Raw genomic sequence first — 47,202 nt, 5'->3', positions numbered from 1 at the left:
GGCCGCCGCGTCGGCGCCGTTGACATCCTGCGCGCCGGCGGCAGGACCGTTCGCCGTGTCGGCCGCCGGGGCGCCGTGCCCGCCGTGCCCGACCGGTCCGGCCGCACCCGCCACCGCGGGCAGCAGCGTCAGCACCGGGGCCCGGTGCGCTCCGCTGGCGTCCGCCCACCGGACGACAGTGCCGTCGGCGTACGTCTGGACGACCTCGAAGGTGAGCCGCTCGGCCTGCGGCAGCGGGCCCATCGACAGGGCCAGTTGGGCCGGGCCGGACGTGCCCGCGCCGACGCGGACCCAGGTCACCGCAGTCGTCACGGTGCTCACTCCGGAGGAGTGGATGCCGGTCACCGGCTTGTCGAGCGTACGGGAGCTGATCTTGGGCGCCCAGCCGTCGACAGACATCGGGTAGACCTCGGCCACCGGCGCGTCGGCCGGCAACCGGACCTCGATCCGGGTGGTCTTCGTGCCGGCGCGCTCCTCGGGCACGCTGAACTCCAGCCGTACGGCGTCGCCCTGCCGTGCCTCGGTCGGGGTGGTCGTCACATCCGCGGCGTGCGCCGCCGTACCGGGCCAGAGCAGCAGCCCCGCGGCGGTCAGCGCGGTCACCGCCGCGATTCGCCGCGGACGGCCTCCGCCGTGCGTGCTCGCCATCTCGTGCCCCATCCGTCTCGACGCGACCGGCTCCGGTTTCCGGCCACACCTTCTAGTTCGGCTGGCAGGCGCGAAAGGTTCAACGCCTCACGCGAGGAAGGTGCCCTTCCCGAGCCGGAGGGGGTGGACCGATAGCATCGGCAGGAGCCGAGGACCGGCACCGTTTCGTACTGCTTGGAGGAGTCACCGTGTCCGCACCCCGTACCCCCGCCGTGGCCGACCCTGTCGTCGTCGCCGCCGGGACGACGGCGGCCGACGCGGTGGCCGCGGCCGGACTGCCCGCGAACGGCCCCAAGGCGATCGTCGTGGTCCGCGACCCGCAGGGTCAGCTGCGCGACCTGGACTGGGCGCCGACCGAGGAGACGACGGTCGAGCCGGTCAGCCTGGATTCGCCCGACGGGCTCAACGTGCTGCGCCACTCCACCGCGCACGTGCTCGCCCAGGCCGTGCAGGACGTCTTCCCCGAGGCGAAGCTGGGCATCGGCCCGCCCATCGAGAACGGCTTCTACTACGACTTCGACGTCGCCAAGCCGTTCCAGCCCGATGACCTCAGCAAGCTCGAGAAGCGCATGCAGGAGATCATCAAGTCCGGGCAGCGGTTCCGTCGCCGCCGCTTCGGCAGCCTCGACGAGGCGCGCGCCGAGCTGGCCGACGAGCCGTTCAAGCTGGAGTTGATTGAGGTCAAGGGCGAGGGCCTGGACACCGACGAGGTGATGGAGGTCGGCGGCGGCGAGCTGACGATCTACGACAACCTCGACGCCAAGGAGGACAAGGTCTGCTGGTCGGACCTGTGCCGCGGCCCGCACCTGCCGACCACCCGACTGATCGGCGCGTTCAAGCTGATGCGCTCCGCCGCCGCGTACTGGCGCGGGTCGGAGAAGAACCCCCAACTGCAGCGGGTGTACGGCACCGCGTGGCCGACCCGCGACGAGCTGAAGGCGTACCTGAAGCTGTTGGAGGAGGCCGCCCGGCGCGACCACCGCAAGCTCGGTGCGGACCTGGACCTGTTCAGCTTCCCCGACGAGATCGGCTCGGGCCTGGCGGTCTTCCACCCCAAGGGCGGGATCATCCGCCGCGAGATGGAGCAGTACTCGCGGCGGCGGCACGAGGAGGCGGGGTACGAGTTCGTCAACACCCCGCACATCACCAAGGCGCAGCTGTTCCAGACCTCCGGTCACCTGCCGTACTACGCGGACACCATGTTCCCGCCCATGCAGTTGGAGGGCGCGGACTACTACCTCAAGGCGATGAACTGCCCGATGCACAACCTGATCTTCAGGGCGCGCGGGCGGTCGTACCGTGAGCTGCCGCTGCGGATGTTCGAGTTCGGCACCGTCTACCGGTACGAGAAGTCCGGCGTCGTGCACGGCCTGACCCGGGTCCGCGGCCTGACCCAGGACGACTCGCACATCTACTGCACCCGTGAGCAGATGGCCGGCGAGCTGACCACGCTGCTCAGCTTCGTGCTGGACCTGCTGCGCGACTACGGCCTGGACGACTTCTACCTGGAGCTGTCGACCCGGGACGACTCGCCCAAGTTCATCGGGGCCGAGGAGGACTGGGCCGAGGCCACCGAGGCGCTGCGGACCGCCGCCGAGACCTCCGGCCTCGACCTGGTGCCCGACCCGGGTGGCGCGGCGTTCTACGGGCCGAAGATCTCGGTGCAGGCGCGGGACGCGATCGGCCGGACCTGGCAGTTGTCCACCCTCCAGGTCGACTTCAACCAGCCGGAGCGGTTCGGGTTGGAGTACCAGGCCGCCGACGGCACCCGCCAGCGGCCCGTGATGATCCACCGGGCGCTGTTCGGGTCGATCGAGCGGTTCTTCGGGGTGCTCACCGAGCACTACGCGGGCGCGTTCCCGGCCTGGCTGGCGCCGGTGCAGGTGATCGGCATCCCGATCCGTGAGGACCACACCGACTACCTGCACGGCTTCGTCGCCGCGCTGCGGGCCGAGGGCATCCGGGCCCAGGTGGACGCGGGTGACGACCGGATGCAGAAGAAGATCCGGACGGCGCAGCAGCAGAAGATCCCGTTCATGGTGATCGCCGGCGACGACGACGTGGCCGCCGGCACGGTGTCCTTCCGCTACCGCGACGGCTCGCAGCGCAACGGCGTGCCGATCGCCGAGGCGGTGAACCACGTCCTGGACGTGGTGACCTCCCGCACCAACATCGGCCCCTCCGCGGCGGCCGAATAGCCGCCGCCTGCGCCTGGCGCAGCATGATCGCGCTCGATCCAGGATGTAGTGGCCTCCCCGCAGCAGGGAGGCCACTACATCCATGTCCGAGCACGATCATGAGCGGCGCGGACGCTCGATGCCTCGCCCGCAGGGCGACCTGCGGCACCGGCCGTCAGGCTGAACCGTGGCGCGGTGGCTGTCAGATGCCGCAGGTCGGTGCCGACCAGCCGCCGACCGCCGCGACGTGGGTGTGGTCGTTGTGGTCGGGGTAGCCGGGGCCGAGGATCTGGCCGAAGCCGTGGTTGCGGGCCTGCTGGGCCAGCCGGCACAGCGACGGTGAGCCGACCAGGTCCACCGCGTCGCCGTACAGGTGGCGGCTGTTCGACGCCCCGCCGACCGCGCTGTTGCAGGTGTAGCTGCGAAAGCTGCTGCTGATCGCGATGGGCACGTCGCCGAGGGCGTGCCGCAGGGCCTGGAGCTTCCACATCGAGACGAGGGCGTTGGCGCGGGCGGTGCTCGCCGCGACCGCACCGCCGGACCAGGTGCTGTTGCAGTTGTTCAGTTCGGCGTAGCTGAAGTTGACGGGTGTGCAGTCGTCGTCCTGGAGGGCGTACAGGCGGTTGAAGGTCTGCGGGCCGGCGACCCCGTCCGCGCCCAGTCCGTACGCCTGCTGGAAGCGGATCACCGCGGACCGGGTGGCGGGGCCGTAGGCGCCGTCGATGGTGAGCACGGCGCCGTAGCCGGGGTAGCCGGCGACGCGGATCTGGAGTTGGCGGACGTCCTCGCCGGACATCCCCTGCGACAGGGTGCGACCCCAGGTGTAGCAGCCGTCCGCGTGCGCCGCGCTGGCGGTGAGGGTGACCCCGGTCACCGTGGTGGCGGCGGCCAGCGCGAGCGCCGCGATGATCCTGCCGAGTCGTCGGATCATGAAGCTCTCCATCCATTGATTCAAGTGCCTGAATGCATGGAAGTTTCAGGTCTGGGCGGCAATCCGTCAACAACTTGCAGCAAGGAGTTTCCCGGTGACGGGTGTCGCGGCCCGCCCACGCGGCTCCGTAGGATCGGCTCGTGACAGGGGCGGAGCGGCACACGGACAGCGACGGCATGGCGGACGGCCTGGATCGGCTCTGGACGCCGCACCGGATGACCTACATTTCCGGCGAGGACCGCCCCGCCGAGGGCTACGAGAAGCCGACCGGCTGCCCGTTCTGTCTGGCTCCCGGGCTGCCCACCGAGGAGAGCCTGGTGGTCGCCCGCGGCGAGCGCGTCTTCGTCGTGCTCAACCTCTACCCGTACAACCCGGGGCACCTGCTGGTCTGCCCCTACCGGCACGTCGCCGACTACACCGACCTCGACGAGCCGGAGACTGTCGAGCTGGCCGCGTACACCCAGACGGCGATGCGGGTGATCCGCAAGGTCAGCAATGCGCACGGCTTCAACCTGGGCATGAACCAGGGCGGCGTGGCCGGCGCCGGCATCGCCGCCCACCTGCACCAGCACGTGGTGCCCCGCTGGGGCGGCGACGCGAACTTCATGCCGGTGATCGGCCGCACCAAGGTGCTGCCCCAGCTGCTCGGCGACACCCGCGACCTGCTCGCCCGGGCCTGGCCGTCCTGACCGCGCCGTCCGCGCGGGGTCCGCGCCGGTCCGGCTAGTCGGCGCGCAGCAGCGGGACGAGCTCCGGCCAGCTCTCCACCCGGTGTACGAGCGGCAGCAACGCGGCGTGCGCGGCGACCTCCGCCGGGCGGGGCCGGAACAGGTAGCGGTGCGGCACCGAGTCGAGGTAGCCGAGCACCTCCAGCTTGTCGTCCACGAAGTGGGTCAGTTCGAGCTGCCGGGCGATCGGCGCCTTGTCCGGCCGGGTCCGGCAGAAGTGCACCCGCTCGACGGGGATCCCGGTGCGGGCCGTGAAGTCGTGGTGGGCCAGCCACTCCCAGGTCCGCCGCTCGGTGGACTCGCCGCACTTGGAGACGAGATGCACCTCGTCGAACGCCGGCCCGAGCGCCGCGAGCGCGTCGAACGCCCCGTCGACCATGGGTGTGCGCAGGTAGTGCGCGCCGAAAAAGGAGGTGTCGGCGTCGTCGTCGGCCGGCTCGATGAGCACACCGCCGATGTCCACGCCCAGCCGTCGCATGGCGTCGATCATGCCGTACGGTCCCGACGCGCGCGTACCGCGTTTGCGCGTGCGGAGTTGCTACGCCCCGGCCCGGTGAAGGTGGCACGATCGGCCGATGGCAGTGACGACACGGATGTTGGGGCGCAGCGGCATCGAGGTCAGCGCCCTCGGCATGGGGTGCTGGGCGATCGCCGGTCCCTGGGCGGAGGGCAACCAGCCGCTGGGCTGGGGCGCGGTCGACGACGACGAGTCCGTGCGGGCGGTGCGCCGCGCGCTCGACGAGGGCATCACCCTCTTCGACACCGCCGACACGTACGGCGCGGGGCATGGCGAGCGGGTGCTGGGGCGGGCCCTCGCCGGCCGTCGGGACGAGGCCGTGATCGCCACCAAGTGGGGCTACACGTTCGACGAGGCGACCCGGCAGGCGACCGGGGAGGATGCGTCGCCGGCGTACCTGCGGCGGGCCGTGACCGCGTCGCTGCGCCGGTTGGGCACCGACCGGATCGACCTCTACCAGCTGCACCTGGCCGACCTGTCGGTGCCTCGCGCGGAGGCGCTGATCGGCGTCTGTGAGGACCTGGTCGCCGAGGGCCTGATCCGCGCGTACGGGTGGAGCACCGACCGCCCGGACCGGGCCGCCGCGTTCGGACAGGCGGCCTCCGGCGCCACCGCCGTGCAGCACGCCCTGTCGGTGCTGCGCGACGCACCCGAGCTGCTCGCCGTCTGCGACAAGTACGACCTGGCCAGCGTCAACCAGGGGCCGCTGGGGATGGGCCTGCTCACCGGCAAGTACACGGCCGCGTCGACGTTGCCCCGCGACGACGTGCGCGGGTTGGCGCCGGGCTGGCTGGAGTGGTTCCGGGGCGGCCGTCCCGCCCCCGAGTGGCTGCGCCGGGTCGGGGCGGTCCGCGCCGCGCTGACCGCCGACGGGCGCACCCTCGCCCAGGGCGCGCTGGGCTGGATCTGGGCGCGCAGCGGTCGCACCATCCCGATTCCCGGCTGTCGTACGGTCGCCCAGGTCGAGGAGAACGCCGCCGCGCTGCGCCGGGGGCCGCTGGCGCCGGACCAGTTCGTCGAGGTGGAACGCCAACTCGCCGCCCTGCGCACCGCCGCTCTGCGCGACGCCGACCGCCCGCACTGGCCCCGCCCCGCCCATCCCACGACCCACCCCTGACCCGCGCTAGGCGCGCAGAGGGCACACCGTCCCTGGAGCTGGAGCTGGAGCTGGAGCTGGAGCTGGAGCTGGAGCTGGAGCTGGAGCCGGAGCCGGAGCCGTTCCGAGCGGGGTCCGTGGCGTTGGTGCGGTGGCCTTGTCGTGGCGTCGCGCGCGGTGCCGTGCGGGGTGGCGGTGCCCCGTCCCGTGCTGCTGTCGCGTCCTGTCGAGCTGCCCCAGATCTGGGGCAGCGTCGGCGCGGATGCGGGATCAAGGCGTACTTGACCCGGGTCCTGCGAGTGGCTGGAGCCGGCCGGCTGGGAACGGTCCGCTCCGGCAGCGGTGCCCCGCATGTGGGGCAGCTCGACAGGACGCGACGGGAAGGAACCGCATCGGCGGTTCCTCCCGTCCCTGCGTGGCAGGCGGGGTTACGGGGTGTGTTCCTTGCGGGCCTGGTCGGCCAGGTGGGTGGGCATCGGGTCGTGGCGGACGAAGTGACGGCGGAAGGTGCCCGTGCCGGCGGTCATCGAGCGCAGCTCGACGGCGTAGCGGAGCAGTTCGGTGGCCGGGACCTCGGCGCGCACGAGGGTACGGCCGTCGGCGTCCTCGTCGGGTTCGGTGCCGAGCACCCGGCCGCGCCGGCTGGACAGGTCGCCCATCACCGCGCCCACCGAGCCGTCGGGCACCCGGATGGTGACCTCGTCGATCGGTTCCAGCAGCGTCGGCTGGGCCCGCTCGGCGGCGTCGCGCAGCGCGAGCGCTCCGGCGGTCTGGAAGGCCGCGTCGGAGGAGTCGACGCTGTGCGCCTTGCCGTCGACGAGGGTGACCCGCAGGTCCACCACCGGGTGGCCGGCGACCAGTCCGCGTTCCAGTTGGGCGCGGACGCCCTTCTCGACGGACGGGATGTAGTTGTGCGGCACCGCGCCGCCGACGATCCGGTCGACGAACTCGAAGCCGGCGCCGCGGGGCAGCGGCTCCACCTCGATGTCGCAGACGGCGTACTGGCCGTGGCCGCCGGACTGCTTGACGTGCCGGCCGTGCCCCCGTGCCGGCGCGGTCAGCGTCTCGCGCAGCGACACCTTGACCGGTTCGGTGTCCAGCTCGACGCCTCCGGCGCGCAGCCGGTCCAACACGACGTCGGCGTGCGCCTCGCCCATGCACCAGAGCACCAGCTGGTGGGTCTCCGGGTTGCGCTCCAGCCGCAGGGTGGGGTCGCCGGCGACCAGCCGGGCGAGGTTGCGGGCCAGCGCGTCCTCGTCGGCGCGGCTGCGGGCGACGATCGCCACCGGCAGCAGCGGCTCCGGCATCTCCCACGGCGCGATCAGCAGCGGGTCGTCCTTGGCCGAGACGGTGTCGCCGGTCTCCGCGCTGCCCGACTTGGTGATCGCGCAGATGTCGCCGGCCACGCAGTGCGGCACCTCGCGCAGGGTCGCGCCCAGCGGGGTGTAGATGTGCCCGACCCGCTCGTCGGCGTCGTGGTCGGGGTGCCCGCGTTCGGCCATGCCGTGCCCGCAGATGTGCACGGTCTGCTCGGGGCGCAGCGTGCCGGAGAAGACCCGGACCAGCGAGACCCGACCGACGTGGCGGTCGACTGTGGTCTTGACGACCTCGGCGACCAGCGGGCCGTCCGGGTCGCAGGTCAGCGGCGGGCGGGGCGAGCCGTCCACGCCGGTGACCGCGGGCAGCTCATGCTCCAGCGGTGACGGGAACGCTGCGGTCAGCACCTCCAGCAGGGTGTCCAGACCGACGCCGGTCTCGGCGCAGACCGGCACCACCGGGTAGAAGTGACCCCGGGCCACGGCCTTCTCCAGGTCCTCGATGAGCACCTCGGTGCTGATCTCCTCGCCGTCGAGGTAGCGGTCCATGAGGGTTTCGTCCTCGCTCTCGGCGATGATCCCCTCGATCAGCTCGTTGCGGGACTCGTCGATGGCCCGCTGGTGCTCCGGGTCCGGGTCGCGTACGTCGGCGGGCAGCCCGGCGGAGTAGTCGAAGACCCGTCGGGTGATCAGCCCGAGCAGGCCCTCGGTGGAGACACCGTCGTCGCCGAGCATCGGCAGGTACAGGGGCATCACGTTGTCGCCGAAGACCCGCTGGCAGAGCGCCACCGCCTCGTCGAAGTCGGCGCGGGGCTGGTCCAGCCGGGCCACCGCGACGGCGCGCGGCATGTCGACCGCCGCGCACTCCTCCCACAGCGCCACGGTTGCGGCGTCCATCCCACCGGCCGCTGAGACGACGAACAGCGCGGCGTCGGCGGCCCGCAGGCCGGCCCGCAGCTCGCCGACGAAGTCGGCGTACCCGGGTGTGTCCAGCAGGTTGACCTTGATGCCGTCGTGCAGCAGCGGTGCGCAGGCCAGGCTCACCGAGCGCTGCTGGCGTACGGCGGCGGGGTCGTGGTCGCCCACGGTCGTGCCGTCGACGACGCTGCCGGCCCGGCCGATGGTGCCGGTAGCGGCGAGCAGCGCCTCGACGAGCGTGGTCTTGCCCGCTCCGGAGTGCCCGACGAGCACGACGTTGCGAACCCGCGCGGGGTCGGTCACCACCGGCGTGCCGCCGGTGGCCCCCTTTTCCTGATTTTTCTGCGCCATGGGGCGCACCTCCCTCAGCCGGTGGTGGGTGGCGACCGCCGCGCGACGGGTAGCGGCCCGGGGCGAGTGCGCGGCGATATCCTCCGGTGGTCTGCTGCACAGCGGGAACTCAACGGGCGGGCGGGTGAGCTGGCTCACCCTTTGGCTCGATCTCACACCCGTTGCCGGACAGGCACAAGCCTGCCCCGGGCGGGTCGGAGGGACCGGCCGTATCGCCGGACCTGGGCGGACCGTTATCGTGGGGACCGCCATGGCGAAGATCTTCCAAGTGTCGGCCCGCGCGGGGATGACCCGCGTCGTCGAGCCGATCGCACGTGCCCTCCTGCGCGCGGGCGTCACTCCCAATGCCGTCACCGTCGCGGGCACCGTTGGTGTGCTCATCGGCGCGCTCGGCTTCGGTGCCCGCGGCCACCTGGTCGCGGGCGCGTTGATCGTGACCGTGTTCGCGCTCACCGACCTGCTCGACGGGACGATGGCCCGGATGAGCGGCGGCTCCACCCGCTTCGGCGCGTTCCTCGACTCAAGCATGGACCGGGTCGCCGACAGTGCCGTCTTCGGCGCGGTCGCGTACTGGCTGGCCACCCGGGGCGACCACTCCGGGGTGGCCGCCGCCCTGCTGTGCCTGGCCGCCGGCGGGCTCGTCTCCTACGTGAAGGCGCGCGCCGAAGGGCTGGGCATGACCTGCAACGTGGGCATCGCCGAGCGCACCGAGCGGCTGCTGATCGTCGGGGTCGGCGGCATCCTCACCGGCGTCGGCGTGAAGCCGGCGCTGGAGATAGCGCTCTGGCTGCTCGCTGCCATCTCGATCTTCACGGTGGGGCAGCGGATGGCGCACGTCTACCGCCAGGCCCAGCAGCTCCAGCCGGACGGCCAGGCGTGAGCGCGGCCGGCACGCCGGCGACCCGGCGTCGGACGACCGGCGGCCGAGCCGCGTGAACCTCACCGAGCTGGGCTACGTCGCCGGCTGGCGGCTGGTCCGCGCGCTTCCCCGGCCGGTGGTGGCGGCGGCGTTCCAGGCGGGCGCGGACCGCGCCCATCGCAGCGGCGGCGGGGGTACGGCCCGACTGCGCGCGAACCTGCGCCGGGTGGTCGGCCCGGAGCTGCCCGAGGCCGAGCTGGACGATCTCGTCAAGCGCGGGCTGCGCTCGTACGCCCGCTACTGGATGGAGGCGTTCCGGCTGCCCGCGTTGAGCCGGGAGCAGATCCTGGCCGGGTTCCGCCTCGACGGCGCCGAGCTGTTGGCGGCCGACGTGGCCGCCGGCCGGGGCGCGGTGGTGGCGCTGCCGCACGCCGGCAACTGGGACGCGGCGGGCGCCTGGGTCGCGGCCACCGGCTGGCCGATCAGCACCGTCATGGAGCGGCTCAAACCGGAGGGTGTGTACAAGCGTTTCATGGCCTTCCGGGCTGAGCTGGGCATGGAGATCCTGCCCACCCACGGTGGGCCGCGTCCGGCGTTCGACGTGCTGCTGGACCGCCTCCGCGCCGGCGCGGTGGTGCCGCTGCTGGCCGACCGGGACCTCTCCGCCCGGGGCGTCGAGGTGGACTTCTTCGGTGGGAAGACCCGCATGCCCGCCGGGCCGGCGCTGCTCGCGCTGCACACCGGAGCGCCGCTGTACGTGGCCTCGATGTGGTACGAGAAGGACGCGGCGTGCGCCTCGCTCGCCGGCCCGCTGCCGGTGCCCGGCCCCGAGGCGGGGCCACTGGACCAGCGGGTCCGGTCGCTGACCCAGCTGATCGCCGACGGTCTGGCGGCGGGCATCGCCCGCCATCCGCAAGACTGGCACATGTTGCAGCGGATGTGGCTGGACCAGACGAGGGCGGGGGAGGGCACGGCGCTGCCCTCGTCGGCCCCCGGCCAGGGCTGAGAGGGTGGGCTGACGCATGCGGATCGGCATCGTGTGCCCGTACTCGTTCGACGTCCCCGGCGGGGTGCAGAACCACGTCATGGATCTCGCCGAGGCGCTGATCGTGCTCGGTCACGAGGTGAGCGTGCTCGCTCCGGCGGATGAGGATTCGCCGCTGCCGGCGTACGTGGTGTCCGCCGGCCGGGCGGTGCCGCTGCCGTACAACGGGTCGGTGGCGCGGATCGCGTTCGGTCCGGTCTCCACGGCCCGGGTCCGGCGCTGGCTCACCAACGGTGACTTCGACGTGCTGCACGTGCACGAGCCGCTGACGTTGAGCCTGTCGCTGCTGGCGGTGCTCTCCGCGCGCGGCCCGGTGGTGGCCACGTTCCACACGGCGATGACCCGTTCGCGGGTGCTGGCCGCCGCGCAGGGCGTGCTGCAGATCGTGTTGGAGCGGATCACCGCCCGGATCGCGGTGAGCGCGCTGGCCCGCAAGGTGCAGGTCGAGCACATGGACGGCGGCGCGGTGGAGATCCCCAACGGGGTGGCGGTGGCGAAGTTCGCCGACGCCGAGCCGCTGCCGGGCTGGCCGGGGGAGTGCGGGCCGGGCACCGGCGGCACGGTGGGCTTCCTGGGGCGGTTCACGGAGGCGCGCAAGGGCTTCCCGGTGCTGCGGGACGCTTTCGTGGCGCTGGCGGCGACCCGCCCGGGGTTGCGGCTGCTGGTCGCCGGCCCGGGTGACCCGGACGACCTGTACGACCAGTTCCCGGCCGCGCTGCGGGAGCAGGTGACGTTCCTCGGGCTGGTCTGCGAGGCGGACAAGGCCCGGATGCTGCGCAGCGTGCACCTGTACGTGGCGCCGAACACCGGCGGCGAGTCGTTCGGGATGATCCTCACCGAGGCGCTGGCCGCCGGCACCACTGTGGTGGCGAGTGACCTGGACGCGTTCCGCCGGGTGCTCGACGGTGGGCGGGCGGGGCGGCTCTTTCCGACCGGAGACGCGGTGGGGTTGCGCGAGGCCCTGTCCGAGCTGCTCGACGAGCCGGCGGGGCGGGCCACGCTGAGCGCCTGCGGCGATCAGGTGGTGGCGAATTTCGACTGGCCGGTGGTTGCCCGGCGTGTTCTTGAGGTATACGCAGCGGCGATCGAGGCGACGGACGGACGGGTCATCGACCAGGAATGGGTGGGGCTGGGCTGAGCCGTGTGACGGATGGTGCGGCTGGTGACGCCGGTGACCGGCGCGGGCGCGCGCAACGGAGGAGAAACGGAGCAGCACTACGATGCCGCACATGTGGTGGGTGGTGGCCGCGAGCGTGCTCGTGGGGGTGCTTGCGGCGTACCTCATCTGGACCGCCGGCCGGGTCGAGCGGCTGCAGGGCCGCGCGGAGCTGGCGGCGCGGGCCCTCGACGCCCACCTGCTGCGCCGGGCGGCGGCCGCCGCGGTGTTGGCGGAGCGGCGTTTCGGCGTCGAGTTGTACGCGGCGGCCCGGGTCGCGCTGGACGCTCCGCCGCAGGAGCGGGAGGCGGCCGAGAACGACCTGACCCGGCAGTTGCGCGCGGTGCGGCTGGATCCGGCCGATCCGGACTGCGCGGCGGTCATCGCGGCGAGCCGCCGTCTGGCATTGTCCCGGCAGGTGCACACCGACCTGGTTCGCGACGCCCGCTCGGCGCGCAGTCGTCCGCTGGTGCGGTTGTTGCGGATGGGGCGGGGCCGGGAGTGGCCGCGCTACTTCGACATCGACGACCCGACGCTCGTGGTGCCGGCGGACGTTCCCGCCGGCTGATCCGGGCGGGCGCGGGCTGATCGGGGCGGCGGCCCGGCGCGGCGGTGAGCAGGGCCACAGTGCAGGCCACCGGGGGTCTGATTGGCTGTCGGCGCGGCGTTGACCAGTGCGTAGCATTTTCGCTGCCACCCCCACCGCACGTCCAAGGAGCGTTGACCCGTGCCCGAAAACACCGCCTCGACCACCGGCACCGCCCCCGTCGTCGGCACGGCCCGCGTGAAGCGGGGCATGGCCGAGATGCTCAAGGGCGGCGTGATCATGGACGTCGTCAACGCCGAGCAGGCCAAGATCGCCGAGGACGCCGGCGCGGTCGCCGTGATGGCCCTGGAGCGGGTCCCCGCCGACATCCGCGCACAGGGCGGGGTCTCCCGGATGAGCGACCCCGACATGATCGACGGGATCATCGAGGCGGTGTCCATCCCGGTGATGGCCAAGGCCCGCATCGGTCACTTCGTCGAGGCGCGGATCCTCCAGTCGCTCGGCGTCGACTACGTCGACGAGTCCGAGGTGCTGACCCCGGCCGACTACGCGAACCACATCGACAAGTGGGCCTTCACGGTCCCGTTCGTGTGCGGCGCGACCAACCTGGGCGAGGCGCTGCGGCGGATCACCGAGGGCGCGGCCATGATCCGCTCCAAGGGTGAGGCCGGCACCGGCGACGTCTCCAACGCCACCACCCACATGCGGAAGATCCGCCAGGAGATCGCCCGGCTGTCCTCGCTGCCGGCCGACGAGCTGTACGTCGCGGCCAAGGAGTTGCAGGCCCCGTACGAGCTGGTCAAGGAGGTCGCCGAGAGCGGCAAGCTGCCGGTGGTGCTGTTCACCGCCGGCGGGATCGCCACGCCGGCCGACGCGGCGATGATGATGCAGCTCGGCGCGGAGGGCGTGTTCGTCGGCTCCGGCATCTTCAAGGCCGGCAACCCGGCCCAGCGGGCCGCCGCGATCGTCAAGGCCACCACCTTCCACGACGACCCGGACGTGCTGGCGAAGGTCTCCCGCGGTCTGGGCGAGGCGATGGTCGGCATCAACGTCGACGAGATCCCGCAGCCGCACCGCCTGGCCGAGCGCGGCTGGTGAGCGCTCTTTCGGGCGGCGTGGCACGGAGAGGAACGGTACGAACGTGACGGCACCCGTGATCGGCGTGCTCGCGTTGCAGGGGGACGTCCGTGAGCACGTCGCGGCATTGGCCGCGGCGGGCGCGGACGCCCGCCCGGTCCGGCGTCCGGGCGAGCTGGACGCGGTCGACGGGCTGGTGATCCCCGGCGGCGAGTCCACCACCATCAGCAAGCTCGTCGACATCTTCGAGATGCGCGAGCCGATCGACAAGCGGATCGCCGGCGGCATGCCCGTCTACGGCTCCTGCGCCGGCATGATCATGCTGGCCGCCGAGGTGCTGGACGGCCGCGCCGACCAGCGCGGTTTCGCGGGCATCGACATGACGGTACGGCGTAACGCGTTCGGCCGGCAGGTCGACTCGTTCGAGGCGCCGGTGGAGGTCGACGGTGTGCCGGGGGAGCCGTTCCACGCGGTGTTCATCCGCGCGCCGTGGGTCGAGCGGGTCGGCGCGGCCGTCCAGGTGATCGGCAAGGTCACCGGCGGCCCGGCCGCCGAGCGGATCGTGGCGGTGCGCCAGGGCAACCTGCTGGCCACCTCGTTCCACCCTGAGCTGACGGGTGACCTGCGCGTACACGCGTACTTCGTCGAGCTGGTGCGGGCCGCCTGAGCGGCCGACCGGCGCGGGCGCACGGGCATGGATCCCGGCCCCCGATCGTTGGTCCTGGACGGGCTCGACGCCGTGCCGGCACTCCGGGCAGGTCCCGGGTGTGACATGGCGGGGTGTGACCTCGGTAAGATTGCCGCGGTTCGGCAGGGCCGTCGCCCGGCGCGGCACTTCCCGCGGGGCCGACCGGCCGCCGGATCGCCGAATGCGGCGCGGAGTCGGTGCGGCAGTCGACGCAGGCGTGCAATGACAGACGGAGGTAGAAGATGTCCGGCCACTCAAAGTGGGCGACGACCAAGCACAAGAAGGCCGTCATCGACGCCAAGCGCGGCAAGATGTTCGCCAAGCTGATCAAGAACGTCGAGGTGGCCGCGCGCACCGGCGGTGGCGACCCCTCCGGTAACCCGACGCTCTTCGACGCGATCCAGAAGGCGAAGAAGAGCTCGGTGCCGAACGACAACATCGACCGCGCCGTCAAGCGCGGCTCCGGCCTGGAAGCCGGCGGTGCCGACTGGCAGACGATCATGTACGAGGGGTACGGCCCGAACGGCGTGGCCATGCTCATCGAGTGCCTCACCGACAACCGCAACCGGGCGGCCACCGAGGTGCGCACCGCGCTGACCCGCAACGGCGGCTCGCTCGCCGACGCCGGCTCGGTGTCGTACATGTTCTCCCGCAAGGGCGTGGTGATCGTGCCCAAGGAGGGCACCAGCGAGGACGACGTGATGATGGCCGTCCTCGACGCCGGCGCCGAGGAGGTCAACGACCTCGGTGAGGCGTTCGAGGTGGTCTCCGAGCCGACCGACCTGATCCCGGTGCGGACGGCGTTGCAGGACGCCGGCATCGAGTACGAGTCGGCGGAGTCCTCCCTGATCCCCAGCATGAACGTCCCGCTGGACGAAGAGGGCGCTCGCAAGATCTTCAAGCTGATCGACGTCCTGGAGGACTGCGACGACGTGCAGAACGTCTACGCGAACTTCGACGTCAGCGACGACGTGATGGCGGCCGTCGACGCCTGAGGTCCGGCTCGTCCGGCCCGTCCGGCGTTCCCGGCATGATCCACACCAGGTCGCCGAGGTGGGGGTGTCCGCGCGAGCGGTTGCCCCCACATCGGCGACCTGACGCGTGTCAGCGACCCTGCACGTGCGATCGACTCGATGTCGTGGACGTCGGGGCGAACGAGGAGGTTCCGGAGGAGATGGTGGAACGCCGATTCGCGCCGGGTGACGTGGTCGTCCGGCGGGAGATCCTGCGGGGCGAGGTCTGGTTCGGCTGCCCGACGATCTGCGTCGAGGACTCGCCCGACCTGCTCGCCCTCTACCTGCCGTCGGGGGCGGAGTTCGGCTTCCCGACCGACGGCGTCTTTCCCTGCGGCCGGCACCCGTGGGAGATGGCCGGGCACCGCTCCTGGTCGGGGCACGGCAAGCTGATGCTGCACCGGCCGGGCGAGGCGCACTCGGTCGACGTGTTCTGGACGGGCCCGCAGCGCGACTTCGCCGGCTGGTACTTCAACCTGCAGGATCCGCTGCGGCGTACCCCGATCGGGGTGGACACTCTCGACCACGAGCTGGACCTGTGGTGGGGCGCGGACGACGACCGGTACGTCTGGAAGGACGTCGAGATCTTCGCGCAGCGTCTCGTCGAGGGGCGCTACCCGGGCATGGCGGACGCGATCCGCGGCGAGGGCGACCGGATCGCCGCCCTGCTCGACGCGGGTGAGCGTTGGTGGGATCCGGCGTGGGCACGATGGCAACCCGATCCGGCCTGGTCGGTGCCCCGGTTGCCGGCCGGCTGGGCCACGGTGCCCACCCGCTGACGACGAACGGCCACCGCGCGGGCGGCACGGGTCGTGCGGGGCGTGCGGGCCGTGCGGGGCGTCAGTCTTCCGGCACCGGATCGACGAGGAACACCTGGTCGGGTTGGCCGGTGCACGGCTCGGCCACCGCTTCGGCCGGCACCTTGCTGGCGTCGTCCCGGATGCCCACGCACAGGTCGCTGTCCGACGGGCGGAGACGGTACGCGTCCGGTGCCGTCCCGGTCGGTTCGAAGCGGAACAGCTGCGCACCGGCGTCGGTGCTGCACTTGTCCCAGGGCTCGATGAGGTTGCGGCCGGGATCGTCGCGCCGGACGGTGAGGCAGCCCAACCCGTTCACCGGATGGTCCCACTTGACGAAGTAGAGGTCGTCGGCGACCGGCACCAGGTAGGTCTCCGGTGGGGTGGCCCCGACGCAGGGGCGCTGGACCGCCACCGCGTCGTCGTAGGCGCCGCTGCGGTCGCGCCCTTCGCTGATGCAGAGCTGCGGGGCGCTGGCGGGACGGATCCGGCTCCGGCCGCTGGCCGGCGGCGTGCCGTTGCCGCCGGCCGTGGCGCTGCCGGCCGGCGTGGCCGACGAGGCGGCCGGCTTCTCCGCCGTCCGCTGTTCGTGGTCGTCGGGCCACAGGAACCAGGCGCCGAACGCGGCAAGCACGACGACGGCGGCAAGCGCCGCCAGCGGCGCTGGTCGCGCGAACCACGACCGCGCCTCGTCGGGGCCGCCGATCAACACGTCGCCCGCGCTCCCGTCCGACGGCGTCGGCTCGGTCGCCGGTGCAGCGGGCGTGGTGTACGCGCCGGCCGCCAGCCGGTCCCGTGCCCGCAGCCACTCGTCAACCTGATCGCCGGCGCCGCAGGCGCGCACGAACGCCGCCAGCACCTCGGGTCGCGGCAGAGTGGACCGGCGCAGGACGTCGGCGGCGGTGCTGCGGGCCAGCACGTCGCCGGCCGTGGCCGCGTGCTGTTCCAGTTGCCGGAACGTCAGCCGGGACCGGTCCTTGAGGCGGCGCAGCAGATCGACGAACTCGGCCGGGTCGGCCGCCTCGTCCGGTCGGAGGTCCCCCATGGTCATCATCTGATTCTCCTGACCCCACGCGCCCCGGGGCAAGGCGCCGTGCGGCGTCTGTCCGAGATGGTCGGACAAGACCCGGACAGAAGGCCCTGAGCTGCTCGGACACCGCCGCGCCCCGACCAGGGCATTGTCTCGGACGACCCGGCTGTCTAGCGTTTTTCCCGACGGCCGCGCCGCTGACCGGCGTACGGACCGACGGCTCCGACCGGCACCGGTCCGGGTCCGACCACATCAACGACGCGGGGAGATCCGATGATTGACGCTGCCCGGGATCCGGTGCCGCAGGTGGCCACGGCGGGGGAGTACGTGGTGGCGCTTCGGGACGTGCGGCGACGCTCCGGCCTGACGTACCGGGAGATCTCGCGCCGGGCCTCGGCGGCCGGGCACTGGCTTCCTCCGAGCACCCTCGCCACGATGCTCGGCCGGAACACTCTGCCCCGCGAGCGGACCGTCGTGGCGTTGCTCGCCGCCTGCGGCACTCCGGCGGCGGACATCGAGCGGTGGGTCGGCCTGCGCCGCGACATCGAGGCCCGGCTCAGCGAGCCCGTGCGCCAAGAGGAGGAGTCGACGCCACCCGACCCGGCGTCTCCCGACGCGGGCAGCCCTCATCGGACGCCTGGTGACCCGCGCCGGGTCGCCGGACCGGCACGTCGGCGGCTGCGGATGGGGGCGCTCGCGCTGGTCGGCGCGCTGACCGTCGGGGCACTGCTGCCGCGCGGCGAGGGTACGACCACCCCGTCGGCCACCGCCTGCCCGATCGTCCTCCGCCAGGGCATGTACGGCCCCTGCGTGCTGGATCTGCAGGATCGCCTGGTCGCCGTCGGGCTGCGCGTACCCGTTGACGGCTGGTTCGGCCCGGACACCACCAGCCGGGTGATCGCCTTCCAGGCGCTGGCCGGTCTGTCGGTCAGCGGCACTGTGGACCAGCCGCTCCTGGACGCCCTGTCGGGTGATCCGGTGCTGCCGGTCCCCTGGCCGGAGAACCGCGTCAGCACCCACCTGCGAGAGACCTTCGCCCCGGACCCGGCCGAGGCGGTGCGGTTGGCGCGGTGCCTGTCCGGGTTGGACCCGCTGCGGGTGGAGGTGACCGCCGACGGGTCGCGGCGCTGGGGTCTGTTCCAGTTCAGCGACATGGAGCTGTCGCGGCGAGGCGTCGACCGTCGGACAGCCCTGGATCCGGGCTGGAACATCGCCGCCGCGTGGGACGTCTGGTCGCGTACCGGCGATTTCAGCCACTGGCGTTGCCTCCCGTCACCCTGATCGACCCCCGCTCCCCGCCCGGTCGACAGACCGGGCGGGGAGCCCCCCGTCACGCCGGCGGACGACTCACGGTCGCAGCCGGTTCGCGTAGACGTATGCGCCCACGGAGGTGCCGGTGGCGATTCCCGCGTCCGCGTCGAAGGGGTAGTGCACGCCCAGGTAGATCCGACTGAGCGCGTTCTCCCGGGCGGCCTCGTCGAAGCCGCTCATCCGGCGGACGACTCCGGTGGCGTGCGGGTCGTCGGTGGTGGCGTCGAAGGCGATGGCGTTGGTGCCGAAGAAGCCCTTCAGCACCGCCGCCCACGCCCCGGCGAAGGTGGCGTGACCGGAGATGTACGCCGGGAAGGACGGCGAGAACGAGACACCGTCGCGGTCCTGCGACAGCGGTTGCCAGCCGTTGCCGATGGCGCTCTCCGGCCGCCACAGGTCGATGTCGGTCAGGTACTTGGCGTCCCAGGCGGCGATGGCGGCGTCGGCGAGGGCCAGGGCGACGAGCCCGAACAGGCGGGCGTTGGCCAGGATGCCGAGTTTCCGCTGTTCCGCGACGATCCGGGTGTGGGCGAAGAGCTGGCCCGGCGGCTTGTAGGTGCCCGCCAGGTCGTTGGCCCAGAAGAACGCGATCTGCGTCTGCTCGGCGGTGCGCAGTGCCGACGTCCGGCCACCGAGGTCGCGTACCTCCTGGACCTGGTCGCGGTACTCCTGCCTGCCCAGCAGGTCCGCGTAGTCGGTCGCGCCGGCCGGCGGGCCGGGCCGGAACTGGTCGCCGGAGGTCAGCGCGAACGGGGTGACGTGTCCCCAGTTCGGGCTGACGGCCGGCTTGCCGTCGGTCGGTCGCCACGACCCGTCCACCCCGTCCAACCGGTACGCGGTGGTGACGTCGGCGGCGTCGTTGGCGCGGGCCTGGAGGTTGGCGGCGGCGGCCGCGGCGCCGACGGTGTCGCCCCGCGCGGCCTCGGCGGCGTTCACACCGGACGGTCGCCGGGTGACGGCGATGCCGTGGGCGGTCTCGAAGGACGTGCGTCGCGTCGGGTACAGGGCGGTCAGCACGTCCACCGCAGCCCTGTCGATGGCCGCGTGCAGGGACGGCGCCACGACGTTGTCCATGGTGCCCGGATAGCTGACCGGCACCCGCACCCGATAGGGGTTGCCGACGCCGGTGACCGAGACCGCGGCGTCGTGCATCGCCGCGTGCAGGATGGCCGCCTGCCGGGACGACGCGGTGGGTGGCAGGTCCAACGCCCGGTAGGTGTCCAGCAGGACACCGTTCCAGTACAGGATCGGATCGGTGCTCGGGTCGATGGCCAGCGGCGTGAGCGAGATGTTGTCCAGCCGCACGGTGGAGGCCGCCTGAGCGCCCAGGTGGAACAGGAGCACTGCCTTGGGATCACCGAACGGCGACGTGAAGTCGAACGTGAAGCGGCGCATCGTGGAGGTCAGCGCGACGGTCTGGTCGACGGCGGAGGTGAAGGGCGTGTCCACCCGGGAGACCGAGACGCGCAGGGTGCGGCCGACGTCGGCGTTGGCGTCGAACTGCAACCGGTACGGCTGCCCCGCCGTCACCCCGAACTCGAAGTGACCGACCAGGTCGTCCCAGGTGGGCTTGGTGGCCGGCCCGCTGGTGCGGATGCGCAGCTGGCCGGCGTTGACAGTGGTGCTGGTGGAGGCGAGGCGGGTCCACCAGGGCTCGGTGCTGCCGTTGTCGAAGCTGCCATTGAGGATCAGGTTGCCCGCCGCGGCGGAGGCCGGCGCGGAACGGACGAGGGCGGGGAGCGTGCTGGCGAGCACGACCGCCAGGACCACGCTGAGCAGACGCCGCAGGCGTGGTGCGGCGCCGGAGCGCCGCGTGTCGATCGGTGGGGTCATGGAGAGCCTTTCCGGTCCGGGATCGGCGACGACCAGGTCGTTGCCGGGAGGATCGGCTCACCGTAGGAACGCCGGCGGCGTTCGCAGCCACCGAACGGGTGTGCGGACCGGTGCCGTACGGGCGGGGGAACGGCGACGGGCGCCGGTGTCCGCTCGGGACACCGACGCCCGCGTGGGCCGTCGCCGGTCAGCCGATGCTCTCGCGCTCCCGCCAGGCGGCGCGCAGCGAGGTCCGGCCGTTGGTCCGCAGCAGCGAACCCTCGTAGACGCGGGCACCGGCGACCAGGAAGGCGCCGGCGGCGACCAGCAGGATGGCCAGCGACACGATCGGCTCCCAGCCGGCAGCGTCGCCGGTGAACAACCGCAGGGGCATCGCCGTGGGCGACGAGAACGGCAGGTACGACAGCACCCGCATCGCTGTCGCATTGTCGTTCAGGAAGATCACCGCGAAGAACGGCAGCATGACGGCGAGCTGCACCGGCGTCGACACACCGGCGATGTCCTCCTGGCGGTTGACCAGGGCGCCGGCCGCCGCCCACATCGCGGCCAGCAGCACGAAGCCGAGCAGGAAGAACGGCACGAACCAGCCGATCGCCGGAGCGAGCAGGGTGAGCAGGTCCCCGCTGTCGCCGATCCGCATGCCGAGGACGGCCACGAGACCGATCAGCGCGATCTGCCCGAGCGCCAGGATGCCCCCGGCGATCACCTTGCCGGCCAGCAGCGCCCGTACCGGCACGGCCGCGACCAGGATCTCCACGATCCGGGTCTGCTTCTCCTCGGTGACGCTCTGCGCGATCTGCAGGCCGAAGGTCTGCGAGGTGATGAAGAAGACGAACGCGAAGACGAACGGCACCAGGAACGCCACCACCGGATCGACCGCGTCGGGGTCGAGGAGGCGCACCGGCGGCGCGGTGCTCAGCGCCCGGACCACCTCGTCGGGGGCCTCGTCCATGGCGAGCACCTCCGGACCGCTGACGACCGCGGCGTCCACGTCCCCGTCGCGGACGGCCTGCTCGGCGGCGCCGTCGTCGGCCACCACCCGGACGTCGAGCCCGGCGGCGCGCAGCGGGCCGGCCGCGTCCTGGGTGACGGCCACGCTCTTCGGGCCGCCGGAGAGCAACGGCGGCAGGATGGTGCCGGCGGCCGCGATCACGAGGAAGAAGAGCGTGCCGAACAGGAAGGTGCGGTCGCGCAGCTTGACCCGGATCTCGCGTTCGGCGACCAGCCGGGTGGCCTGGGTGACGTTCACTGGGTGACCTCTCGGAAGATCTCGGTGAGCGAGGGGCTGACCGGGCGGAAGGCGCGGACCGGGCCGCGGGCGAGGGCCGCGTGCAGGATGGGCTGCTCGTCGGCGCCGACCGGCAGGTCGAAGACCGCCCGCGCGCCGTCCAGCTCGACAAGGGTGACGCCGGGCTGGTCGCGGACCCAGCCGGCGTCGGTCGCCACCACCAGCTCGAAGCGGGGCGAGGTGTACGAGTCGCGCAGCTGCGTACGACTGCCGGCGGCCCGGATCACCCCGTCATTGATGATCACCAGGTCGTCGCAGAGGCGCTCGACCACGTCGAGTTGGTGACTGGAGAACAGCACCGGCGCCCCGGCGGCGGCGCGTTCGCGCAACACGGCGACGACCGTGTCGACGGCGAGGGGGTCGAGGCCGGAGAACGGCTCGTCGAGCACCAGCACCTCGGGGTCGTGCACCAGCGCGGCGGCGATCTGGGCCCGTTGCTGGTTGCCCAGCGACAGCGTCTCCAGCAGGTCGTCGCCGCGTTCGCCGAGCCCGACCCGCTCCAGCAGGGCATCCGTGGCGCGGCGGGCGGCGGGGGCGTCCAGACCGTGCAACCGGCCCAGGTAGGTCACCTGCTCCCGTGCGGTCATCTTGGGATACAGGCCCCGCTCCTCCGGCATGTAGCCGAAGCGGCGGCGGTCCTGCCGGGTGAGCTTCGCGCCACCCCAGCTCACCTCGCCGGCGTCGGGGGCGAGCACACCCAGGATGATCCGCATGGTGGTGGTCTTACCGGCGCCGTTGGCGCCGACGAAGCCGGTCATCCGGCCGGCCGCCACCTCGAAGGACACGTTCTTGAGCACCTGCCGGTCGCCGAAGCTGCGGTCGACGCCGTCGAGTTGGAGCGTTCTCGTCACGCGTCCACGCTAGATCGAACGCGTCGGTCCGCCGTCCGTCCGAGGGCTGAGCCGCGAGGTCCGTCGCGCGACGGACACCTGTCACCCGCCGGGGCGGACCACCCCGTTCTCGTACGCGAACACCACCGCCTGGACCCGGTCGCGCAGCCCCAGTTTCGCCAGCACCCGACTCACGTGCGTCTTCACCGTCGCCTCGCCCAGGCACATGGTCGTGGCGATCTCGGCGTTGCTCGACCCGGCGGCGAGCAGCACCAGCACCTCCCGCTCCCGTGGGGTCAGCTCGCCCAGCGCGGCCTCGGCGTCGGCCCCCCGGTGCGCGGTGCCCGCCGGATCACCGGGACGGGCGAACGTGGAGATCACCCGGCGGGTGATCTCCGGGGCGAGCAGACCGTCGCCCCGGGCCAGCACCCGGATCGCCTCGATCAGCTCCTCGGGTGTGCCGTTCTTGAGCAGGAAACCGCTGGCCCCGGCCCGCAGCGCGGCGAAGAGATAGTCGTCGCGGTCGAAGGTCGTGAGGATCAGCACCGCCGGAGCGCCGGGCCCGTCGTCGGTGATCCGCCGAGTGGCCTCCAGCCCGTCCATGCCGGGCATCTCCACGTCCATCAACACCACGTCGGGGCGCGTGGCGCGGGCCATGGTGACGGCCCGCGCGCCGTCGGCGGCCTCACCGACCACGGTGATGTCGTCCTCCACCTCCAGGATGATCCGGAAGCCGGTGCGCACGAGATGCTGGTCGTCGGCGAGCAGCACCCGGATCGGTGCGGCGCTCACGACGGCCGCCCCGCCCCGGCCGTCAACGACCGCCCGTCTCCGGTCTCGCGCTGCCGGCCGATCGCCGGATCCGCGAGCGGGAATCGGGCGCGTACCCGCCAGCCCCCGCCGGCCCGGGGGCCGGCCTCCAGCTCGCCGTCGTGCGCGGTGACCCGCTCGCGCATCCCGATCAGGCCGAGCCCGGCGGCACCGGCCCGGCGGCCGGTCCGTCCGTCGTCGGTCACGTCGACCTCCACCTCCCGGGCCAGGTAGCGGACCCGCACGTCCAGCAGATCCGCCCCGGCGTGCTTCAGGGTGTTGGTCACCGCCTCCTGCGTCACCCGGTAGGCCGCCTGCGACACCGACTCGGGCAGTGCGACGGGCTCGCCGTACACCCCGAGGGTTGCCGTCAGGCCCGCGGCCCGCGCCCGTTCGACCAGCTCGTCGATCCGCTCGACGTCGCCGGGCGCGGGCCGCTCGACGTCGCTGTCGCCGGAGGCGCGCAGTACGCCGAGCATCCGGCGCAGTTCGTCGACGGCGGTGCGGGCGCTCTGCTCGATGGCGGCGAGCGCCGTGCGGGCCTTGCCCGGGTCACGGTCGAACACCCGGCGGCAGGCGGACGCCTGCACCCCCATCACCGACACGTGGTGGGCGACGACGTCGTGCAGCTCCCGGGCGATCCGGACCCGTTCGCCGAGCACGGCCCGTTCCCGGCCCTCGGCCTGGGACCGGCGCAGCTCCTCGGCCTGTTCGCACAGCTCGTGCTCACGTCGCGCGGCCACCCAGGCGGTCTCGCCGAAGAAGTACGCGAACCCGAAGACCAGCACGTTGACCAGGACGCCGCTGACCATCGCGGCGAGCACCGGCGGCACCGGACCTACCGCGCCGTCGAAGGCGCCGGGCGGGATGTGGTCGATCGTCACCGCGTAGTAGATACCCAGCCAGGCGAACATCGTGGCGATCACGCCGATCCGCAGCCGGCGGGCCGTCTGGTGGTCCGGTCCCCAGGCGCCCATCGTGTAGAGGGCGCAGAACAGGGCCCACGCGGAGAACTGGGTCTCCGGCGCCGACCGGGCCTGCGCGGCGATGAACGCCACCGCGACGACCAGCAGTGTGGCGGCCGGCCAGCGTCGCCGCCAGATCAGCGGCAGCGTCACCGCGACGGTCCAGAACAGCTGCTCCGGCCCCGACGGTGGCGGACCCAGCAGGAACGCCCCGGTGCTGCGGGCCAGGGTGAGGCTGATCAGCGCCAGCCCGGTGACCGCGAGGCCGAGCCACAGGTCGATCCGACGCTGCTCGGCCGTCGGGCCCGGACGACGCCATTCCTCTCGCGGTGCCACGGTCATCCGGGAACGATGCCACGTCGCTTGCCACGGCCGTTCACCGGGAGGTGCGGCGGTGACCTGGCCCGATGGACGCGCGGCGGCCCGGCGCGAGGTCCGCGCCGGGCCGCCTGGTCTGCTGCCGCTCAGGCTCCAGCGACCTGACGGCGGGTCTTGGTGGTGGTGTCGATCAGATCCCAGACCAGGATCACGGCCGTGCCCACCGCGATGACAGCCCCGAGGGTGTTCCGGTTGTCACCCTCAGCCAGCCAGCTCAGCCGGTCGCCCAGGGCCGGGTTGAGCAGCCGGTCGGAGAGCGCCAGCCAGATCAGCGGCAGCGAGAACGCCAGGCTGAGCACCGCCTTCACCCCGAACAGCCGCCAGCTCCAGTGCCCGATCCGGTACTTGACGATCTCGAACACGGCGGTGGCCAGCAGCACCACGATCAGCGCCGGCAGCCAGAACGACCACAGGGTCGGGTCGAGGATCGGGATGTTGCCGCCGTCGGGCTCGTGCACCCAGGACTGGAAGTGCTGCAAGGGCAGGTAGCCGATGGTCGCCACCAGCATGACCACCGACGCGATGGTGTCGACGAGGGAGATGTTCCGGTGTGCGGGGACGTCCGGCAGTTGGTCGACCGTCCAGTCGGGCAGGCCGGAGATGGGCTTGAAGCGTTCGATGAGGGCGAAGGTCAGGGTGAGCCAGAAGGCGATCTGGAGGGCAACCTGGATGGCGACGCCGATGCCCGAGCCGATGGCGCCGAAACCCTTGCCGTCCGCGACGTCGACGACCGCGACCACCGTGCCGACGATCGCCGGGACGAGGCTGAGCAGCAGCTTCAGCAGCCGCAGCCAGACCAGGTAGTAGGTCGGGCCGATGAGCTGGAGCCGACGATCGGCGTACCGCGCGGCCAGCAGGTCCGGGTTGCCCAGCTCGGTGAGCACCTCCCGTTCGGCGACAGTGGCGTCCTGGCCGCTGCCGGCCCGGTCCTCGATCATGTCCTCGATCGAGGCGCGCAGCTCGCTGGCGATCTCCTCGCGGCGCGGGGTGGGCACCGATCGCAGGGTCGCGGCGAGATAGCGGTCGGTCAGGGTGTTCATCGGTCCACTCCTTGGATCAGGCCGGTGATGGAGGTCTGTACGGCGGCGAGGTCGCCCAGAAGTCGTTCCAGCATCGACTCGCCCTCGTCGCTGGTCCGGTAGAACTTGCGCGGTCGGCTCTCCTCGGTGTTCCACTCGCTGGTCAGCAGCCCCTGGTCCTCCAGGCGTCGCAGCAGCGGGTAGAGCGTGTTGGCGTCGACCGGAAAGCCGTGGTCGGTGAGCCGTTGCAGCAGTGCGTAGCCGTAGTCCGGCCGGCGGAGCGCGACCAGGCTGGCCACCACGACGGTGCCCCGACGCAACTCCTGTAGGTGCGTCTTCAGAACGTCCTCGCTAACCATGTGTCACACCATACTGTGTGGCACACAGTGTTGTCCATCCCGATATTGATGTGACTGCCGCCAACGGTTTGACGGAGGCTGGCTGGGCGCGGCCCGACGCCCGGGCGCCGTCCGGGCTGGATCAGCGCTGCGGGCAGCAGCAGGGGACGCCGACCGGGTGCTGTTGGCCCTTTGCTCTGCTTCAACCCAGGCAACACCTGCGGCCCTTCGCTGTTGCCTGGGTTGAAGCAGAGCAAAGGAGGCATGGCGATGCCGCCGGGCCGGCCTGGCTGCCGGGACGGCCACCGCCCCGTCAGGCAGCAGGGTGGGGCGCCCGGTACGGACCGGACGCCCCGAGATCTGACCCGGATCAGCAGGCCGAGCCCTGCCGGAAGTTCCGCTCGACGAAGCTGGCCGGGCCGACCTGGAAGTAGCCCACGCCCGGCCGGATCGGGTGCCCGGTGAACAGCTCCACCCGCGATCCGACCCGGACCAGGTACGCCTCGGCGTCCCCCGCGTCGTTGCGGATCAGCGACCCGCGCGGGCCGTAGATCGCCTCCAACTCCGCGAAGGACATGCCGACCCGGGCCCCGGCGGGCGACTGCGGCGGCGCGGTGGCCGTACCGATCTCCACCAGCCGACCGGCACGGAAGGCGAGCAGCAGGACACCCGCCCAGGAACCCGTCACGCCGGTGTGCACCACCCCGTCGCAGCCCGGTGCGGTCCAGTCGATGCGGCCGGCCGCGGTGAGCGCGGCCAGGCTGGCGCCGATCCGGTACACGCCGGCGCCGCCGACGCTGAGCACCTGCGGGTGGTCGTGTCCGACGGTGGCGGCGAGCGGACCGCGCGCCGAGCCGGGCGCGGCGCCACCGGCCGGCGGCGCCGCCGAGGCCGGGCCCGCGGCGATCACCGCGACGAGCGTGCTGAGCGCCAGCGCGGCGGTGGTGCGAAGGATCGAGGGACGGTTCATGGTGTGCTCCTTCGGTGATGGGTCTCCTGCCCTGTTAGTCACCGCGCCGGCGTCAGCGGTTCGTCGGGTTTCCGACCGGCCCGGTCTACTGTGAAGAGACCGTGCTGGCCGGGGGTGACACCGTGACGGCTCCGCAGCGGATCGGGCCGTACGCCGTCGAGCGACTGCTGGGCGTCGGCTCGTTCGCGACGGTCTGGTTGGGCTACGACGCGGTGCTCGACGCGCGAGTGGCGATCAAGGTGCTGGCCGAGAACTGGAGCCACGACCTGCGGGTCCGGGAACGCTTCCTCGACGAGGCCCGGCTGTTGCGCCGCCTGGAGCACGAGCGGCTGATCCGGGTGCACACCGTCGGTGAGTTGCCCGACGGCCGGCCGTACGCGGTCCTGGCCTGGGCGGACCGGGGGAGCCTGCGGGACCGCCTCACCACCGGCGAGATCCCCGCGCCGACCGCGCTGCGGCTGCTCGGCGAGGTCTGCGCCGGGGTCGCCGTGCTGCACCGGCACGGGGTCGTGCACCGGGACCTCACCCCGGGCAACGTCCTGTTCCGCTCCACCGGGCCGGACGCGCCCGAAGCGGTGCTGATCGCCGACCTCGGCCTGGCCAAGGCGCTCGCCACCGCCTCGGGGCTGACCGCCCGGGCCGGCACCCCCGGTTACATGGCCCCCGAGCAGGACGACCCGGGCGCGGTGGTCGACACGCGCGCCGACGTGTACGGGCTCGGCCGGCTCGGCGTCCGGCTGCTGGCCGCCGACCCGTCCGGCACGCACCCGGCCCGACCCAACCCGCCGCACGCCCCGCGGATCCGACTCCGCGACGGCCTGCCACCGGGCATCGCGGCGGTGCTCGCCCGGGCCACCGCGTACGACCCGGCCGACCGTTATCCCGACGCCGCGGCCCTGCACGCCGCGTTGGCCCGCGCGAGCGACCCGGTGCGGGAACCGGCCGACCCGGTCGCCGCGAGCGCACGGCGGCGACCAGCACCGCGCCGTGCACGCCGGTCCCTGCTGACCGGGGTGGCCGTCGTGACCGCCCTCGCGGTGGGCCAGGTCGCCGCCGAACCGGGGTGGCACCGGATCGGTTCGGTCGGTCGGCGGCACGTACACGACCGGGCCGCTGACCGTGGCACTGCCGCCCGGCTGGTCCGCCACGGGGACGACCTGGGCCGGCCAGTACGGCGCCGACGGGGAACCCGAACCGGGCCTGGTGATGTCGCCGCGACCCCGCCGCTGGGCCGCCGACCCCCGACTGCCCGGCGCGTTCGTCGGCCTCTCCGCCGCCACGGCGGCACGCACCACACCGGCCGGATTCCTGGCCGAGCGGACACACGGGGACTGCGCGCCCGCGCCGGCCCGCACCACCCGACAGGCGGGCGTCGAATGGACGGTGGTCCGCTACGTCTGCGACCAGGGCCGGCCGCAGATCGTCGAGTCGGCCGCCCTGCACCCCGGCGGTCCCGCCCTGGTGTACGTGCAGATCGCCCCACCGCCGGGCAGCGGTCCCGACTTCGTGGACACTCTGCTCGCCGGCGTACGCCTGCGGTAGGTGCGGTCAGCGGACCACCACGGTGATGGTGTGGTCCCGGCCCTCCTTCGGGATCGTCACGGCGACGGTGCCGGTGCGGACGAAGCGGACGTCCACCACGCCCGCCTCGTACTGCTGGGAGACCAGTTCCGGGCGGTCCACGGTGACGAGCCCCGGCCCGATGCCCTGGATCCGCAGCACCGCGCCGGTGGCGAAGCAGAGCGACCGCAGCAGCTCGATCTCGGTCTCGGCGAGCGGCAGGTCGTACCGGACCGCGCCCTGACAGGCCGGGGTCGCGGCGGCGGTCGGCGGGGAAGTCGTCCGGGGCGTACCCCTTGTCCTGCTGGGTGTGGGCGGTGCGGCGGGCGGGCGCCCGCTGGTCGGCGGCGGCCGGGACGGCGAAGCGGTGGGCGCGGCGATCGCGGAGGTCGCCGCGGGTGCCGGCGTGGAACTGGTCGGACCGGGCGGTTGGACGGGCAGCGGCGAGACGGCGTCGGCGCCGCAGGCCGCGACCCCCACGGTGGCCGCGAGGACGACGGCGAGCCGGCGGAACGACGCCCGGCTCATCCGGCGCCGAGCCGCTGCCGGACCTGCCGCCGGGCCAGGTGCAACCGGGACTTCACGGTGCCCACCGGCACGTCGAGCAGGGCGGCGATCTCGGGGTAGCTCAGCCCAAGGACGTCGCGCAGGGCCACCACCTCGGCGTGGTCGGGGTGGACCGAGTCGAACGCGTCGAGCAGGTCGACGCGGGTGCCCGCGACCACGCTGGTCCGTCGGGGATCGGCCTGGTCGGGCACCGGAACGCCGCCGGCCTCCAGTCGACAGCGGCGGAGCAGCGTGCGGTACGTGGAGCGGGCCCGGTTGGCGGCCAGCCGGTGCAGCCAGGTGCGGAACGAGGAGCGACCCTCGAACCGGGTGATGCCGCTGGCCAGCGCCAGGAGCGTGTCCTGGCAGGCTTCCTCGGCGTCCTGGCGGTTGGGCAGGAACCGGGCGCACAGCCGCAGCACCTCCGGACGCACCGCGACCAGCAGGGCGTCCAGTGCCGCGGAGTCACCCTGCGCGGCGCGGCGGGCCAGGGCGTCGAGGTCGTCCGGAGCAGGCATGCCGGGTGTCCAATGCTCGCCGGTGCCGATCCTCAAGCGTACGGCCGTTGACCCGCGGCTGCCCTCCTCCGGTCCGCCAACCGACCCGCGCTACTCGAACCGGGACACGTCCCCCGCGCCCCGGCGCAGGATCTCCGGCTCGGGCCCGGACAGGTCGATCACCGTCGTCGGTTCCTTGCCGCAGTCGCCGGCGTCGAGCACCGCGTCGAGCTGGTGGTCGAGCCGTTCCTTGATCTCCCAGCCCTGGGTCATCGGCTCGTCCTCGCCGGGCAGCGCCAGGGTGCTCGACACCAGCGGCTCGCCCAGCTCGGCGAGCAGCGCCTGGGTCACCGTGTGCCGGGGCACCCGCACGCCGACGGTCCGCTTCTTCGGGTGCAGCATCCGGCGGGGCACCTCCTTGGTGGCCGGCAGGATGAAGGTGTAGCTGCCCGGCGTGGACGCCTTCACCAGCCGGAAGACCGCGTTGTTGATCTGCACGAACTGGCCGAGCTGCGCGAAGTCCCGGCAGACCAGGGTGAAGTGGTGCCGGTCGTCGAGGTGGCGGATCTCGCGGATCCGATCGAGCCCGTCCCGGTTGCCCAGTTGCACGCCGAGGGCGAAGCACGAGTCGGTCGGATAGGCGATGAGGCCGCCGCCGCGGATCAGGTCGGCCACCTGGCCGATGATCCGGGGCTGCGGGTTTTCCGGGTGTACGTCGTAGTACCTCGCCATGGGCACGAGCCTAGGCTCTCGCCCGTCGGCATGTCCCGTCGCTGAGCCGACGAGACGCGGGCCACGGCCGTCGGCGCGGACGGTGGAGCCGCCGAGATCACCTCGGTAGGGTAGGTGCCGGTCGGCTCCGACCACCGAGATCCACACCGCCGGGGGGCGCCAGGCATGGCTGATTCGTTCGCGCATCTGCACGTGCACACCGAGTACTCGATGCTCGACGGAGCGGCCCGGTTGAAGGACCTGTTCGCCGAGGCCAACCGGCTGGGCATGCCGGCGGTGGCGATCACGGACCACGGCAACATGCACGGCGCGAACGACTTCTACAACCAGGCGATGGCCGCCGGGATCACCCCGATCCTGGGCGTCGAGGCGTACGTGGCGCCGGAGTCGCGCTATCACAAGGCGCGGGTCAAGTGGGGTCGGCCGGAGCAGAAGAGCGACGACATCTCGGGTAACGGCGCGATCACCCACAAGACCATGTGGGCGAAGAACGCGCAGGGTCTGAAGAACCTGTTCACCCTCAACTCGCGCGCGTCCATGGAGGGGCACTACGTCAAGTGGCCCCGGATGGACATGGAGCTGATCGCCGAGCACGCCGAGGGCATCATGGCGACCACCGGTTGCCCGTCCGGCGCGGTGCAGACCCGGCTGCGGCTGGGGCAGTTCGACGAGGCGCTCAAGGTCGCCGCGAGCTACCAGGACATCTTCGGCAAGGACAACTACTTCCTGGAGATCATGGATCACGGTCTCTCCATCGAGAGCCGGGTCCGCGAGGGGCTCACCGAGATCGCCCGCAAGCTGGACATCCCGCCGGTGGTCACCAACGACTCGCACTACACGCACGAGGCTCAGGCGACCGCGCACGACGTGCTGCTGTGCGTGCAGACCGGCAGCAACATCGACGACCCGAACCGGTTCCGCTTCGAGGGCGGCGGCTACTTCGTCAAGAGCGCCGACCAGATGCGGGCGGTCGACTCGTCCGAGCTGTGGCAGCAGGGCTGCCGCAACACCCTGCTGGTGGCCGAGAAGGTCGACCCGAAGGGCATGTTCGAGTTCCACAACCTGATGCCGCGCTTCCCGGTGCCCGAGGGCGAGACGGAGGAGTCCTGGTTCCGCAAGGAGACCTTCGCCGGGCTGGCCCGCCGCTACCCGAACGGCATCCCCGAGGGGCACGTCGTCCAGGCCGAGTACGAGCTGGGCGTCATCAACCAGATGGGCTTCCCGTCGTACTTCCTCGTGGTCGCCGACTTCATCCAGTGGGCGAAGAAGCAGGGCATCGCGGTGGGTCCGGGCCGTGGTTCGGCCGCCGGCTCGCTCGTGGCGTACGCGCTTGGCATCACCGACCTGGACCCGATCCAGCACGGCCTGATCTTCGAGCGGTTCCTCAACCCCGAGCGGGTCTCGATGCCGGATGTCGACATCGACTTCGACGAGCGTCGGCGCGGTGAGGTGATCAAGTACGTCACCGACAAGTGGGGTGAGGACAAGGTCGCCCAGATCGCGACCTTCGGCACGATCAAGGCGAAGGCCGCGATCAAGGACTCGGCGCGGGTGCTGGGTTTCCCGTACGCGGTCGGCGACCGGATCACCAAGGCGATGCCACCGGCCGTGATGGGCAAGGACATCCCGCTCACCGGCATCTTCGACCCGAAGCACCCGCGCTACGCCGAGGCCGGCGAGATCCGGGGCCTGTACGACTCCGACCCGGACGTGCGCAAGGTGATCGACACGGCCAAGGGCATCGAGGGGCTGATCCGGCAGACAGGTGTGCACGCCGCCGGCGTCATCATGTCCGCCGAGCCGATCATCGAGCACATCCCGTTGACGCGCCGCGACGCCGACGGGGCGATCATCACGCAGTTCGACTACCCGACCTGCGAGTCGCTCGGGCTGCTGAAGATGGACTTCCTCGGCCTGCGCAACCTGACGATCATCGACGACGCCGTCAAGAACATCGAGCTGAACCACGGCCTCAAGCTCGATCTGCTGGGCCTGCCGCTGGACGACAAGGCCGCGTACGAGCTGCTGGCCCGCGGTGACACCCTGGGCGTGTTCCAGCTCGACGGTGGGCCGATGCGGTCGCTGCTGCGGTTGATGAAGCCGGACAACTTCGAGGACATCTCCGCCGTCCTGGCGCTGTACCGGCCGGGCCCGATGGGCGTCGACTCGCACACCAACTACGCGCTGCGCAAGAACGGCCTCCAGGAGATCACGCCGATCCACCCGGAGCTGGAGGAGCCGCTGCGGGAGATCCTGGCGCCCACCCACGGCCTGATCGTCTACCAGGAGCAGGTGCAGCGCGCCGCGCAGATCCTCGCCGGCTACACCCTCGGTCAGGCGGACCTGCTGCGCCGGGCGATGGGTAAGAAGAAGAAGGAGATCCTCGACAAGGAGTTCATCCCGTTCCGGGACGGCTGCCGCGAGCGCGGCTACTCCGACGAGGCGATCCAGGCCGTGTGGGACGTGCTGGTGCCGTTCGCCGGGTACGCCTTCAACAAGGCGCACTCCGCCGCGTACGGCCTGGTGTCCTACTGGACCGCGTACCTCAAGGCGCACTACCCGGCCGAGTACATGGCCGGGCTGCTCACGTCCGTCGGTGACGACAAGGACAAGATGGCGCTGTACCTGTCCGAGTGCCGCCGGATGCGCATCCAGGTGCTGCCGCCGGACGTGAACACGTCGGCCGGGCCGTTCACGCCGGTCGGCAAGGACATCCGCTTCGGCCTGGCCGCGGTCCGCAACGTCGGCGCGAACGTCGTCGCCTCAATTATGCGGTGCCGCCAGGAGAAGGGCGACTACACCGACTTCTACGACTTCCTGTCCAAGGTGGACGCGGTGGTCTGCAACAAGAAGACAATCGAATCGCTGATCAAGGCCGGTGCGTTCGACTCGATGCAGCACCCCCGCAAGGGCCTGCTCGCGGTGCACGCCGACGCCATCGACGCGTACGCCGACGTCAAGCGCAAGGAGGCCGTCGGCCAGTACGACCTGTTCGGCGCCGGCTTCGGCGACGCCGACACCGGCAGCACGACGGTGATGCCGGTCATCGGCGACAGCGAGTGGGACAAGCGCGACAAGCTGGCCTTCGAGCGGGAGATGCTCGGCCTGTACGTCTCCGACCACCCCCTGTTCGGCCTGGAACACATCCTCGGCGCGGCGGCCGACACCACAATCGCGTCCCTCGCCGAGGACGGCGCGGTGCCCGACGGGGCGGTCGTCACCCTCGCCGGCATCCTCTCCGGCGTGCAGCGAAGGGTCACCAAGCAGGGCCGCGCCTGGGCGTCGGCCACCCTCGAAGACCTGGCCGGTGGGGTGGAGACCCTGTTCTTCCCCAACACGTACGAGGTGATCGGGCAGTACATCGCCGAGGACGCCATCGTGGTGGTCAAGGGCCGGGTGGACCGGCGCGACGACACCCCACGGATCATGGCGATGGACATGTCCATGCCGGACGTCAGCACCAGCGCCACCAACAAGCCCGTCACCCTCACCATCCCGGTGCACCGGTGCACGCCGCCGCTTGTGGAACGACTCAAGGAGACCCTCGTCCTGCACCCCGGCGACACCGAGGTGCACGTCAAGCTGCTCAACGGCGGTCGCACCACCACCCTGCGGCTGGGCCCGTTCCGGGTGGCGGCGACGACCGCGCTGATGGGTGACCTGAAGAGCGTCCTCGGCCCGGCCAACGTGAGCTGAGCCGGCGTCGGTCCGGCCGGCAGGCGCCGGCCGGACCGTTGGGCTCAGCCCCGGTCGGGCGCCGCGATCTCGCGCAGCTGGCCGTCGGCCAGCCGCAACCAGCGCTGCACGCCGATCTCGGCGAGGAACCGCTCGTCGTGGCTGACCACCACAAAGGCTCCCTGGTACGCGGTCAGCGCGCTCTCCAGTTGGGCGACGCTGACCAGGTCCAGGTTGTTGGTCGGCTCGTCGAGCAGCAGCAGCTGCGGTGCCGGTTCGGCGCAGAGCACACAGGCGAGGGTGGCGCGCAGCCGCTCGCCGCCGGAGAGCACCCCGACGGGTAGGTTCACCCGCGCGCCCCGGAACAGGAACCGGGCCAGCAGGTTCATCCGCCTGGCGTCCGGCAGGCTCGGCGCGTACGCGGCGAAGTTCTCCGCCACCGTGCGGTCGAGGTCCAGCAGGTCCAACCGCTGCGACAGGTACGCGATCCGCCCGTCGGCCCGTTTGATTTCGCCGCCGGCCGGTTCGAGATCGCCGTTGACGAGGCGCAGCAGGGTCGACTTGCCGGCGCCGTTCGCCCCGGTGAGCGCGATCCGCTCCGGCCCCCGGATCACCAGGTCGGCGCCGTCGCCGCCGAACAGCTCCCGATCGTCGAAGCGGGCCCGCATCCCGTGGCCGGAGAAGACCGTCCGTCCGGACGGGACTGTGGTGTCCGGCAGGTCGACGGTGATGGTGTCCTCGTCGCGGACCGCCCGACCGGCCTCGTCGAGACGGGCCCTGGCCTCGCCGAGCCGGGCCGAGTGCGTCCCCTGCGCCTTGCCCGCCGACTCCTGCGCGCTGCGCTTGAGCCCACCGGCGACGATCCGGGCCAGACCGGCGTTCTTCAGATTCTTGGAGGCGTTGCTGGCCCGCCGGTCGGCCCGCTCCCGAGCCTGCTGCATCTCCCGCTTCTCCCGCTTGACCTCCTGCTCGGCGTTGCGCAGGTTGCTCTCGGCCACCTCCCGCGCCGCCTGCACCGCCTCGGTGTACGCGGTGAAGTTGCCCCCGTACCAGTTGATCTCGCCTCGTTCCAGCTCGGCGATGCGGTCCATCCGGTCCAGCAGCTCCCGGTCGTGGCTGACCAGCAGCAGGCACCCGGGCCAGTCGGACAGCACGTCGTAGAGCTTGTGCCGAGCCGCCAGGTCCAGGTTGTTGGTCGGCTCGTCGAGCAGCAGGACGTCGGGCCGTCGCAGCAGTTGCGCGGCCAGGCCGAGGGAGATCACCTGACCGCCGCTGAGGGTGTGCAGCCGCCGGTCGAGCGCCAGGTCACCCAGGCCGAGGCGGTCGAGTTCGGCGCGGGTGCGCTCCTCGATGTCCCAGTCGTCGCCGATGGTGGCGAAGTGCGCCTCGCTGGCGTCGCCGGCCTCGATGGCGTGCAGGGCCGCGATCCGCTCGGCGACGCCGAGCACCTGGGCCACGGTCAGGTCGCCGACCAGCGGCAGCGTCTGCGGGAGGTACCCGAGTACGCCGTCGACGGTGACGCTGCCGCCGCTGGGCGTCAGCTCCCCGGCGATCAGCCGCAGCAGCGTGCTCTTGCCGGCGCCGTTGGGCGCGACCAGCCCGGTGCGACCGCCCGGGACGGTGAAGGACAGCTCCGAGAAGACCGGGGTGTCGTCCGGCCAGGAGAAGGACAGGTTCGAGCAGACGATGTACGCATCAGACATGCGAGTGACCTCAAAGGGTGGGGTGGGCGCGTCCAAGCCGCCCGACGACCAACGGGGACCGGTGAAACGACGTCATGGCCACGGCGGCTGCGTGATTACGCGCCGAGCCGTCGCCGAACATGTCCGGTCTCACCCGGAGATGTCGTCGTCACCCACCATGTCTGGTCTCCCTGGTCGTACCGCTGACCCAACGCGCCAAGTCTAACAACGGATCTTCGCCCCGCCACCGACTTCCCGGCGGGGTGGTGCTCTGCGTCAAGATCCGCGCAACATCAGGGATGTTGCTGTCTCCCGTGCGCCGGAGGCAGCAACATCGGCGAAGTTGCGCAGATCTTGACGCAGAGCGCGGGACGCGGAGCGCTCGTCCCGCTCAGCGGGGCCGGTATTCGACCTCGGGGCGGCCGGGGGTTCCGTAGCGGGGGCTGCGGACCGCGCGGTCGATCGTCACCAGGTATTCGAGGTAGCGCCGGGCGGTCACCCGGGAGATCCCGGTCGCCGCGCTCACCTCGGTCGCCGACAGTCCCGCCTGCGGGCCGGTCCCGTCGGCCAGCGCCCCGCGTACCCGATTGAGGGTCTGCGCGTCCAGGCCCTTGGGCAGGCTGTGCCCGGCGGTGCCGCGCAGGGTCGCGAACATCCGATCCACGTCGTGCTGGGCGGTGACCTCACCGTCGGCGAGCGCCTGGTCGCGGTAGTCGGCGTAGCGCTCCAGCTTGTCGCGGAACGCCGCGAACGTGAACGGTTTGAGCAGGTAGTGGGTCACCCCGAGGGACACCGCGGTGCGGACCACCGCCAGGTCCCGCGCGGACGTCACCGCGAGCACGTCGACGCTGCTGCCGGCCGCGCGCAGCGCCCGGCAGACGTCCAGGCCGTGCAGGTCGGGCAGCTGAAAATCCAGGAGTACGAGGTCCACGTCACCGCCGCCACCCGCGCGCAGGGCCGCCATCGCGGCCCGCGCGGTGTGCGCCACCCCGACGACCACGAAACCCGGAACCCGTTCGGTGTACGCGGCGTGCGCCTCGGCCAGCAGCGGCTCGTCCTCGACGACGAGCACCCGGATGTCGGTCATCGCGGTGCACCGCCGACTGGTAGGCGGACCGTGAACAGGCTGCCGCCGTCGTCCGAGCGGCCCACCTCGTAGCGGCCACCGTGGCGGCGGACCACCTGCCCGATCAGCGCCAGACCGAGACCTCGCCCGGTGCTCTTGGTGGACCAGCCGCGCCGGAACGCGTCCGCCACCCGGTCCTCGGCCAGCCCCGGCCCACTGTCGGCGACCCGGACCATCAGCTCGTCGTCGAGGGCGCCGACGAAGACCCGTACGGTGCGCGGCGGTGGCGTGCCGGCGACGGCCTCCAGGGCGTTGTCGATCAGGTTGCCGACGACGGTGAGCAGGTCGTTGGTCGGTAGCGGGCTGTCGTCGAGGCGGCAGTCCGGCTCGATGACGAGGTCCACGCCGCGCTCGCCGGCCTGGGCGGACTTGCCGAGCAGCAGCGCGGCCAGGGCCGGCTCGGTGACCGCGTCGACCACCCGGTCGGTGAGCTGCTGCGCGAGGGCCAGGTCCCGGGTGCCGAGCCGGACGGCCTCGTCGGCGCGGCCCAGCTCCACAAGGGTGAGGACGGTGTGCAGGCGGTTGGCCGACTCGTGGGTCTGCGCCTGCAACGCCTCGGTCAGCGCGCGGACCGAGTCCAGCTCGCTGGCGAGCGTGCGCAGCTCGGTCTGGTCGCGCAGGGTCAGCACGGTGCCGAGCGCCGCGCCCTCGAAGCGGGCGGTCCGCTGGTTGGCCACCAGCACCCGGTCGCCGGCCAGCATGGGCTCGTCGAGGGCGTCGCGCCCGGAGTCGAGCAGCTCGGCCACGGCGGGCGGCAGGTCTATCCCGACCACCGGCTGGTCGGTGACCGGTTCGTCGGCGCCGAGACCGAGCAACCGGCGGCCCTCGTCGTTGATCAGCGCCACCCGCCGATCGGTGGTCAGCACCACGAGGCCCTCGCGCACCGAGTGCAGGACCGCGTCGTAGTACTCGTACATCCGGGTCATCTGCGCTGGCCCCAGGCCGTGGGTCTGGCGACGCAGCCGGCGGCTGAGCAGCCACGATCCGGTGCCGGCGAGCGCGAGCGCCGGCGCGGCGACGCCGAGCAGGACGGGAAGCTGGCGCAGCAGCTTGCGGTTGATGGCCCGGGTGGTGATGCCCACCGAGACCAGGCCGACGATGCGCCGCTCGTCGTCGTACACCGGCACCACCGCGCGCACCGACTCGCCGAGCGTCCCGACGTTCGTGGCGGTGAACGGTCGGCCGGCCAGGGCGGGACCGATCTCGCCGACGAACGGCTCGCCGATGCGCTCGGGGGTCGGGTGCGAGAAACGGGTGCGGTCGGGGGCCATCACGACCACGAAGTTGGTGCCCGTGGCCTTTCGGGTCGATTCGGCGTACGGCTGCAGGATGCTGGCCGGGTCGGCGGTCGTGAGGGCCGCGCGGACGTCGGGGGAGCCGGCCACGGTCTGCGCCACGGCGAGCACCTCCTCCTGGGCGGCCTGGCGGGAGTCGACGCGGGCCAGCCAGACGGCGCCCGCCGCGCCGGCCAGCACGAGCAGCGTCACCACCACCGCCTGGAGGGCGAACAGCTGCCCCGCGATGCTCCACTGTCGTCGGGCCACCTCCATCACCTCCGTGTGGTTTTCGCGGTGAACAGAATGACCGCAAGGATGTCAACGGGTGAGACGCGCTTCACATTGTCGACATGGACACCACCGCATCCACCACCACGGCGGAGCCGTCGGCCCGCCGGGACCGTACCCGTTACCTGTACCTGGCCGTCATCGTGGCCGTGCTCGCCGGCATCGTGGTCGGCCTGGTCGCCCCCGATTTCGGCAAGGAACTCAAGCCGATCGGCACGGGCTTCGTCAACCTGATCAAGATGATGATCAGCCCGGTCATCTTCTGCACGATCGTGCTGGGCGTCGGCTCCGTCCGGCAGGCCGCGAAGGTCGGCAAGGTCGGCGGCCTGGCGCTGGGCTACTTCCTGACCATGTCGACTGTCGCGCTCGCCATCGGTCTGGTCGTCGGCAACCTCATCCACCCCGGCTCCGGCCTGGACCTCGGCCAGGACCTCGCGGGCGCGGGCAAGGCCGCCGCCGGAGACGAGGCCGGCGGTACGACGGAGTTCCTGCTCGGGATCATCCCGACCACCCTCTTCTCCGCGCTCACCGAGGGGGAGGTGCTCCAGACGCTGCTGGTGGCCCTGCTCGTCGGCTTCGCGGTGCAGGCGATGGGCCGGCGCGGTGAGCCCGTGCTCGGCGCGATCGCCGTCATCCAGCGGGTCGTCTTCAAGGTCCTCGCCATGATCATGTGGCTGGCGCCGGTCGGCGCGTTCGGCGCGATGGCCGCCGTCGTCGGCGCGACAGGCGTGGACGCCCTCAAGAGCCTCGCCCAGATCATGCTCGGCTTCTACGCCACCTGTCTGATCTTCGTGCTGGTCGTCCTGGGCGCGCTGCTGTGGTTCGTGGCCCGGATCTCGATCTTCTCGCTGCTGCGGTACCTGGGCCGGGAGTTCCTGCTGATCCTGTCGACGTCCTCGTCGGAGTCGGCGCTGCCGCGGCTGATCGCCAAGATGGAGCACTTCGGCGTGAGCAAGCCGGTCGTGGGCATCACGGTGCCGACCGGGTACTCGTTCAACCTCGACGGCACGGCGATCTACCTCACGATGGCGTCGCTGTTCATCGCCGACGCGCTCGGCAACCCGCTCTCCATCGGCGAGCAGATCTCGCTGCTGCTGTTCATGATCATTGCCTCGAAGGGCGCGGCGGGCGTCACCGGCGCGGGCATCGCGACCCTGGCCGGCGGGCTCCAGTCGCACCGCCCGGACCTGGTGGACGGCGTCGGCCTGATCGTGGGCATCGACCGGTTCATGTCGGAGGCCCGTGCGCTGACCAACTTCGCCGGCAACGCGGTGGCGACAGTCCTGGTGGGCACCTGGACCGGTGAGTTCGACCGGGACCGGGCGGCCGGAGTGCTGCGCGGCGACGACCCGTTCGACGAGGCCACGATGCTCGACGACCATGACGAGGACGAGTCGCCGGCACGCCCCGACGAGGCGTCCGCGCCTGCCGGCGTCCCGGCCTGACCCGGTCACGGGCGTGATCGACACGCGATCGGCGATATTGGGGTATCCGGGCACGTAGGACACCCCGATATCGCTGATCTCGTGTCGATCACCGCCGAGAGGCGCCGGCCGCCGCGTGTGCGGGTTACCGGGCGGCTGGCCGGTCGGTAACGTGGTCGTGGCGGCGGATGAGCCGGTACGGCGTCCCGCGCCACAAGGAGGTTCGGGATGGATTCCATGCCGGAGTTGACCTTCGGTCAGCGGCTGAAGGTCTACCGTGAGCGCTCGGGCAAGACTCGTGCCGTGCTCGGTGGCCTGGTTGGGCGTAGCGCCGAGTGGGTGAAGGCGGTGGAGACCGACCGCATCCTGCCGCCGCGTGTACACATGCTGGACCGCATCGCGCGTGCCCTCAAGGTCGACCTGTCGGCCCTGGTCGGGGAGTTGAGCAACCGTTCCGCCGTCGTGAACGGGCCGGAGCATCCGGCGCTCGCCTCGGTCCGGGACGCGGTGAACCGCTGCACGTCCTCCAGCGACGACGTGCCGGAGCCGTTGGGTCGCATCAAGGACCGCCTCGCAGCCGCATGGCGGGCACGCCATCAGGCGTCGGACCATCGCACAGTGCTGGGCACCCTCCTGCCCGACCTGCTTCGGGACGCCCAACGCGCGGCGTTGACGTACGAGGGTGCCGAGCGTCGACGCGCCCAGGCGCTCCTGGCCGAGGCGCTCGGGCTGGCGCAGATGTTCCTCGCCTACCAGCCAGCCGCCGAGATCCTGTGGCGGGTCGCTGACCGTGCCATGGTGGCCGCGCAGGAGTCCGGGGATCTTGAGGCGTTGGCCTGCGCGGGGTGGTTCCTGTGTCAGGTGCACCGCGACGCCGGTGACTGGGACACCGCCATGGCGGTGACGCTCGACGTCCTCTCGGCAGTGGAGCCGCGCGCGGCGGATGGGACCACCAACCTCCTCGCCCTCGTCGGAGCGCTCCGCTTCGAAGCTGCCTACACCGCCGCGAGGGCGGGTGAGGAAGGCCGGGCCTGGCGGTACTGGGACCGAGCCGATCGCATCGCGCAGCGCCTGCCGCAAGGCTTCTATCAACCGCAGACGTCGTTCTCCCGCGTCATCATGGGTGCCCACGCCGTCACCGTGGCCGTCGAGTTGCAGAAGTCCGGCGAAGCGGTGCGACAGGCACGTCGCCATGATGCGGCGGCCATCCCGTCGCGGCCACGCCGCGCGCGACACCTCATCGAGGTCGCTCGCGCTCACTACGGCAAGGACGACGGTGAAACCGCCATGGTGAGCCTTCGCCGGGCGTACGAGTCCGCTCCGGAGACGATCCGCTTCAACGGCTACGCCCGACAGATCACCCTGGATCTGCTCAACGGGCCGCCAGCCACCCGCAAGGACGCCCGAGATCTCGCACTGAAGGTCGGCCTCGTCTCTTGATCTAGGGGTACGAACCCTACCCATGTGACGCCACGACCGTCCGTAACGTCCCCATCACGGGATGCGGCGGGCGGTGCGGACTCGCCTGGCCGCCGCGTCCCCCTCAAACTCAGGGGTGCCTGGCCACCCCGCGATGACGGGGAGGGCGCGCGTGCGACGCGTCTCGTACGACGAATATCTCTCGGCGGTCGCCCTGACCCTGGCCCGCAGGCATCGGCCCGTCTGGTCCTGGCGGCACTGGCGACGCATCTGCCGTTGCGGAACCGACCTGCCGTGCCGAAGCCGTCATCGCCTCCCGATCAACCGCGACCACTGGCCCAGCCAGGGCACGTCGTGACGACCGTCCACCAGCCGGTCGCACCACTCTGGAGCTGCGGGTGGTGTGGCACCGACTGGCCCTGCGGGCCGGGGCGGCGGGAGTTGCTGACCGAGTACGACGGATGTCGCCTTTCCCTGACCGTTTACCTGGCCGTACAACTCGTCGTTGCTACGCAACACCTGGCCGACGTCCCCGCCAGACGCCTGCACCACCGATTCCTCGGCTGGGTGCGGTGAGCATCCTTCGGCCCGGAGACGAGAAGTACCACTACAGCGACGGGTCGCACAGGTGGATCCCGCCCGATCCCGGCTACGACCAGGCGGTCTGGGATGAGCAGGTCCGCCAGCACAAGCAGGGCCACCTGCGAACGAGCGCCCGAAGGTCCGCATCCGACGCCTCGTGTGACGCGTCGTTGCGCGTCAGCTCGTTGCTCCCAGGGCCGCCGTGCAGAACTCGGCTGGTGGCAGGTATTCGTGGGCGGCGACGTAGTGGAGCAGGAGCTGGGGTGCGGCGTACACGACGCCGTCGCCCCGTACCTCGAATTCGGCGCTCTCGCGGGCGATCACGCCCTGCCGGATGGCTTCCCTGGCGTCCTCGCCCAGGTCCCGGATGCAGATTTCGCAGTAGTGGTACCCGCGTGTCTGGCGGACCCGCGCCTTGGCCAGTGCCGTCAGGGCGGGCATCAACCAGTCCGGGGCGGCGCCGGTCGGGTACGGATGCGCGGCATCCAGCCAACCGACGTTGAGCCGCGGCAGGTCTGGCCACGGCTCGTCGGCTGCCCCTGGCTCGTCCTCGTGTCGCTCCAGGTACGTGTACGGCGTCAGGTCCGCGAAGTAGGTCACGCGCCATACGTACCATCGGCATGCCTGGATCGGATCGGCGACCCGTCGGGATCGGTTGCGGTTGCGCCGGTCAAGGCCGTCAGGTGTTCCGGTGGGCTTGACAGGTAATGTGTGAGCGTTAACATCGACAACCACCACTGTTTGTCGGGAGGTCCGATGACGCTCGTCCTCGCGCGTTCCACCACTTGGCGGATGGCCGGGCTCACGGTCCTGGTCGTGCTCCTCGCCGTCGGCCTCACCGTCATCTCTCCGAAGCCCGCCGTGGCGTGGGACAACGGCACGGCGAACACCCCGCCGATGGGTTGGAACAGCTACGACTCGTTCAACTGGAGCGTCACCGAGGCGGACGTCCGGGCCAACGCCGACTACATGCGCGACAACCTGCGCCAGCACGGCTGGCAGTACGTCGTCATCGACTGGGCCTGGTACTACCCGGGGCAGCACAACAACAGCCCCAACCAGGACTCCAACCTCAATCCCCGGCTGCGGATGGACGCCAACGGACGGCTGCTGCCGGACACCACCCGGTTCCCCTCGGCGGCGGGCGGCAACGGGTTCAAGCCGCTCGCCGACTACGTGCACGACCAGGGACTGAAGTTCGGCGTCCATCTGATGCGCGGCATCCCGCGGCAGGCGGTCGCGGACAACGTGCCGATCCTCGGCACCACCTGCCGCGCCAACCAGATCAACAACAGCACCACCGCGGCCTGGCTCAACCTGATGTGGGGTCTGAACATGTCCAACGCCTGCGCGCAGGCGTACCTCGACTCGGTCTTTCAGCTCCTGGCCAGCTGGGGTGTCGACTACGTGAAGGTGGACGACATCGCGGCCCCGACGTACCGGCAGGCCGAGGTCGAGGGCTACCGGACGGCGATCCAGCACAGCGGACGACCGATGGTGCTGAGCCTCTCGCCCGGCGCGACACCGCTGGCCAGTGGGGGCCATGTCCGGGACAACGCGCACATGTGGCGCATCGTCAACGACCTGTGGGACAACTGGTCGTCGCTCGACGCGCTGTTCGACCAGCTGCGCAACTGGACGCCGTACCGGACGACAGGCGCCTGGCCCGACCCGGACATGATCCCGATCGGGCGGCTGTCGAAGTACGGCCCGGTCGGCGCACCCCGCTACTCCGGGCTCACCGCCGACGAGCAGCGCACGCTGATGACCCTGTGGGCGATCAACCGGGCGCCGCTGATGTGGGGCGGCAACCTGGTCGAGAACCGCGCCGCCGAGCTGGCGTTGATGACCAACGCGGCGGTGCTCGCCGTCGACCAGAACAGCGCCAACAACCGGCAGCTCGTCGGCGGCACCCGGCAGGTCTGGACCGCCGACGTTCCCGGCACCGACCACCGGTACGTGGCGCTGTTCAACCGCGAGAGCGCGACCGCCAACGTCTCCGTGAACCTGGCCGATCTGGGCATCGGCTCGGCCACCGTCACCGACCTGTGGACCGGCGCCGGTCTCGGCACCGTCACCGGCACCCTCACCCGCTCCATCCCCGCCCACGGCAGCGGCCTGTACCGCGTGGCGCCGCTGACCACCGCCCCCACGCCGACCACCTACACGGTGGCCGCGCGGCACAGCGGCAAGCTCCTGGACGTCTTCAACGCGTCCACCGCCGACGGCGCGAACGTCGTCCAGTGGGGCGCGAACGGGCAGGCCAACCAGCGGTGGCGGTTCTCCGACGCCGGCGGCGGCTACGCGACGGTGACAAGCGTCAGCAGCGGTAAGTGTCTCGACGTGTACGGCGGCGCGGGTGCGACAGCCGACGGCGTCCGCGTGATCCAGTGGACCTGCAACGGCGGCACCAACCAGCAGTGGCGCGTCGAGGACCTCGGAACCGGCTACGTCAGGCTCGTGGCCCGCCACAGCGGGAAGTGCCTCGACGTGCTGAACGCCGCCACGGCGGACGGTGCGCAGGCCGTGCAGTGGACCTGCGGCACCGGCGCCAGCCAGCAGTGGCGACGCACCACCGTGTAGCGCTGTCGGCCGGTGGCCCTCTCTCCGGTGATGAAGTCGCGAAACGCGCCGCCCCCGGGCGGCCCGGAGAACAATGGTGGGCCGGGAAGGGGTGCCGCGACGAACCGGGGGAGCAGGCGTGCTCGCAACCAGCCTCCTTGGCCGGCTGCGCCGCCGTGACCCGGGCGACGCCGTCCTGCGGCGCGCGGTGCGCCTGACGCTCATCGCGTCAGTCGTCTTCTACGCCTGCCGGTACGGGGCGGGCAGCCCGGTGCTCGCCACGTACGGGCTGTTCGGCACGATCGCCGCCGGGTCGTTCGCGCAGTTGCCCGGTCCGGCGCCGCAGCGGGCGCGGATCCTCGTCATGTCGCTGCCGGCGGTCTGGGCGCTGATCGCGGCCGGCACGCTGCTGGCGTGGAGCACGTGGGCGGCGGCCGGCGGGATGCTTGTCATCGGGTTCGTCGTGGCGTTCGCGGGGGTCGGTAATCCGCGCCTGGTGGGTCTGGCCAGCGCGTTCCAGCTCTTCTACATCCTGGCGTCCTTTCCGCCGTACCAACCGGACACCCTGCCGCAGCGCCTGGGCGGGGTCACGCTCGCGGTCCTGCTGCTCGCCGCGGCCGAGGTGCTGCTCTGGCCCGATCCGGTGCCGGTCACCTTCCGGCAGATGCTCACCCGGGCGGCCGACGGTGTCGGGGCGTTCCTCGACGACGCCGCCGACGCGCTGACCGACCCGCACGCCGGTCCCGGTGGTCGGGACCGCCGGCGTGCACGGGCGTACGACCTGGTGGCCCCGCTCGGTCTGGGCCGCAACCCGCCGGAGCGGGCGCCGACCGCGGCGGGCGCCCAGGACCGGGCGCTGCGGATCTCGGCGACCGCGCTGCGGGAGGTGCTCGTCGAGGCGGACCGGCTCGCGGGGGACGCCCCGCCGGAGCCGATCGGGGAACTGGCGGCGGCGCGGCTGCTGCGCACGTGCGCCGACACGATCCGGGCCGCCGGCCGGAGCCTGTCACCGGGTGCGCCGCCGGTCGACCTCACCGGCCTGGACGTCGCGATCCGCGCGGCCGAGGCCGCGTACCCGGTCGGACGAGGCGGTGGCGCCGACGCGCCGGACGTACCCCGGATGTGCCGGGACGCGACGGCGCTGGCCCTCGCCGACCACGTGCGGGTCTTCGCCGTCGGTGCCCGGGTCGCCGTCGGAGCCCGGCCCGCCGGGGGCGAGGCGTACCCCAAGCTCTTCGAGTACGCGCGACACAGCCCGTGGACGCTGTACTGGTGGCAGTTCCGCTCCCACCTGGCCCCCCGCTCGGCCCACCTGCACAGCGCGCTGCGACTGGCCGTGGCGCTGTCGGTCGCCCGGGTGGCCGCCGGGGTGTTGCAGCTCAACCACGGTTTCTGGGTGCTCCTGGCAACTCTCACGGTCCTGCGGACCTCGGCCGCCGACACCCGCACCGCCCTGCGGCCCGCCGTGTTCGGCACGATCGCGGGCGTCGTCGTCAGCGGCCTGCTGGTGCTGCTCATCGAGCAGCCCATCGTGTACGCCGTCGTGCTGCCGGTCACGCTGCTGCTGGCGTTCGGTGTCGGTCGCCTGTTGGGCCCGGTGTGGCAGCAGGCGCTGTTCACCCTGCTGCTGACGGTCGTGTTCAGCCAGCTCAGCCCCGAGGGCTGGCGGCTCGCCGAGGCGCGGCTGGTCGACGTCGGGCTCGGCGCGGTGATCGGTGTGCTCGCCGGGGTGGCCATGTGGCCGCGCGGCGCGAGCCACGACCTGCGCCACAACGCCGCGCGTTACCTGACGGCCAGCGGGGACGCGGTCGAGCGGACCGTGGAGGCGGTGCTCGGCGACGCGCCACCGCCCGAGGACGACCTCGATCGGGTCCGCCAGCGGATGGTTCTGGTCGACTCGTCCTACTGCCAGTACCACTCGGAGCGCCACGACCCGCGGCGCGCACGCGTGGACTGGGACGCCGCTCTGGGCGCCGGTCAGCACGTGGTGCCCGGCGCCGAGTCGCTGCTGCGCCGCAACCCGCCCGGCTGCCTCGCCGGCTGGCCGGCGGCGGCGGTGCTGCTGCGGGACGCGGCCGGGCACCTGCGGTCGGCGTACGACGAACTGGCCGGCGAGGTGGCGCAGGGCCGGGCCGCGGGTCCGGTGCCGACCCCGGGCGACTGTGTCGACGAGGTGGACCGGGTCCGTCCGCTGCTCGGCACGGCCGACGCCTCGGCGGTGCGGCACCTGGTGGAGGTCGACCGATGGCTGGCCGGCCTCGCCGACAGCCTCATCCGGATCCACCCGCGAGCCGGCGACCCGGCACACCGCCGTGGGCCACCGTGACCAGTCTCGGTTATGCGAGGACGGCTCGCCGAGTGCGGTCATTTCCCATTCACGCTTTGCTGCTGGTTGCGACGCCACGATTGATCGTGCCGTCCTTTCATCTTTACCGCCGCCCTTGTCGGTCTTCTCTATCCGTTTGTCATAGCAGTTTCGTCGACTGGCTGTTGGGGCGGCCGTGGTGGCGACGATGGTCACCGCTCCGGTGGAATGCAAATAGTCGGATGGCCGTGTATTCGGACACGTCCGGGCAGACTGTCGGTCACCAATCCGACACACCTGTTGGGAGCCGTTGGTGAGGCGACAACGATCGCTGGACCAGCTATCCACTCAGGGGGACGACCTTGACATACCCGCAGCCCGGGCCCGACGGCACCGCACCCCAGCAGCCCTATCAGCCCTCCTCGTCGCCATCCGCCGCAGTGCCCCTCGGGCCAGCTGTCGCTGCAGCGAGGAAGAAGAAGCCCCTCCTATGGCTGCTCGGGGGTGTCGCCCTCGTTCTCGTGCTCTGCTGTGGTGCCGGCGTTGTCGGGGCGCTTACTGCGGGCGACAGTGGAAACACCGCAGGCGGGGCTGCCAGCGCGACGCCGAGAAATGGTGAATCCGGTAACCCAATCGCCTCGATCGCAACGCCGACGGTCAGTGTGAGCCCGTCCCCCACCCCGGCGGCCCCCGCGCCCACCGCGGCAGCCGCACCGCCGAAAACGGCCGCGCCGAAGCCGAAGGTGTACACCGGGCGAGGCGATGATGTGGTTAAGGTCGGCAACCTTAGCGATCTGGCCGTCGTCAAATTTTCCTGCCCACGGTGTACGAGCAACACCATCGTCAAGTCGGACGGCCCGGACGGATTGCTCGTAAACGCGATCGGTGCCT

At 72.0% G+C, this 47,202-nt stretch carries 39 protein-coding genes (1 of these 39 cut by a window edge); 19 read left to right on the top strand and 20 right to left on the bottom strand.

Annotation, left to right across the window (positions count from 1 at the left end):
* On the bottom strand, positions 1-648 hold a 648-nt coding region (locus B0E54_RS12815), incomplete at its 3' end, for a DUF1775 domain-containing protein (protein WP_234583587.1).
* Positions 649-836: 188 nt separating this feature from the next.
* Between B0E54_RS12815 and thrS the strand changes: the two genes are divergently transcribed.
* On the top strand, positions 837-2,846 hold the full coding sequence (gene thrS / locus B0E54_RS12810) for a threonine--tRNA ligase (RefSeq protein ID WP_234583586.1): 2,010 nt from the start codon (positions 837-839) through the stop codon (positions 2,844-2,846).
* Positions 2,847-3,027: 181 nt separating this feature from the next.
* Here thrS and B0E54_RS12805 read toward each other — a convergent pair whose 3' ends face one another.
* Positions 3,028-3,756, bottom strand: coding sequence for a D-Ala-D-Ala carboxypeptidase family metallohydrolase (locus B0E54_RS12805; RefSeq protein ID WP_234583585.1), 729 nt, complete (start codon positions 3,754-3,756; stop codon positions 3,028-3,030).
* A 176-nt stretch (positions 3,757-3,932) separates the two neighbouring features.
* Here B0E54_RS12805 and B0E54_RS12800 point away from each other — a divergent pair, with 176 nt between their 5' ends.
* Positions 3,933-4,445 carry an HIT domain-containing protein gene (locus tag B0E54_RS12800; protein WP_234583590.1) on the top strand — a complete coding sequence of 171 codons (513 nt, stop codon included), beginning with the start codon at positions 3,933-3,935 and terminating at the stop codon, positions 4,443-4,445.
* Between the two features lie 34 nt (positions 4,446-4,479).
* Here the strand turns inward: B0E54_RS12800 and B0E54_RS12795 are convergent, their stop codons facing one another.
* The gene (locus tag B0E54_RS12795; RefSeq protein ID WP_234583584.1) at positions 4,480-4,962 is read right to left on the bottom strand and encodes a hypothetical protein; all 483 of its coding nucleotides are present in this window, start codon (positions 4,960-4,962) and stop codon (positions 4,480-4,482) included.
* Positions 4,963-5,059: 97 nt separating this feature from the next.
* On the opposite strand from B0E54_RS12795, the gene B0E54_RS12790 reads away from it, so the two are divergent.
* Positions 5,060-6,118, top strand: coding sequence for an aldo/keto reductase (locus B0E54_RS12790; protein WP_234583582.1), 1,059 nt, complete (start codon positions 5,060-5,062; stop codon positions 6,116-6,118).
* 407 nt (positions 6,119-6,525) lie between these two features.
* Here the strand turns inward: B0E54_RS12790 and B0E54_RS12785 are convergent, their stop codons facing one another.
* Positions 6,526-8,682 carry an elongation factor G-like protein EF-G2 gene (locus tag B0E54_RS12785; RefSeq protein WP_234583581.1) on the bottom strand — a complete coding sequence of 719 codons (2,157 nt, stop codon included), beginning with the start codon at positions 8,680-8,682 and terminating at the stop codon, positions 6,526-6,528.
* A gap of 250 nt (positions 8,683-8,932) precedes the next feature.
* Here B0E54_RS12785 and pgsA point away from each other — a divergent pair, with 250 nt between their 5' ends.
* The 8 genes from pgsA (at position 8,933) to B0E54_RS12745 (ending at position 15,846) form a co-directional block, all read left to right on the top strand.
* Positions 8,933-9,562 carry a phosphatidylinositol phosphate synthase gene (gene pgsA, locus B0E54_RS12780; RefSeq protein WP_234583580.1) on the top strand — a complete coding sequence of 210 codons (630 nt, stop codon included), beginning with the start codon at positions 8,933-8,935 and terminating at the stop codon, positions 9,560-9,562.
* 52 nt (positions 9,563-9,614) lie between these two features.
* Positions 9,615-10,547, top strand: a complete 933-nt coding sequence (locus B0E54_RS12775) for a phosphatidylinositol mannoside acyltransferase (protein WP_234583578.1) — start codon at positions 9,615-9,617, stop codon at positions 10,545-10,547.
* Positions 10,548-10,563: 16 nt separating this feature from the next.
* Positions 10,564-11,724 carry a glycosyltransferase family 4 protein gene (locus B0E54_RS12770; protein WP_234583577.1) on the top strand — a complete coding sequence of 387 codons (1,161 nt, stop codon included), beginning with the start codon at positions 10,564-10,566 and terminating at the stop codon, positions 11,722-11,724.
* Between the two features lie 82 nt (positions 11,725-11,806).
* Positions 11,807-12,310, top strand: a complete 504-nt coding sequence (locus B0E54_RS12765) for a hypothetical protein (protein ID WP_234583576.1) — start codon at positions 11,807-11,809, stop codon at positions 12,308-12,310.
* Between the two features lie 159 nt (positions 12,311-12,469).
* Entirely contained in the window at positions 12,470-13,387 is a 918-nt protein-coding gene (gene pdxS / locus B0E54_RS12760) for a pyridoxal 5'-phosphate synthase lyase subunit PdxS (protein WP_308195357.1), read from the top strand.
* Positions 13,388-13,430: 43 nt separating this feature from the next.
* Positions 13,431-14,033 (top strand): pyridoxal 5'-phosphate synthase glutaminase subunit PdxT, encoded by a 603-nt coding sequence (pdxT, locus tag B0E54_RS12755; RefSeq protein WP_234583575.1) that lies wholly within the window; start codon positions 13,431-13,433, stop codon positions 14,031-14,033.
* Between the two features lie 263 nt (positions 14,034-14,296).
* Complete coding sequence (locus B0E54_RS12750) at positions 14,297-15,049, top strand: YebC/PmpR family DNA-binding transcriptional regulator (protein ID WP_139587604.1); 753 nt, start codon at positions 14,297-14,299, stop codon at positions 15,047-15,049.
* Between the two features lie 143 nt (positions 15,050-15,192).
* Complete coding sequence (locus B0E54_RS12745) at positions 15,193-15,846, top strand: DUF402 domain-containing protein (RefSeq protein WP_234583574.1); 654 nt, start codon at positions 15,193-15,195, stop codon at positions 15,844-15,846.
* 61 nt (positions 15,847-15,907) lie between these two features.
* Here B0E54_RS12745 and B0E54_RS12740 read toward each other — a convergent pair whose 3' ends face one another.
* Entirely contained in the window at positions 15,908-16,915 is a 1,008-nt protein-coding gene (locus B0E54_RS12740; protein WP_234583572.1) for an RICIN domain-containing protein, read from the bottom strand.
* 252 nt (positions 16,916-17,167) lie between these two features.
* Between B0E54_RS12740 and B0E54_RS12735 the strand changes: the two genes are divergently transcribed.
* Positions 17,168-18,175 (top strand): peptidoglycan-binding protein, encoded by a 1,008-nt coding sequence (locus B0E54_RS12735; RefSeq protein ID WP_234583571.1) that lies wholly within the window; start codon positions 17,168-17,170, stop codon positions 18,173-18,175.
* Between the two features lie 66 nt (positions 18,176-18,241).
* Here the strand turns inward: B0E54_RS12735 and B0E54_RS12730 are convergent, their stop codons facing one another.
* From B0E54_RS12730 to B0E54_RS12695, 8 genes are all read right to left on the bottom strand, one after another.
* Positions 18,242-20,038 (bottom strand): carbohydrate binding domain-containing protein, encoded by a 1,797-nt coding sequence (locus tag B0E54_RS12730; protein ID WP_234583570.1) that lies wholly within the window; start codon positions 20,036-20,038, stop codon positions 18,242-18,244.
* A 187-nt stretch (positions 20,039-20,225) separates the two neighbouring features.
* The gene (locus B0E54_RS12725) at positions 20,226-21,287 is read right to left on the bottom strand and encodes an ABC transporter permease (protein ID WP_234583569.1); all 1,062 of its coding nucleotides are present in this window, start codon (positions 21,285-21,287) and stop codon (positions 20,226-20,228) included.
* Positions 21,284-22,177, bottom strand: coding sequence for an ABC transporter ATP-binding protein (locus B0E54_RS12720; protein ID WP_234583567.1), 894 nt, complete (start codon positions 22,175-22,177; stop codon positions 21,284-21,286). The genes B0E54_RS12725 and B0E54_RS12720 overlap by 4 nt, the downstream gene beginning before the upstream one ends.
* Before the next feature lie 81 nt (positions 22,178-22,258).
* Positions 22,259-22,948, bottom strand: a complete 690-nt coding sequence (locus B0E54_RS12715; protein ID WP_234583566.1) for a response regulator transcription factor — start codon at positions 22,946-22,948, stop codon at positions 22,259-22,261.
* Positions 22,945-24,273: a sensor histidine kinase gene (locus B0E54_RS12710; RefSeq protein WP_234583565.1), complete on the bottom strand. Its 1,329-nt coding sequence runs from the start codon at positions 24,271-24,273 to the stop codon at positions 22,945-22,947. Before B0E54_RS12710 ends, B0E54_RS12715 begins: the two co-directional genes overlap by 4 nt.
* A 122-nt stretch (positions 24,274-24,395) precedes the next feature.
* Positions 24,396-25,349 carry a permease prefix domain 1-containing protein gene (locus B0E54_RS12705; RefSeq protein WP_234583564.1) on the bottom strand — a complete coding sequence of 318 codons (954 nt, stop codon included), beginning with the start codon at positions 25,347-25,349 and terminating at the stop codon, positions 24,396-24,398.
* On the bottom strand, positions 25,346-25,687 hold the full coding sequence (locus B0E54_RS12700; RefSeq protein WP_234583562.1) for a PadR family transcriptional regulator: 342 nt from the start codon (positions 25,685-25,687) through the stop codon (positions 25,346-25,348). Before B0E54_RS12700 ends, B0E54_RS12705 begins: the two co-directional genes overlap by 4 nt.
* A 349-nt stretch (positions 25,688-26,036) precedes the next feature.
* Positions 26,037-26,636, bottom strand: coding sequence for a hypothetical protein (locus B0E54_RS12695; protein ID WP_234583561.1), 600 nt, complete (start codon positions 26,634-26,636; stop codon positions 26,037-26,039).
* A gap of 122 nt (positions 26,637-26,758) precedes the next feature.
* Here B0E54_RS12695 and B0E54_RS12690 point away from each other — a divergent pair, with 122 nt between their 5' ends.
* Positions 26,759-28,204 carry a serine/threonine-protein kinase gene (locus tag B0E54_RS12690; protein WP_234583560.1) on the top strand — a complete coding sequence of 482 codons (1,446 nt, stop codon included), beginning with the start codon at positions 26,759-26,761 and terminating at the stop codon, positions 28,202-28,204.
* On the opposite strand, the gene B0E54_RS12685 is transcribed toward B0E54_RS12690, so the two are convergent.
* From B0E54_RS12685 to B0E54_RS12675, 3 genes are all read right to left on the bottom strand, one after another.
* Complete coding sequence (locus B0E54_RS12685; protein WP_234583558.1) at positions 28,185-28,724, bottom strand: hypothetical protein; 540 nt, start codon at positions 28,722-28,724, stop codon at positions 28,185-28,187. The genes B0E54_RS12690 and B0E54_RS12685 overlap by 20 nt on opposite strands.
* Positions 28,721-29,260, bottom strand: coding sequence for an RNA polymerase sigma factor (locus B0E54_RS12680; protein ID WP_234583557.1), 540 nt, complete (start codon positions 29,258-29,260; stop codon positions 28,721-28,723). Before B0E54_RS12680 ends, B0E54_RS12685 begins: the two co-directional genes overlap by 4 nt.
* Positions 29,261-29,350: 90 nt before the next feature.
* Complete coding sequence (locus B0E54_RS12675) at positions 29,351-29,971, bottom strand: L-threonylcarbamoyladenylate synthase (RefSeq protein WP_234583555.1); 621 nt, start codon at positions 29,969-29,971, stop codon at positions 29,351-29,353.
* Positions 29,972-30,136: 165 nt separating this feature from the next.
* Between B0E54_RS12675 and dnaE the strand changes: the two genes are divergently transcribed.
* Complete coding sequence (gene dnaE / locus B0E54_RS12670) at positions 30,137-33,667, top strand: DNA polymerase III subunit alpha (RefSeq protein ID WP_234583553.1); 3,531 nt, start codon at positions 30,137-30,139, stop codon at positions 33,665-33,667.
* Between the two features lie 44 nt (positions 33,668-33,711).
* Here the strand turns inward: dnaE and abc-f are convergent, their stop codons facing one another.
* From abc-f to B0E54_RS12655, 3 genes are all read right to left on the bottom strand, one after another.
* Complete coding sequence (gene abc-f, locus B0E54_RS12665; protein WP_234583552.1) at positions 33,712-35,349, bottom strand: ribosomal protection-like ABC-F family protein; 1,638 nt, start codon at positions 35,347-35,349, stop codon at positions 33,712-33,714.
* 370 nt (positions 35,350-35,719) lie between these two features.
* Positions 35,720-36,415 (bottom strand): response regulator, encoded by a 696-nt coding sequence (locus tag B0E54_RS12660; protein WP_234583550.1) that lies wholly within the window; start codon positions 36,413-36,415, stop codon positions 35,720-35,722.
* Positions 36,412-38,004 carry a sensor histidine kinase gene (locus B0E54_RS12655; protein ID WP_234583549.1) on the bottom strand — a complete coding sequence of 531 codons (1,593 nt, stop codon included), beginning with the start codon at positions 38,002-38,004 and terminating at the stop codon, positions 36,412-36,414. The genes B0E54_RS12660 and B0E54_RS12655 overlap by 4 nt, the downstream gene beginning before the upstream one ends.
* 77 nt (positions 38,005-38,081) lie before the next feature.
* Here B0E54_RS12655 and B0E54_RS12650 point away from each other — a divergent pair, with 77 nt between their 5' ends.
* Both B0E54_RS12650 and B0E54_RS12645 read left to right on the top strand, forming a co-directional pair.
* A complete protein-coding gene (locus B0E54_RS12650) occupies positions 38,082-39,464 on the top strand; it encodes a cation:dicarboxylate symporter family transporter (RefSeq protein WP_234583548.1) in 1,383 nt (460 codons plus the stop codon).
* Positions 39,465-39,671: 207 nt separating this feature from the next.
* Positions 39,672-40,883: a helix-turn-helix transcriptional regulator gene (locus B0E54_RS12645; RefSeq protein ID WP_234583547.1), complete on the top strand. Its 1,212-nt coding sequence runs from the start codon at positions 39,672-39,674 to the stop codon at positions 40,881-40,883.
* 738 nt (positions 40,884-41,621) lie between these two features.
* Here the strand turns inward: B0E54_RS12645 and B0E54_RS12640 are convergent.
* On the bottom strand, positions 41,622-42,044 hold the full coding sequence (locus tag B0E54_RS12640) for a hypothetical protein (protein WP_234583545.1): 423 nt from the start codon (positions 42,042-42,044) through the stop codon (positions 41,622-41,624).
* A 156-nt stretch (positions 42,045-42,200) separates the two neighbouring features.
* Here B0E54_RS12640 and B0E54_RS12635 point away from each other — a divergent pair, with 156 nt between their 5' ends.
* The 3 genes from B0E54_RS12635 to B0E54_RS12625 all read left to right on the top strand — a co-directional run.
* Entirely contained in the window at positions 42,201-44,027 is a 1,827-nt protein-coding gene (locus B0E54_RS12635; RefSeq protein ID WP_234583544.1) for an alpha-galactosidase, read from the top strand.
* Positions 44,028-44,145: 118 nt separating this feature from the next.
* Positions 44,146-46,332: an FUSC family protein gene (locus B0E54_RS32775; protein WP_234583542.1), complete on the top strand. Its 2,187-nt coding sequence runs from the start codon at positions 44,146-44,148 to the stop codon at positions 46,330-46,332.
* A 341-nt stretch (positions 46,333-46,673) separates the two neighbouring features.
* A protein-coding gene (locus B0E54_RS12625; RefSeq protein ID WP_234583541.1) for a hypothetical protein crosses the window boundary here: on the top strand, positions 46,674-47,202 show its 5' portion. The gene runs 362 nt beyond the window's last position; 529 of the gene's 891 nt are visible here — the first part of the coding sequence; it begins with the start codon at positions 46,674-46,676; the stop codon falls past the right edge of the window.

Origin of the sequence: Micromonospora sp. MH99, assembly GCF_021442385.1 — a bacterium.
GTDB lineage: Bacteria > Actinomycetota > Actinomycetes > Mycobacteriales > Micromonosporaceae > Micromonospora.
The sequence above is the reverse complement of the archived record's forward strand: the minus strand, read 5'-3'. Positions and strand labels throughout refer to the sequence as shown.

What these genes read in the sequence shown, in the direction of transcription:
- B0E54_RS12750 (WP_139587604.1), top strand. Translation starts at nt 14,297, where the DNA reads ATGTCCGGCCACTCAAAGTGGGCGACGACCAAGCACAAGAAGGCCGTC.
- B0E54_RS12655 (WP_234583549.1), bottom strand. Translation starts at nt 38,004, where the DNA reads ATGGAGGTGGCCCGACGACAGTGGAGCATCGCGGGGCAGCTGTTCGCC.
- B0E54_RS12795 (WP_234583584.1), bottom strand. Translation starts at nt 4,962, where the DNA reads ATGCGACGGCTGGGCGTGGACATCGGCGGTGTGCTCATCGAGCCGGCC.
- B0E54_RS12800 (WP_234583590.1), top strand. Translation starts at nt 3,933, where the DNA reads ATGGCGGACGGCCTGGATCGGCTCTGGACGCCGCACCGGATGACCTAC.
- dnaE (WP_234583553.1), top strand. Translation starts at nt 30,137, where the DNA reads ATGGCTGATTCGTTCGCGCATCTGCACGTGCACACCGAGTACTCGATG.
- B0E54_RS12730 (WP_234583570.1), bottom strand. Translation starts at nt 20,038, where the DNA reads ATGACCCCACCGATCGACACGCGGCGCTCCGGCGCCGCACCACGCCTG.
- pgsA (WP_234583580.1), top strand. Translation starts at nt 8,933, where the DNA reads ATGGCGAAGATCTTCCAAGTGTCGGCCCGCGCGGGGATGACCCGCGTC.
- B0E54_RS12635 (WP_234583544.1), top strand. Translation starts at nt 42,201, where the DNA reads ATGACGCTCGTCCTCGCGCGTTCCACCACTTGGCGGATGGCCGGGCTC.
- B0E54_RS12675 (WP_234583555.1), bottom strand. Translation starts at nt 29,971, where the DNA reads ATGGCGAGGTACTACGACGTACACCCGGAAAACCCGCAGCCCCGGATC.
- B0E54_RS12740 (WP_234583572.1), bottom strand. Translation starts at nt 16,915, where the DNA reads ATGACCATGGGGGACCTCCGACCGGACGAGGCGGCCGACCCGGCCGAG.
- B0E54_RS12805 (WP_234583585.1), bottom strand. Translation starts at nt 3,756, where the DNA reads ATGATCCGACGACTCGGCAGGATCATCGCGGCGCTCGCGCTGGCCGCC.
- B0E54_RS12680 (WP_234583557.1), bottom strand. Translation starts at nt 29,260, where the DNA reads ATGCCTGCTCCGGACGACCTCGACGCCCTGGCCCGCCGCGCCGCGCAG.
- B0E54_RS12645 (WP_234583547.1), top strand. Translation starts at nt 39,672, where the DNA reads ATGGATTCCATGCCGGAGTTGACCTTCGGTCAGCGGCTGAAGGTCTAC.
- B0E54_RS12660 (WP_234583550.1), bottom strand. Translation starts at nt 36,415, where the DNA reads ATGACCGACATCCGGGTGCTCGTCGTCGAGGACGAGCCGCTGCTGGCC.
- B0E54_RS12770 (WP_234583577.1), top strand. Translation starts at nt 10,564, where the DNA reads ATGCGGATCGGCATCGTGTGCCCGTACTCGTTCGACGTCCCCGGCGGG.
- B0E54_RS12785 (WP_234583581.1), bottom strand. Translation starts at nt 8,682, where the DNA reads ATGGCGCAGAAAAATCAGGAAAAGGGGGCCACCGGCGGCACGCCGGTG.
- B0E54_RS12790 (WP_234583582.1), top strand. Translation starts at nt 5,060, where the DNA reads ATGGCAGTGACGACACGGATGTTGGGGCGCAGCGGCATCGAGGTCAGC.
- B0E54_RS12700 (WP_234583562.1), bottom strand. Translation starts at nt 25,687, where the DNA reads ATGGTTAGCGAGGACGTTCTGAAGACGCACCTACAGGAGTTGCGTCGG.
- B0E54_RS12765 (WP_234583576.1), top strand. Translation starts at nt 11,807, where the DNA reads ATGCCGCACATGTGGTGGGTGGTGGCCGCGAGCGTGCTCGTGGGGGTG.
- B0E54_RS12735 (WP_234583571.1), top strand. Translation starts at nt 17,168, where the DNA reads ATGATTGACGCTGCCCGGGATCCGGTGCCGCAGGTGGCCACGGCGGGG.
- B0E54_RS12650 (WP_234583548.1), top strand. Translation starts at nt 38,082, where the DNA reads ATGGACACCACCGCATCCACCACCACGGCGGAGCCGTCGGCCCGCCGG.
- B0E54_RS12710 (WP_234583565.1), bottom strand. Translation starts at nt 24,273, where the DNA reads ATGACCGTGGCACCGCGAGAGGAATGGCGTCGTCCGGGCCCGACGGCC.
- B0E54_RS12685 (WP_234583558.1), bottom strand. Translation starts at nt 28,724, where the DNA reads ATGAGCCGGGCGTCGTTCCGCCGGCTCGCCGTCGTCCTCGCGGCCACC.
- abc-f (WP_234583552.1), bottom strand. Translation starts at nt 35,349, where the DNA reads ATGTCTGATGCGTACATCGTCTGCTCGAACCTGTCCTTCTCCTGGCCG.
- B0E54_RS12695 (WP_234583561.1), bottom strand. Translation starts at nt 26,636, where the DNA reads ATGAACCGTCCCTCGATCCTTCGCACCACCGCCGCGCTGGCGCTCAGC.
- B0E54_RS12705 (WP_234583564.1), bottom strand. Translation starts at nt 25,349, where the DNA reads ATGAACACCCTGACCGACCGCTATCTCGCCGCGACCCTGCGATCGGTG.